This window comes from Streptococcus hepaticus, assembly GCF_043656315.1.
Taxonomy (GTDB): domain Bacteria; phylum Bacillota; class Bacilli; order Lactobacillales; family Streptococcaceae; genus Streptococcus; species Streptococcus hepaticus.
Genome location: NZ_JBINIY010000011.1, coordinates 1 through 55,909, shown reverse-complemented (window position 1 = coordinate 55,909; position 55,909 = coordinate 1). Strand labels below are relative to the sequence as shown.

Genomic DNA, 55,909 nt, shown 5'->3' with positions numbered 1-55,909 from the left:
TCAACTCTTCTCTGTACAATGTAACCAATCGGTGAGGTCATCTCGTGGTGCAAGGGAACATTGTGAACATACCGATAATGAAGAAGGAGTTCTTTTAGCTGTTGTCCTGCTTCTTCATTGTATTTTGTTAATTCAGAATCGTTGTAATCAATACTGAAACTTGGATTTACTTTTCCTAATCCTAATTGATAAGATAGGAAGGCAAAATAATAAGGTGTCTTTTCATAAACACGTCGATCTGTTTTCTTAGCCATTTCAAGCATGGTCTTAGCAGATGGATAATGATACAACAAGGCGTTACGTTGCTCATCATGTAACCGAGCCAACTCCTCATATTTACTGTCCAGATAAACAGAATAGTCATCCAGCTTTTTAGCTTGTTTTGACTTATGACTCTTTTTATCCGAAAAATAAGAATGGACAGATGTAAAAATCGTGATGACAGACATCCACATCATCATAAATATCATACCACCACCTGCTGACATAAAATACATGATGGTGGTAAATCCAATCATCGCGATTGGGATAATCAATAATTTTAACAGGGATTGTTTTGATAATTCTTCGTCCGTCGGAGCAGAAGCAATGCCGACCTTCCCATCTGGTTCACGCAAGATGATGCGAGGAGAACGATGAAATTCACTTGCCCGATCTTCTTCTCTTTCTACTTCATCCAACTGTATGAGCTCAGTCACGAAGGGGGCAAACTAGCAATTTCTAATAACTGGCCTCTTAAAATCAGCTGATCGTTCTGTCTCAAAGAAACCGCTCCCTCCCTTTTCACACCATTGATGTAAGATGTCGGTTTTACAATCCTAAAATAAGTCGCACCTCCAGCTGTTGCAACTAACAGACTAGACATGAGTACTAATAATTTTCTGTTCATTCCTACCATATTCCTCCTAGTAAACAAAAAATGAAGCTGGGAAACTCCCCAACTTCATTAAATCATTAATTTAGACCAAAGCTGCGAGAAAGGTCTTGGTCATTTTGTTGCATTGCTTGAGCAGTTTTATCAAGTTGTGTATTGATTTGTTGCATCAACTCTGCAAAATTTTGAACTTTTGGTTTCAGCTCATTAAACTGATTATCAAAACCTTGGAAAGCTACACCTTCCCATTCAGAACGAAGGGGATCTTACAATCTTTGTAAGTTATTTAAAATTGTTGTAATGTCGTTAGATCCTTTTCCATACTCACGCGCTCGAGATTGAAGGGTTTCAGGTGATACTCAGATTTGTGACATAAGCTGTCTCCTTTAAGTTTTATTTCAGTCTCTTCCTCTGTAAACACACTCTCAATCCATGGCCTTCAATCCCAAGACCAGGTCACGGATTTGGGCAGCCAGTTCAAAGTCAAGCAACTCGACGGCTTCCTGCATTTGTTTTTGGAGTTTTTTGATAGCTTCCTTGCGCTCGGATTTGTTGAGAGCTGAGTAGTCCACCACTTCTTCTTCGCTGTCCTTGCTTGCTGCCTTGGTAACAGAGATGAGGTCCCGAATTTCCTTTTTAATGGTTTGTGGAACAATGCCGTGCTCCGCATTATAGGCCATCTGAATTTCCCGACGGCGAGCCGTCTCATCCATGGCACGACGCATAGAATCAGTAATCTTGTCCGCATACATAATCACATGTCCCTCACTGTTGCGAGCTGCCCGACCAATGGTCTGGATAAGGCCACGTTCATTTCGCAGGAAACCTTCCTTGTCAGCGTCCAAAATGGCAACCAGAGAAACTTCTGGCACATCAATGCCCTCACGCAACAAGTTAATCCCAATTAAGACATCAAAGACACCCAAGCGCAGGTCGCGGATAATCTCGGTCCGCTCCAAGGTCTTGATATCGCTGTGCATATACTTGACCTTGATCCCCATTTCTTTGAGGTAGTCGGTCAAGTCCTCAGCCATTTTCTTGGTCAGAGTCGTAATAAAGGTCCGCTCACCCTTGAGGCTCCGTTCCGTAATCTCACCCAGCAAATCATCCATTTGTCCCATAGTCGGACGAACTTCCACTTCAGGATCCAAAAGACCTGTTGGGCGGATAATCTGCTCAATGACAGTGTCTGTTTGCTCATTTTCATAGTCGCCCGGAGTCGCTGATACATAGACAATCTGGTGGACATGGCTTTCAAATTCTTCACGGCGCAGCGGACGATTGTCCAAGGCTGACGGTAGGCGGAAACCGTAGTTGACTAGCATTTCCTTGCGGGCTCGATCTCCATTGTACATGCCCTTAATCTGTCCCATGGTCATGTGGCTCTCGTCAATCATAATAAGGAAATCTTCTGGGAAGAAGTCCAGAAGGGTATAAGGTGGTTCTCCTTCAGAACGTCCATCCATGTGACGAGAATAGTTTTCAACTCCATTGGTGTAGCCCATCTCACGCAGCATTTCCACATCATACTCTGTTCTTTGGCGAATGCGCTGCGCTTCAATCAACTTACCTTCTGACTCAAAAAGTTTGACCTGCTCTTCCATTTCCGTCACAATCTTCTGAATGGCGGCTTCCATATGCTCATCATTGGTCATGAAGTGGGTAGCAGGGAAGAGAACCAAGTGCTCTACTTCACCAAGATTTTTTCCTGTCAGACTTTCAATTTCACGGATACGGTCGATTTCATCGCCAAAAAACTCCACACGAAAGGCGTGTTCGTCACGAGAAGCTGGGAAGATTTCCACTACATCTCCTCGAACACGGAAACGTCCACGCTGGAAGTCAATGTCATTGCGCTCAAACTGAATATCGACCAGTTGGTTGAGCAATTGGTCTCGAGAAATTTCCTGACCTGGACGAAGACTGACTGCTGAATCCGCATATTCTTTCGGAGAACCCAAACCGTAGATACAAGAAACAGAAGCTACCACGATCACATCATTGCGTTCTAACAAGGACGAGGTCGCCGAATGGCGCAATTTGTCAATCTCATCATTGACCGAACTATCTTTTTCGATATAGGTATCTGACGATGGCACATAGGCTTCTGGCTGGTAGTAATCGTAGTAGGATACAAAGTACTCTACCGCATTGTCAGGGAAAAATTCCTTGAACTCACCATAAAGCTGACCTGCCAAAGTTTTATTGTGGGCGATGACTAGGGTTGGTTTATTGACCTTGCTGATAACCTGACTCATGGTATAGGTCTTACCTGTCCCTGTTGCTCCAAGGAGGATTTGCGCCTTCTCTCCGCCCTCAATATTGTCCACCAACTGGGCAATAGCTTGAGGTTGGTCGCCTGATGGTTCATATTTTGACACCAGCTTGAAAGGCTGGTCTGTTCGTCTATCAATCATAATGTTCCTCTTTATTCTTGCATATCATTAGCACTATTGTACCACAGGGGTTGAATAATTAAAAAAATCGGCTATGAAAACCGATTTCCTTTCTATATTATAAACTAGATTTTTCCTTTTTTAATGCCCTCCACAAATAAAGAATGGCTAGAAGTTCAACAAGGCAGGAAAATAAACTGCCTTCCGTCCCAAAGCCACCGCCGGAAATCCATTCGGGACTGCTTGTATTGACCGCAAAATGCAAAATGCTCTTTCCAGTTTCACCACCACTGACGGCGATTCCGTAAAGATTACCTTGGGTGAAATTCCAAGCAGCATGCAGAGCAGCCACACCCCAGATATTGTCTGTTTTCAACATATAGAGCGCCATCATGATACCAGATAATATCAAACCCACTAGCGACAAAAGAGTAACATGGCTATTTCCCAAATGCATGAAACCAAATACAGAACTAGACACCCCTATAGCTACTGCCAAATTGGTTCGACGATAGATTAAGGGAAGCAACCAACCACGTGTCAGAAGTTCCTCGGTCCCTCCTTGAATAAACCACAAAGGAACAAGAGACAAGACAAATCCTAGGCTAGCAGCGCTAACATCAACACCAGTAAAGGTCAAGCCACCAAAAGCAAATGATAGGAGCATTGCTGCTGAAAACAGACCAGTCCCGACTAGCCAGCCCATGCCGATTTCTTTCAGAAGCCCTCTCTTCATCTTGAAAAATCCTAGGCTAGATAGTGGACGACCTTCCACAAATTTGACCCAGAGCATGAGTCCTGCTGCCACGAAGGCAAAAAGAATCAACTGGACATGAGGGCTGGATAAAATCCCCATAAGATCTAGGCCATTTACAATCTCTGCTGTTACCAAAACTACTGACAAAATCCCTATCAGAATTCCTCCAACCATATTTCCAGCCATAAAGAACACTTCCACCATAAGGCAGGCTAAGATTACAAACAACCAGCTCGGTAGCCTATCATACAAGGCAGTCGGTGCAGCTAACATTTTCTTTTTCATTTTTAACCTCCTAGTTTTACATACTTTTGAATTAAACAAATAATACAACTATACAAATAAGTTGTCAATATTATTTTTCATGTTATATTTTCTAACACGCGTGATTTGCATTTGTCTGAAAATTCTGCTATACTAATAAACATATCATCAGAAGGAGATTTGAAATGAAGAAAAAATTATTTATGCTTTTGGCAACTATTCTGCCAGCATTCTTTCTTTTCACCGGTGTAAAGGCAGACGATACCATCGATATCGCATTTGATTCAACCTATGCACCATTCGAGTTCAAGGACTCAGATCAAGTATACAAAGGCTTAGACGTTGATATTATCAATGAAGTCGCAAATCGCTCAGGCTGGAAAACTAACCAAACCTTCCCTGGCTTTGATGCGGCAGTCAATGCCGTCCAATCTGGACAAGCAGATGCACTCATGGCTGGTACAACGATCACGCCTGCTCGCAAAAAGGTATTTACCTTCTCAGATCCTTACTTTGACACAAAAATTGTTGTCGCAACACGTAAATCTGACACTGTTTCTAAATACAAAGAATTGAGCGGAAAAACAGTCGGTGTTAAAAATGGAACTGCTGCCCAAGCTTTCCTTGATGAACATAAAGAAAAATACGGCTATTCTGTCAAGACATTCGACACTGGCGATACTATGTACAATAGTCTTTCTGCCGGCGCTGTCGATGCGGTTATGGATGATGAAGCCGTTATCCAGTACGCTATCCAACAAAACCAAGACTTAGCTATCAATATGGCTGGTGAAGCAATTGGTTCATTTGGATTTTCTGTCAAAAAAGGCAGTAAGTATGAGTATCTTGTAAAAGATTTCAACAAAGCCTTAGCAGCTATGAAAGAAGACGGCACTTACGATAAGATCATGAAAAAATGGTTGGGAAGTGCTGTCACAGAAAGTGCAACTAAAACTGGATACGGTTCAGCATTGAGCCTATCAGGTGATGCTATTGCAAAAGCGACTCCTGTAAAAGCTGCTTATGTCGTTGCATCCGACTCATCATTTGCCCCATTTGAATTTCAAGATGAATCTGGTAAATATGTCGGAATTGACATGGAACTCTTGAAAGCCATCGCTGAAGAGCAAGGCTTCACTATTACCATCCAAAACCCAGGTTTTGATGCAGCTCTTAACGCTGTTCAAGCTGGTCAAGCCGATGCGGTCATCGCTGGCATGTCTGTGACAGAGGAACGTCAAAAAATCTTTGATTTCTCTGACTCTTACTACACATCAAACATCTTATTAGCTGTTAAGAAAAATAGCAAGATTACTTCTTACGAAGACCTTAAGGGTTTGACTGTTGGTGCTAAAAACGGCACTGCATCTTACGCATTCTTTGAAAAAAACAAAGAGAAATATGGCTATAATTTGAAACCATTTGATGAAGCTTCATCGATGTATGACAGCTTAAATTCTGGTTCAATTGACGCCCTCATGGATGATGAAGCTGTTCTCCGTTATGCTATCCAACAAGGTCGCAACTTTGATACACCACTTGCAGGTGAAAAATCTGGTGAATATGGATTTGCTGTTAAAAAAGGAAGCAATCCTGAATTAATCCAAATGTTCAACAACGGTCTTGCTGCTCTTGTAAAATCTGGCAAATACGATGAAATTCTGAATAAATACTTCAACGATTCAAGCGATGCCGGTTCATCAAGCAAATCAAGTTCAACAGTTGACGAGTCAACTATTCTCGGACTCTTGAAAAATAACCATGGACAACTTCTCTCAGGTCTTGGTATTACAGTTGGTTTGGCCCTTCTCTCATTTGCCATTGCCATTGTCATCGGGGTTATTTTCGGTATGTTCGCTGTTAGCCCATTCAAGTCACTCCGCGTTATCTCTTCTGTTTTTGTTGATGTAGTACGTGGTGTTCCATTGATGATTGTAGCAGCCTTCATATTCTGGGGTATTCCAAACTTGATTGAATCTATGACTGGTAACCAATCCCCAATCAACGACTTCGTAGCAGGTACTATTGCCCTCTCACTCAACTCAGGTGCCTACATTGCTGAAATTGTTCGTGGTGGTATTCAAGCCGTACCAGCTGGACAAATGGAAGCTTCACGTAGTCTGGGTATTTCTTACAATACAACCATGCGTAAGATTATCTTGCCACAAGCAGCAAAGCTCATGCTCCCTAACTTTATCAACCAATTCGTTATCACTTTGAAAGATACAACAATCATCTCTGCTATTGGTTTGGTTGAACTTTTCCAAGCAGGTAAAATCATCATCGCCCGCAACTACCAATCCTTCCGTATGTATGCAATCTTGGCGATTATCTACCTTGTGGTCATTACCCTCTTGACTCGCTTGGCACGTAAACTTGAAAAAGGAGGCAAATAATGGCTCAATTAAAAATTAATGTAGAAGACTTGCACAAGGCTTACGGAAAAAATGAAGTCTTGAAAGGTATTTCTACAAAATTCTATGAAGGCGATGTGGTTTGTATCATCGGTCCTTCTGGTTCTGGTAAGTCAACCTTCCTTCGTACCATGAACTTGCTTGAAACCATTACAAGTGGTCATGTCATGGTAGACGGATTTGACTTGACAGATCCTAAGACAGATGTGGACACTTTCCGTGCCAATGTCGGCATGGTATTCCAACATTTCAACCTCTTCCCTCACATGACTGTTTTGGAAAATATCACTTTTGCTCCAATTGAACACAAACTCATGGACAAGGCTGAAGCTGAAAAAGTCGGTATGGAATTGCTAGAAAAGGTTGGTCTCGCTGACAAGCGAAACGCCATGCCAGACAGCCTCTCAGGTGGTCAAAAACAACGTGTAGCCATTGCACGCGCTCTTGCCATGAACCCTGACATCATGCTCTTTGATGAGCCAACTTCAGCCCTTGACCCAGAAATGGTCGGCGACGTTCTCAACGTTATGAAGGACTTGGCTGAGCAAGGTATGACCATGTTGATCGTAACACATGAAATGGGATTTGCCCGCAAGGTAGCTAACCGCGTTATCTTTACAGACGGCGGTGAGTTCCTAGAAGACGGCACTCCAGAACAAATTTTTGACAACCCACAACACCCACGTCTCAAGGAATTCTTAGACAAGATCTTGAATGTCTAATACACGAGAAAAAGCCCTTAATTGGGCTTTTTGATTTGTTCTAAAAATTGTATCGCTTCTTCTCGGTTGGTAAATTGATACATATCTTTGTCAGCATGACTGCTCAGTAAGGTCATAATTTGCGGACGGCTATTTTTGGGAAAATCTCTCACAAATGCTAACAAATCCTGATCCAACTCTTCTTCAATCCAAGGCATATCTGGACTAGCTTGCCCTACCCTATCTCTAATTCCAGCCAGACAAACCACAACTGGATAGTCCAGAAAAATAATAGTATCACAAGCTGCAAACCGCATTTCTAAGGTCGAACCGTAGTTCCCGTCGATAATCCACTCCTCTTGCTTCAACACACTTTCTTGTCGCTCAAAAAAGAGGTCACTAGAAACAGTCGTCTTATTTGCATTCCAATTGAGCATATCTAAGTGGAACAAAGGAAGTTTTGTAACTGCTGCTAATTTTCTAGAAAAAGTTGACTTGCCCGAACCTGGACAGCCAATCACGATCACACGTTTCATTGCTTTCCTCCGCTACCATTTTATCATCTCCCAATTGCATTTTCAATCATTTTTGCTATACTAAAACTAGAAAAAACACGGAGGTACGGTGCAGTGATCAAGTAAGTCTTTGTCATTCTCTTTGTAAAAAGGATGACTTTCTAGTAGGAAACTGTCTAGAGAGACTTATTTGTGTGCGCTGTATCTGCCGATTCATCGGTCTTTTTGTGCATGTAAGCGAACTCTACTAGACAGTAGGGTTCTTTTTACGCATCAAGGAGGCTCTTATGCTACAACTAAAACATCTTACGATGATTCAAGAAAAGGATTTGCATACTCTGGTGGAGAATTTATCTGCCACCATACAAATCGGAGACAAATTAGCTATTATTGGCGAGGAAGGCACAGGAAAATCTAGTCTCCTTCAAGTCATTTACAATCCAAACTTGGTGACAGATTATCTAAAAATCGAAGGAGAAATCATCAACCACTTCTCTTCCATGGCTTATCTTCCTCAACTATTGCCTGCTGAAGAGGCCAATAAATCTCTGTCTGACTTTATATTTGATGATCTTGATTACACTACTTTTGACTTTAATCTCCTCTATCAACTTGCTGGACAGTTGCAATTTGATAGCCAGCGCTTGGATAATCAAGAACAAACTGTCTGTCAATTATCTGGTGGCGAAAAAATCAAAATCCAACTCCTCAAAGTGCTGGCTGGGCAATCTGATTTGCTACTGCTTGATGAGCCGTCTAGCGACCTAGATATGGAGACCATTATTTGGTTAGAAGACTTCATTCAGCAGAGTCCCCTGACCATCATCTTTATCTCACACGATGAGGAATTGCTAAAGAAAACAGCCACCAAACTCATTCATCTAGAACAAATCAAGAAAGGGAGCCAAGCACGTTCTCGCTTTATTGCACAAGATTATCAAAGCTACCAAGAGGAAAGGCAGGCAGGTCTCATCAGACAAGAACAGCTGGCGCGCAAGGAAAGAGAAGAACAGGCTGACCGCCTTCAAACCCTGCATCAAACCAAATCTGCCGTCCGCGATGCGCTTGTTAAAACCAAAAATGACTCAGAAGGTCGCCTTCTTGCTAAGAAAATGAAAAATCTTCTCTCCCGAGAAAATCGTTACTTACGTGAAGCGGAACAATTTACCGAACTGCCTGATAATCCGGATACCATTGGCTTGTTTTTTGATCAAATTGATGCTCTTCCTGCGCAGAAGGTTTTACTAGATTTCTACCAAGAACCGCTCATAACAGGGCAAGAAATCTCTCTGACCATTTTAGGACAAGAAAAGTTAGCTATCACAGGACAAAACGGAGTAGGAAAAACCTTGTTATTGAAGAAAATCAAAGACAAACTGTCGCAAAATCCTCACATTTCACTGGGCTATATGCCTCAGGATTATGTAGAGGAACTAAAGCCAGATTGTTCTACACTTGAATTTCTAGCACAACAGGATAATCCTGAACGAGCACGCACACTCTTAGCCAGTATCAAATTTACCCGTCAAGAAGTGGAGCTTCCCATTTCACAACTGTCCGGTGGGCAAAAAGCAAAACTTTTTCTGGCAAAAATGGTCTATCAAAAAAATAATGTCATCATCCTAGACGAACCTAGTCGCCACTTCTCTCCGACAGCTATGCCAGAAATTTATCGCTTACTAGAAAATTTCTCAGGTTGTCTCATCACCGTTCCCCATGATCGTCATTTTATTGAAAACGTCTGTTCATCTACTTATCGGCTAACTGCAAGTAAGCTAGAAAAATTGCACTAAAAAAGAGCTTGGAATACTCCTTCCAAGCTCTCCTTGTTTTATATAAGTTAGTAGCCTACTCCCCCCAAACTGGTAGAAAAGATGGCTATCTTGCCATTGTTTTTAAGCTCCTTCAGAGAGTGGCAAAGTCAAGATAAAAATCTTCTTATAGGGCTGAACATTTTTAACTTCCAAATGGATACTTCCACCATGCATAGTGACAAAACGTTGCACGATTGCGAGTCCAAGCCCCGTTCCACTCTTATCCGATGAGCGTGCCGTATCGCCAGTAATAAATGGTTGGAAAATAGTATCAATCAATTCTTCTGCAATTTCCACACCATCATCAGCCAATATAAACTTCAGCGTATTTTCTTCGTTTCGAATACTTAGAAAAAGAGTTGTCCCTGGTGGATTATAGCGGATAAAATTACCTAGGAGATTGTCCAAAATACGGTTGTATTTCAACCTATCTAGCTCAACGAAGTAGGATTTTTCTGGAATATCTACTTCTAAATGATAGCCTTGGAGAGTCAGTTCGTCATAGCGCTGCGCTAGGTAATGACGAAGGTACTCACAAAAATCAGTTCTCTCTAATTTTAGTTTGAAATCAGGATGCTCTGCTTTACTGAATTCGTGGAAGGAATCAATCAATTCGTTTAACACGCTCGCCTTGTAATAAATGACCTGCATGTACTGGGCACGTTTACTTTCGGCGACAAGATTGTCACAAATCGCCTTGGTGTAGCCAAGAATAACTGTAATCGGTGTCTTCAAATCATGAGAAATCGCAGCCAACATTTTTTGCTTACTTCTTTCCAATTCTTGGCGCTTCATTTCGCTTTCCTGCAATTCCGAAGAAACCTTATCAAAGGTTGCAAGGATTTCCTCAAATTCTCTTGGAACATAACGGTTTTCACTCAGGCGATTCTCTCTTGAATAAGGAAACTGTTGGATTGCTTCTTGCAAAAGAGACAAAGGGCCTGCTATTTTCCGATGAATACGAATCGTAAAGAGAATAAGAATGAGAATAAAGAGAACCAACAATGAGCCGATTGCTATATAATTTTTTTGTAGAAAGGCTTCTGTCTCAGCGTCATCATCATAGGGAACAAAGAAAACAATAGTCATCTTTTTTCCTTGTTTCGTCATAAAATGATACTTATACAAATGGTAGTCCGAAAGCAATTCCTGCGTCATAATATTCAATTGGCGCTGAGTAAATTGCGTGGGCCCATTTTTGTCAGCAGATCGCAGAACTTTAAAATTTTCATCCAGTAAATAAGAAAACTCTTCCTTTTCTAGCGCAATTTCTCCTGCTAAGTATTTTCCACCAGCATCTTTATTCTTTTGTATCAAATATCTGGTATGACCTAGCTCATCTTGGTACTTTTGCGATGAATAGTAGTAATAAGCCGAGTAAGGCAACATGACATCCAATTCATCATCTGAAAAAATTTGCTCCTGGTCTGAATTACTGGTATAAACTAACCCCTTTTTTTCTTCAAAAACTTCATAGTAGCGACCATGTTGTGTGAAGGAAGTAAAAAGGGAACCCGAAAATTTTTCATCCTCAAGACTCGGTTGGATTTTTTGGATGCCTTGAACACCGACACCATGATTTAAATTCGCTAGTAGATAGACAGATCCACCTAACCACACAATGGTTCCTAATAGTATTAGAAAGGTATAAATTATAAAATGGCTTAAGAGGATTTTTATCAGGGTTGACGAAGATTTTTTAGTGGTCTTTTTCAATTTTGTATCCTATTCCACGAAGGGTCTTTATATAGAGAGGATTTTTACTATCATCTTCAATCTTATCCCGAAGATTAGAGATGTGGACAATAATTGTCGAGTCATCTCCTTCAATATACTCTCCGTTAATCATTTCATATAATTCAATTTTGGTAAAAATAGTCCCTGGTGCACTCATCAAGGTTTGAAGCAACTTGAATTCCGTAGCGGTTAATTTTATCAGCTCACCGTTTTTGGTTAGAGTTGCTCCCTTGGTATCCAAGATCAATTCACCCACTACAAGCTGTGTCAAATCAACTTCTTGAGGCGTATTTAAGGTATAGGAGCGACGCAACTGCGCCTGAACACGAGCAACAACTTCAAGTGAATTAAAGGGCTTACTAATGTAGTCATCTGCTCCAATATTGAGCCCTAAAATCTTATCTGCATCCTCTGACTTAGCTGATAAAATGATAATCGGAATCGTGCTTTCTTGACGCATCATCCGTGTGAGGGCATATCCATCTACTTTTGGCATCATGATATCAACAATGGCTAAATCAATATTTCCTTCTTTGAAGACATGATAGGCTTCCTCTCCATTTCCCGCTAAAATGACTTCAAAGGAGGAGCCTTCTAGGTATAGTTGGAGCAAGCTCGCAATATCTTTATCGTCTTCTGCAATGAGTATTCGGTGCATTCTCTGTCCCTCTTTCATGGTAATAGGATAATCTGTCTATTTGGCTTGTTTATCATTTCGTTACAAATTTAAAACAAACCTCATCTCATCTATTTTACCACTCTTCGGGCTTGGAGTGACTACCTATGTGTATGGAAAACTATTTTTTTACCCCATTTTGAAGGAGAACGGTTTGAATCAAGTGATTTTCTTCCTTAATTCGTAGGAAAAGCACATAAATATAGAACGGTGAAACAAGCATCAAGGTCCACCATGCATGACTCAAAAGGACTAAACCAAGTAACTCCGGTAAAATATTCAAGAAATAATTAGGATGTTTTACGGTCTTAAAGAGCCAATGCGGATTGTACAAATGATTCTTTGCAATCATCAATTTTACAGTCCAGATACCATCCAGAAGATGAACTACCAGATGCAACATCCACATGGCACAGCCTAATAAGACAAGACCAAGCAAGCTAATTCCATCAAAAGAACTTGTCCCAAAACAGGCTTCTAGGAAACAACCTAGATAAAAGAGAATATGTAAAATGGTAATCCATTTACTAACGGCTTGACCGTATTCAACACCACCCTCAGCTAAAATACGTGCCTCATTTCTCTTTGAAATTCGCAAGTAGTAGAGTCGAATGATGAATACAGCAATAATAATAACCAAACGATAGAGCATATTTTTTCTTTTCTAATCTCTCATAAATCTAGTTGCAGGAATCCGTACAGAAACCATCGACACACTAGCAACTACTTTTTTTGATTTTCTTAAACCAATAGAAGAGACTTGCTGCTAAACCAAGTAATCCCAAAATGGACCAAATGGCTGATGATGATTTTTCTCCTGCCTTTGGAAGTGACTGTTTAGCAGGTGCAGTGAGCATTTGTTCTGCCACACGCGCATGTTGTTGTGCCACCCCTTTCTCCGTTTTTGCTGCGAGAGAGGTTCCTTCAGTTTTCAAAAGTTCAAATGTTAGGGATGAGCGATTGACTTCTGGTGTGGAAGGAGCCTGTGCCTCATTTGCAGCTTTTGACTGGTAAACAACAGCGTACTGACTGAAATGGTTTGTTTTAAAACTAATAGTTCCGTCACCATTGTCCTGAAAGTCCAGATTTTCTAACTGATTCCCTTTAACATGATAAACGTGAGCCACTTTGGCACGTACTGAAATGATAACCGTTACTTCGCCGAACAGTTCTGCGGGATTGCCATTTTTATCCAGAGGTACAATATCGTAGCTGTCCGCATCAAATAAAGCTAAAACAGGAGCAGAAATGGCTTCCACACTGATTGACGCAACTGTTGGCATGACCTGACTATCGCCAACCACTTTAATCTTTGATACGGTATCTACAAAGGCAAGGTCTTCAACCACGTCAGCCTGATATGCTAGGCGACTCCCTATACCTTTTGTAGCATAAAGCTTATCGTAGACAACTTGCGCTTTGCTGATTTTATGAAAGGCATAAATGGTCAGCATATCTTTTTCTTTTAAGATTGTCTCACCCAAATCAAGATTGAAACGGCCTAGGCCATCTGATTCACCCTGAGCAACTAATTCACCTCTTAGGTACACTTCCATCACCGCATTTGGAACAGTATGCCCTTTCAAATAGCCATAGTCTGTCGTCAATGGATGAGATAATACAGCAGGAATTTCATCTGGTGCTACCCATTTTGGACGATGTGTTACTGGATCAATCTCATACAAATCAATGACCGTTACAGTCTTACTTGTCAGGACTTCTTTTGTCAACGGATCAATTACTTGAATAGTAATGTTTTCTCCGGAATGCAGAGTGCGTTTCAAATCTTCAAAATCCGTTCCCCAGTTTCCTAATTTATCTGCCATCAGCGTTGGAAACTTGTTACCACTATCAGAAATTAATTGGATATAGGTATTTGGAAAATAAGTACGCCCTACAAATTGAGTCCTGCGAGTATGAAGAAGCTGGAATGTTAGTGGTTCTGCTTGCGAAATGGTATTTGTATTGTCCTTGCTGTAGATATTCATACTTGCATGACGTTCAATCAGTTGATCATCTGGCAAGACTTGGCTAGATTGGTCAACTGTATCTTCGACAATTTCTTGTAGCTTACTGAAGGCATCAAATACAAAACGGTACAATTTTTGTCCAGTTGTCAGTTTGTCTAGTTTTAAGCTATAATAGCCATTTTCATCAGCATCTACTTTTGCCAAGACTGTTTTGGAAACAGCATCATAAACAAAAACTTTACCATAAGAATCTGCTCTGCCATGACTTTCTTGACCTGAGGAAAGAATAGGATTAACTTGGTGTCCTTTCTGAGAGCTTTCTAACTCATCTGCCATCTTATAGACCAAAGGACGTACCAGCACACTTTCTCCATCATTTGATACAAACTGTAGGTTGATATTCATCCCCAATTTAAATCGAACGTCGTATTTCATGAGATCAGGCGAAAGTTGAATTTCAAACGAACCATCTTCCCTGATCTTCGTTTCAGGTGCATAGTACATGTCATTAACTGTCAAGAAGACACTTCCCTGAACAGAAGTATGTCCCTTGATAACCCCTGTCCCTTCAATAATCGGCTCCACCAAAACTTGATGTCCATTTTCTGATTTGGTTAATGTCTCCTTTGGAAGCTCGTAAGCCTGAGGATGACGCGGAACTTCTACAGTTTTTTCCATAGGTTCCCCTTCCTCTTCATCATCTTCTGACTCACTCAGAATAGTCATAAGTACAGTAAAAGTTTGACCATAAGTTGCTGGTTCAGACAAAGGCAAACTAAATTGGCCATCTTCTTCCACACCTATGGGGTTATCCACTTCCAACATCACAAGACTTCCTGGAGTAGCCTTACCTGAAATAACCTGGTCACCTGCTTTTACAGGATTTACTTCCAAGTAGAGCGCTTGTTCTTCCTTGATGGGCTCAGACTCTTCTGATGGCTGTTCGACAGGTTGTTCAACTTCCTTATCATCCGCTTTCTCTACAGCTACAGGTTCCCCTGTAGGTTGCTCTAGTGATTCCAGTGATGACTCCTTCATATCTGGAGACTCATCCTCTTTGACAGGTAGGACTGCAGAAGGACTTTGTTGGCCCGGTTGAACTTGCTCTTCTGCACTGGCTACTGTTCCCAAAAATGCCGCTGCAATTGCTAAAGAGACCAAACCTGTCTTTTTCTTACGTAAACTAAAAATATTCTTTTTCATCTCTTGCTCCTCTATTTAGAATCTTAAATAAGATAACAAATTTCACCTTTGAATACAATAGTTCTTCTGCTTTCCAAAGCATTCTTAAGATATTCTTAATTTTTTATAAACAAAAAGGCTGAAATTGCTTTCAACCCTTCTTTTTATCTAAACCATTAATTCGTAATACATCTACTTTTCAGCTTCTTCTTTGGCCAATCGTTCTCTTTCCAATCGAAATTTTCGATTAGGGTTGAGCAAATTAAAGAGCTCTTCTAATTTTTCCGCATTCCAAACATCGGCTGCAGACACAAAGTTCCCATTCTTATCCTTAAAAGATATCGGTTTATCTCCCATTGCACACTCCTTTCAAAAATATCCAAGTTAACTACTAAATGGTAGTAAGATGGTTAGACTAACCGTATTAGCGGCAACTACGATGACAGTATTAACTCTGGCAAAAAACTCCCCACGTTACGACACGGAATAACATGAGCCGACAATGCTGATTTTATGCAGTTTGTAAGGTTGGTAGGAAAGGTCCTATAGGACTTTCCGTAGTTTTCTCATCACTTCAGTGATGAAAGAAAACTTCCAATGTTAATCCACAAACTCAAATTCAAACTTACCGATACGAACGATGTCTCCGTCCTTAGCTCCACGCGCACGAAGGGCTTCATCCACACCCATTCCACGCAATTGACGGGCAAATTTCATGACAGATTCGTCACGGTCAAAATTGGTCATGGTGAAGAGTTTTTCAAGTTTATCGCCTGAAAGAACCCAGCTAGCATCATCATCGCGGGTAATGTCAAACTCTGGCTCATCAGGATTGAAGCCGTAATAAACTTCCTCTTCTTGGAATTCTGACTCATCATAGAGCAAGAATTCATCTGTTTTATCTAAGAGCTCTGCTGTCGCTTCTAAGAGATTTTCCAAACCTTGATGAGCTAAACTTGAAATAGGGAAAATCATTGGCAGTTCGTCAAATTCATCGTAGTTGGCTGCCAATTTTTTCTTGAATTCTGCAAGATTTTCTTGAGATTCAGGCATATCCATCTTGTTGGCAACAATGATTTGTGGACGTTCCATGAGGCGAAGATTGTAGGTTTCTAGTTCGTTATTAATAGAAACATAATCTTCATAAGGATTACGACCTTCACTAGCTGACATGTCAATAACATGCAAAATAACCCGTGTCCGCTCGATATGACGGAGGAATTGTGTTCCAAGACCGACACCTTGACTAGCTCCTTCAATCAAGCCTGGGAGGTCAGCGACAGCAAAGGATTCACCTGACTTCGTGCGGACCATCCCCAGATTTGGCACAATCGTGGTGAAATGGTAGGCGCCAATTTTTGGTTTTGCTGATGTGATAACGCTAAGCAGAGTTGATTTCCCAACAGATGGAAATCCAACCAAACCAACATCGGCAAGGACTTTCAATTCTAACTCCAAGTTGCGTTCTTCACCTGGTTCACCATTTTCAGAAATCTCTGGTGCGGGATTTTTAGGCGTTGCAAAACGGATATTGCCACGACCGCCACGGCCACCTTTGGCGATCACAAATTCTTGCCCGTTTTCAACCAAGTCAGTAATAATCTTGCCTGTATCGGCATCACGAACAGTGGTTCCTTGAGGCACGCGCACAATCAAATCATCTGAACCACGACCGTGCATACCTTTGGTCATCCCCTTTTCACCGGCTTCAGCCTTAAAAACACGGTTGTAACGGAAATCCATGAGGGTCCGCAAGCCTTCGTCTACACGAAAGATAACTGAGCCACCTTTACCGCCATCACCGCCCCAAGGACCGCCATTTGGCACATATTTTTCACGACGGAAGGCCACCATCCCGTCGCCTCCCTTGCCTGCCTTGACCTTGATTTTGGCAGTATCTAAAAACATACTCATATTTTACCTATCTTTCCTAAAAAAGAGTGGTCTTTTGCCTTGAAAGGCAACTGCCACTCCCATATTTTTTCTATAAAACGATTACTTTAGAGAATCGCACTGATTGCTGGGAGGAGTAATCCTGCGACGGTCGCGATGACCATCAAAATGACGATGACCATGGTTACTTTTTCAAATCTTGTTTTTTTGTGTTTTTCTTCTCCGAAAGCCATAGCTTCTCCTTTTATCACTAAATCATTTTCTCTCTATTCTATCATAAAGACTCTATTTTTTCCAATCTTTCTCTATTCTTCTTATAAAAGTTCCATAAAAAACAGTCCTCCTAATTCTAATAAGAAAGACTGTTTTCAATCTATTTCGCTACGAAGAAAAAGACGTCACCTCGGACAGCCGACGCGTAGTTCATCCTTGGTCATGATAGGAACGATAATTTCTGTCACAAACTCATCCTCGTTTTGTGTTACCCAGTAATCAATCACATGGCGCTCGTAACATTCGTCTTTGAGACTATAGTGATTTGTATGGGCAAAATTAATCATGTTCTGATAGGTTTCATGAATAGCATTGAGAGATCCAATATGGTAGCAACTCAATGCCATGAAACCACCGAACCTTCCAAAATCTTCTGACTCTGGGAAAACATGCTGCAGTATGGTAGAGGATTGAATCTCCCCCGCCATTTTTTTCTCATAAGAATCATATTTTAAGATCACTGGACCAGATACTTCTAGTTTCTTTTCTTCCAAAAATTTGGTCCACTCAAGGTTGATAATAGACTCTTTATGACAGTATTTGTAAGGTTGTTCCACACAATAATAGGAGGTCTCTTCCTGATAATATTTTAGGCTAACTGTTGGTCCGTTGGTAGCTGTCAAACTATTTTGTAGGCAAATCTCTCCTTCAATAATCATCTGTAACCAGTCATCGATTGATGTCATTGAAATCAATAATTGCTGACGTTCTGCCTCTAATTCATCTCGTCTTTGCTGTAAATATTTGTAGTGATTGGAACAGCCATTGAAAGAAATCAATTCTTTGATTCGTTTCAGGCTCAATCCAATTTGTTGGTAATACTTGATCATGGGAATCAAGAGCAGGGTTGCTTTATCATAGTAACGATAATTGGTATCCTCTGCTATGTACTTGGGGAGGATGAGACCCAAACTCTCATAATAGCGCAATGTCTTCGCGGAAACTCCGCTCATACTAGCTGCCTTACCGATAGGAAAAAGTCCTTCTTCTACCATAGCTCTCCTCTCGTATACTTTAATATTTTTATTCAACGATTTCATTATACACTAAAATTGTAAACCTTTCCATAGTTGTAATGTCAAGCTATTTCCGGATGAAACATCAATTGGTTTTAGTCGTATTTCAATGATTTTTTTGCTAAAAAATACTGATTTTTAGTAGTTTTTTACGTACTATTTTTTAGCCTCCAAGTGAATTTTCTATCAATTTTTCGAATATTAGAAAGCAAAACTTTTCCCCTACTGGAAGGTTTGGTAATTATATAATTCACTATAAATATACATGTTATTCCTTTATCTTTCTCCATAAGAAAAGAGTCTGGAGCAAGGTAGAAAACTCCAGATTCTCTTACATGTAACATTTTAATCCAAGAAACAAACTACTGTACAAACGCTGGGTAATCATTGAAGTGGGTTGGATTTATCCCTTTGTAAATCGTAGAGATTACTGTTCCAAGTATTTGAAAATACTGTGAAAACTATCTTCTGTTTCCTGTGGAACAACGACTACTTTCTTGTTCCTTCTTTTTTCTTGGCGGTTGGTAAAGGCCTCCAAATCCCCTGATAGACTGGCATAATGTCGGAAGCGTCGTTTGGCTTGATAAACCGTTTTTTCAAATAATTTATCTGCTTGGTTCGGATTGACTTCTTTTAACGCCGAAAAGCGTTCTTGCTTCATCATAAAGTCAATCATCTGATCAAAATCTGGTCGTTTGAAATCCAATACCATCGGATTTTTGTCTTGCTCTGTCAAGAGTGGGTTATAACGATAGAGCGACCAATAGCCACAGTCTACAGCTTCCTTCGCTTCGGTAAGTGTTTGACTCATCCCTCCTTGCAGACCATGTGTGATACAAGGTACATAGGCAATGACAAGCGATGGTCCAGGGTAGCTTGCTGCTTCTTCAAAGGCCTTGATGACCTGTACTGGATTGGCTCCACTTGCTACTTGGGCAACGTAGACATTGCCATAGGTCATAGCCATCATCCCTAAGTCTTTTTTAGCGCTACTATTTCCAGATGCTGAAAATTTAGTGATGGCAGAGGTCGGTGTACCTTTTGATAAATGCCCACCCGTATTGGAATAGACTTCATTGTCTAATACCAAAATATTAACGTCTGCTCCGCTAGCAAGAACATGATCTAGGCCACCGTAACCAATGTCGTAGGCCCAACCATCCCCACCAATAATCCATTGGCAAGATTTAACGAACAAATCTCGTTTATCATATAATTTTTGTAAAAGAGGATGTTGGTGCTGAACTTCTTGTAAGGCCTGTGTTAACTTGTTGGAGCGTGTTCTTGATCCCTTTCCTTCATCCATGTGGTCTATCCAGTCTTGCATGAGAAGGTTTAATTCAGGACCAGCTAGCCTCATCGCTTCTTGCATGAGCGGAACTAGGGCTTGCCGTTGGGATTGATTGGCAACAAGCATTCCGTAGCCAAATTCTGCCGAATCTTCCAGTAAGGAATTGCTCCATGCAGGTCCTTGACCATGGCAATTTTTACTGTAAGGACTTGTGGGCGCCATGCCGCCCCAAATAGAAGAACAACCTGTTGCATTGGCAATCATCATTCGGTCACCAAACAACTGAGTCAGTAATTTCACATAAGGTGTTTCTCCGCAACCTGCACAAGCTCCTGAAAATTCTAAGAGTGGTTGTTCAAATTGACTGTGCGCCAGCGTTCCTGGTTTTGCTGGATTTCCCTTGGCACGCAGAGTTTGTGAAAAGGCCCAATTTACTGCTTCTTGGCTAATTTCTTCTGGGTCAGATTGGCTGACAGTTACCATTTTCAGAGCCTTACCTGTTTTTGGACAAGCATTGACACAGAGTCCACAACCTGTACAATTTTCCACCGAAACTTGAATACGGTAATACAGGCCATTCTTCCCTTTGAAATCCATGACACGATATCCTTCAGGAGCCACTTGGAGTTCAGCTTCTTCCACTAAAAATGGCCGAATAGCTGCATGGGGACAAACAAATGAACAACGGTTGCACTGTACACAGTGACTGGCATCCCAAATCGGTACTTCCCAAGTGATATTACGTTTTTCTTGTGGAGTTAGACCGAGAGGAATATCACCAGCTACCATGCCATTATTGACCAAGGTTCCAACTGAAAGCTTGTCCCCTTCCAAACGGTTCATTGGTAACTGAATTTGGCAAGAGAACTGACTGAGTTCACCATAATGTCTTGTTTCCTTGACGACAAGATTTGCCCATTCGTGGGGAACAGGAACCTGCTGAACAGCCCCTTTTGAGCCTTGAATGGCTTTGAGGTACTTGTTCATCTTTTCAGGGGAGGTTTTGCCATAATGCGCCTTGATTTCATCTGCTAATAACTGCTGACTATCTGGCACTATTCCCATGATGTCAAAAAAAGCAACTTCCAAGCAAACACTCATTCGCGGAAAAATATCCGCATCTTGGGCAATCTGAAAGGCATCCATCATGTACAATTGAATCTGGTTCTCCGCCAAATATTTTTTGAGACCTGCTGGTAATTTACGGCAGGCTACTTCTGCACTATCAGGGGTATTTAGCAAGAAAATACCACCTTTTTTTAGACCCTTGACCAGGTCATATTTCCTTAGATAAGCCGGTGTAGCAACTGCCACAAAATCCATTTCTTGGATGGAATAGGTAGACCGAATCTTTTCCGAACCAAAGCGAAGTTGCGAGATGGTCAGACCTCTTTGTTTGCGTGAATCGTAGTAAAAATACCCTTGAATTTCTTGGTCAGTATGATCACCAATCATCTTGATAATGGATTTGCTGGCACCAATAGTCCCATCACCACCCAAGCCCCAAAATTTAGCTTGATAGGTGCTTGTTGGGGTTAAATCTAATTTTTCTCCTACAGGCAAGGATAAATTGGTCAGGTCATCTTCGATACCAACTGTAAACCGGCTCTTTGGCTGATCTTTTTTCAATTCATCAAAAACAGTAACAATCTGCTCTGGGCTGGTATCTTTTGAACCAATTCCATACCGTCCACCGCAAATCCGCGGATGCAATTGACTGTCATAAAAGGCTGCTTGAACGTCTAATAAGAGGGGCTCTCCGATAGAACCAGGCTCTTTTGTACGGTCCAAGACAGCTATAGAAGTAACCGTCTCTGGTACTTTTTCTAAGAAAATCTCCGCTGGGAAAGGACGATACAGATGAATCTGTAAGAAACCCACTTTACGGCCAGATTTGTTGAGATAGTCAACCGTCTGCTCAATGGTTTGTGAGACAGATCCCATAGCAACTATGACCTGTTCAGCCTCTGGATGTCCATAATAGTTGACCACATCATAATTAGTGCCCTGAATGTGATTGATTTTATCCATATATTTTTTGACAACATAAGGCGTCACTTGGTAGTTGCGGTTAACTGTTTCCCGTTGTTGAAAATAAATATCTGGTCCTTGGTTAGTACCTGAAACTCTTGGATGATTCGGATTCATGGCCCGACTCCGAAAAGTATCCAGCGCTTCTTGATTGACCAATCCTTTCAAATCCTCATCGTCCAAGACAGTTACTTTTTGCAATTCGTGGCTAGTCCGAAATCCATCAAAAAAGCTCAAAAATGGTAGGCTGGTTTCCAAACTCGCCAAATGCGCGACAGCCGATAAATCCATGACCTCCTGAACAGAACTTTCAGCTAGCATGCCAAATCCTGCTTGCCGTACAGCCATGACGTCGCTATGGTCCCCGTAGATGCTGAGAGCATTTGTCGAAACAGAGCGGGCTGCTACGTGGAAAACGGTTGGCAATAATTCTCCAGCAATCTTGTACATATTTGGAAGCATGAGCAGGAGACCTTGAGAGGAAGTAAAGGTTGTCGTCAAAGCCCCTGTCTTAAGCGAGCCGTGGACAAAACCAGCAACTCCAGCTTCCGACTGCATTTCAATAATTTGTAAGGGCTGACCAAAGAGATTTGTCCGACCTTGCGTTTGCCAAACATCGACACTTTCTCCCATCGTTGAGCTTGGCGTAATCGGATAAATACCTGCTACCTCGCTAAATGCATACGCAATATGAGCTGCAGCTGTATTGCCATCTATGATTGCTTGATGTACCATAGCCTCCTCCTTATCAACTTATCAACTCCTCTTTACTATTCAAGCTGTCATAATAGCGCGACAACTGCTAAATAGAGTTTAAATAGTAAAAAGTATGAGGTCAAACGCCCACCCTCTTTCTAGGATAGGCATTATCCCTCATTTCAATCAGCCTTGTTTTAGTTGTGTTTTGGCAAAATTGTTTCCACTTCTGTATGTGGACGTGGAATCACGTGGACTGAAATCAATTCACCAACGCGTTGCGCTGCTGCTGCACCTGCATCGGTTGCAGCTTTGACAGCACCAACATCTCCACGTACCATGACAGTCACAAGACCGCCACCAATATGTTCTTTTCCTACCAAGACAACATTGGCTGCCTTGACCATGGCATCGGCTGCTTCAATTGAGCCAATCAAGCCTTTTGTTTCAATCATTCCTAGTGCTTCTGAATGCATGAGTCTTTACCTACCTTTTCTTTATTTATGAGCTAAAATAGTTTCTACTTCACTGTGTGGACGTGGGATAACGTGCACAGATACAAGTTCACCAACACGTTGCGCTGCCGCTGCACCTGCATCGGTTGCGGCTTTAACGGCACCAACATCCCCACGTACCATAACAGTCACAAGACCGCCACCTACATGTTCCTTACCAATCAAGGTCACATTAGCCGCCTTAACCATGGCATCAGCGGCTTCAATTGAGCCAATCAAGCCTTTTGTTTCAATCATTCCTAGTGCTTCTGAGTGCATGAATCTTACCTGCCTTTACTTTATTTATGAGCTAAAATGGTTTCCACTTCTGTATGTGGACGTGGAATAACGTGTACAGATACGAGTTCGCCTACACGTTGTGCTGCCGCTGCACCTGCATCGGTTGCAGCTTTAACGGCACCAACATCTCCACGTACCATAACAGTCACAAGTCCGCCACCTACATGTTCTTTTCCGATAAGGGTTACATTAGCTGCCTTGACCATAGCATCAGCGGCTTCGATAGAGCCAATCAAGCCTTTTGTTTCAATCATTCCTAGCGCTTCTGAGTGCATAAGTTTTACCTACCTTTACTTCAATAATTTTAATTTATTTTTTGCCGATATTCCCAAAGCATTGGCTTCTTCTGTGTCTAAATGACACTCTAGTGTGAAACTTTCATGGACACGAATGGTCACATTTTTTAGGGTACCACCACGTTCTCCAGGGCATTCTAGGGAAACTTCTTGACCATCTATCACACCAAATTCCTTGGCATCAATAGGTGACATATGAATATGCCGTTTGGCAACAATACAGCCCTTGGTTAATTGAACAGATCCTTTTGGTCCGATCAAGGTACAGCCCGGTGATCCTGCCAAATCTCCTGATAAGCGAAGAGGAGCCTTAATCCCTAGTTTGAAGCAATCCGCTACTGTCAGTTCAACCTGACTCTGACTGCGGACGGGACCCAGTATCCGTACTTTTTCCAAAACGCCCTTTGGTCCTGCTACAAAGAGACATTCCTGCATGGCATATTGCCCTGTTTGAGAAAGGTCTTTTAATTTTTGAAACTGGTAGTCCGGTCCAAATAAGGCATCCGCATCTGCCTGAGATAGATGAATGTGGTGGTTGGAAACACCCACTGGAATGACAAAGTCTGTTGCATCCCTTTTTGCAGGCTCTGCTGCATGGACTGTAGGAACTTCCTCACTCGGTTGACCTCCTAAGTGATCAATCACACGATAAAATAACTCTTCTAATTCTTCCATATGACCGCCCCTTATTTTTGTCTCAGTGCGGATAGGATTTCCCGTACGATGGCTTCATTATCAACGCTAGTCACAGTGGATTGCGCTTCTTGTTGACAACTGCTCTCTTGCTCTTGTTCAAACTTTGCTTGGATAGACTGTGGCGTTTGTTTCAAGAAATCAGTATTTGTCGGGGTTTCTGTTTCATGATGAATATGAACACTAGCTGAACAAACTGCATCTGGTTGGACTTCTGTTTTCACAGCAAGTTTTGGTAAAGATTGGAACTCCGCATCATCTGCCAATGTCGCCACATCCTTGATACCGTAGGCCACTGTTTTTACATTAACCAAATGTTTTGGTGAAAGATTTTCAGATACGGAACTTCCACCACCTGTTCCACACCCCAAGGTGAAGGAAACCGGTAATCCAGTTGAAATTCCTGTACCACCTTGGCTTCCGCCAGTGTTAATTAGAATGCGTGAAGCAGGCTTAGATGAGAAACGCAAAATCATATCTGGGTCCTCAGTATGCATACTCATGGTATGACCGATACCATTTTGCAAGAGTCGAATGCTGAGTGCACAGGCTTCTTCCCAATTTTTCACGACATAAAAACCAATCACAGTTGTCAACTTTTCGAAAGAAAGTGGATTTCCTGCTCCGACACCTGCTTGTGGTCCAACGAGAATCTTGGTGTCTTTTGGTACAACAATTCCAGCTGCTTCAGCTATTTCAGTGGCTGGACGTCCAACAAATTTGGGATTCATAGCTGGGTTGCAACCATGCGAATTTCCACGGAAGAGCAACTCACAGACCTTATCAGTCTCTTCTTTGCTCATCATGTAGCAACCTTGCTTGGTCAACTCACGAACCACTGCATCTTTATTGACCTCTTCACAGATGATTGATTGCTCAGAAGCACAGATGGTTCCGTTGTCAAATGTTTTTGATGCGACAATGGCACGAATAGCCTTTTCCACATTAGCAGTCCGTTCAATGTAGGCTGGGGAATTTCCAGCTCCGACACCGATAGCAGGTTTTCCACAACTATAGGCTGCTTTCACCATGCCAGGACCACCCGTTGCGATAATCATGGAAATGTCTTTGGCATTCATCAATTCATTGGTCGCAGCCAGTGATGGGCTTGAAACGGAGCCGACTATATGTTCTGGCGCTCCTGCTTCAACTGCCGCTTTGCGCACAATTTCCACAGCCTCATTGCTGCAACGTTTCGCAGATGGGTGTGGGGCAAATACGATGGCATTCCGTGATTTAATGGCAATCATTGATTTAAAAATCACGGTTGAAGTTGGGTTTGTTGAAGGAGTAATCCCCAACAAGAGTCCCATTGGTTCTGCAACACTAAATACTTTATTTGCTTCATCAAAATCAAAAATACCAGAAGTTTGCATATCCTTGATTTCTTTATAAAGTAGGTGTGCCGCGGCATAATTTTTATAGGCTTTGTCTGTTACCTTGCCAAAGCCAGTTTCTTCAACTGCCATATCTGCAAGGTAGTAGGCATTTGCTCCGACTGCCTTGACAATATTTTTCAGTATGGCATCAATTTGTTGGTCTGAGAAAGTCGCTATAATATTAGCAGCTTGTTTCCCAGCTCTTACAAGATCTCGTGCTTCTTGGATTGAACAGAGATCAACGTCTAATGTCTTCATCATCCGACCCCCAAAAATTTTCTTTTACTGTTTCTGTTTGTGCTGTGCTTTGAAATCTTCTAGAAGTAGAGCAATCATTTCTCGTCTAACTAAGCTGGTCAGTGTATCTTCAGCTATCTCAAGATGAGGATTTACCGATACCAGCTCACGCAGTTCAGACGCTCGTGTTCGGTCTAGCTTTCTTTTGTATTCCTTAAAAGTCATCCCGGTTTCAGCTGAATTGTCTGAAGTTGGAACACTTGGTTCCTCTGTTTCTGGTAGAAGCTTCGTCTGTTCTTCCAGAATTGGACCTTCTGAAACTGCCTCTGCTTGGCTAGCTGGCTCTTCTTCTGCTATTGACAAAGACGCAACAACTGGGTGGTGGAGGCCTGCTAATTGATCGTCTGGACGTGGAATAACGTGGGCACCTTGGAGACAATTCTCTCCAAGACGACGAACAGCTTCAGCCCCTGCATCAACAGCTGTTTTGACAGCTCCAACATCACCAGTGATACTAATATAGTATAAGCCTCCGCTAACTTTTTCGGTTCCTAAAAGAGTCACATCTGAACACTTTAGCATCACATCAGCTGCTTCTACGGAACCGATAAAACCGTAGGTTTCAATCATTCCTAACGCCTTCATTTCAGAGCCCTCTCACTACATTAAGTCAGCCCAGTTTGAAGGATAGGTTGTATAGAAAATTTTGGCATTATCCGGTGACCCCCAGACAACATCTGAACCAGATGGTACGAAGAGGACATCTCCTGCACGACCGACATAGGTTTGTCCATCAATTTCAATGGAAACTGTTCCAGAAATAACATAGTCAATTTCTTCATATGGTAATTTCCAAGCGAAATTAGAGTGATCAATGGTCAAGAAACCAGCGCTCATTTTTGATTCGTGTTGGCTGACCAACTCTTGGAAACCAACCTTAGCACCTGGAGTACCTGTGTCAAATTCGTCCATACGAACAGTGCCACCTTTGACCACTTTCAAGCCATTTGCATGGGATACACAACGGTAGGGTGGAACTTCCTTAGCAGGCTCACTGTCGCCTGCCAGCAACATTTTCTTCAATAAACACAATATTTCGTCAGTTGTAATGCCGTCTAATCCTTTTTCTGTAGCGACTTGAGGTTGACAAACAACTTCTGTACCTTCTTCAAAGCAAATGCCATATTTTTTAGCTTCATCACGCGCAGCTGGTGTAACAATAGTACCTGCTTCTAAATAGCAGATTGTTTTACCAGCTTGATGACAGGCCAATACATCTTTTGCTGTAATTAATTTTGCCATGTTTTCTCCTTTTCTAAGATAGAGGGTTTTCGTGAATCAAGCGTGTTCAAGTAATCCATACTTAACATCACTTGACATCTGATCACCCGACTTCCGTTACGAGAATCGTTCTATTTTTCCATTTTGTTTTTTGACTTGGTCATAGTTCTCATCAATAATTCCGATAACAGCGGCATCGACAGGCATCTGATCGTCACCCATCATGCGGCGCGCTGCAGATCCAGTCGCAATAATCACTCGGTCACCAATACCTGCCCCAATCATATCTACAACGACCAGAAGCTCACCAGCTCGACTACCACCTTTTACTTCAGCAAGTAGAAATTTCACGCCATTTAAGGCGTCGGACTTCCTTGTTGCCCAAATTGTATCGACTAATTCTGCAACTAGCATATGTGCCTCTTTTCTAATAGATTATGTCTTGACTGCAATTCATGGCAATGCCAATCGGCGTCACAAACATTGGATTTTTCGGTTTGATGGTTTTTATCTTTGTTTCTTTTTCAATGATAGTTTCTATTCCTGCAAGACAACTTGTGCCACCAACTAGGTAAATCACATCCACATCCATTCCTTCAATACTCCGCTTGACAATGGACGCCACCTTTTCAATGACTGGTTTCAGGACACTGAGCAATTCCTTATGGTGCTTGGGATCCCGCTTGTAGGCATCCGCTTCATCAAAGCTCAGCTTATAGGCTCCAGCCACGACTAGTGAGAAGTGTGTTCCACCCGTTGCTTCATCAACAGACTTGACCACTTTTCCATCTTTCAAGATAGAAATTCCCGTTGTGCCACCACCAATATCCACGATAGCGCCATTTTGCAAGCCAACAATGGTATTGGCCGCTGTAGGTTCATCCAGTACAGCAGTGAGTTCAAAACCAGCTCCTTGCACCACATTTTTAATAGCCCCTCCATCCAAAGCATCTGTCCCTGGTGGAATGGCAGCGGCTGCATAGAGCAATTCTGTACCTAATTGGTCTTCGAGCGATTCTTTCAATTCTCGAACAATGCGAATGGCTCCAATGTAGTCCACGACCATACCATCTTTGATGACTGAAGCTGGACGATGGGCACCAGCCACAATATTTTTATCTTCGTCCAAGACAACGAGCACAATGTAGGCTGTCCCTAAATCTACACCCGTCAAATAAACCTTGCTCGTTCCTTTGACAGGTTGTTTCTCAACACGTTCAAACTCTTCAACGTATTGGTCGCAAGTTTTAGGTAAGGTTTGTGCCATCATTGTTCAGTTCCTCTCTTGGTTGAAAGTAATAGGCAATGTCTTGCCCGAGACGGTTTAGCAAGGCTACTAGTTTCTCATGGTCTTGTAACTGTAGGCGCTCTATCTCTCTTTCCAAATGGAAATAGAGTGGATATAGCTTGGTTAGGATACGACCATTGCTGGTTTGCAGAAACATACCAACATTTGATAAGTTTCCATGAATAAAGGATTTGCCAATTTTTTCGGTTGATGCCATTCCATTGGCAGTCGGTAGCAGGATACATTCCCCACCAGCCAGAATTGTCGCCAAATAGCGCTCTAGTCCATTCAATTCTTGTGCCAAGACCAAGTCAACTGGTGCTAGGTCAAAAGCTATTTCCAAGAACTGACACCGAATATCCAGCCAGATGGACTGGGATTGCCAACTGGTTTCAACTGGACTTTCGATAGGATTAACTGCTATTTTTTGAAGTTTCTGTGGAAGTTTCCCTAGTGGTTTGACTTCATTTTCATTGATAATCTTAATTTTTCGATCGACTAGAAAAGTCCGTGCCCCGGGCGTCAACCGTTCTTCCTTTTTGATGGTAAAGGTGTCAAATGGAAATTGATGATACTCGACGCGCAAATCATCTTCGGTTAAAAATTTCATAAAATGACTTCTTTCTTTTTAACGACTTCAGATGATTCCTTCAAGTTTTCCATTGTTTACAAGGCTCGATAGATAGCCTCGAGATCCTCGATGGTAACAGATCGTGGATTGCCAGCTGTACAAGCATCTGCAAGGGCACGTTCTGCCATTTCAGGAATCATTTTTTCAAATTCTTGACGATCAATTCCTAACTCCTCAATGGTGGTCGGCATCTTCATTTGTTTTGCCATGCGTGTGATGGCGTAAATGAGAGCCCGTACTCCTTGTTTTGGAGTTGAGCCATATAGGCCAAGTAGGTTGGCTGCTTGCGCATAACGTTTAGCAATAGCTGTCTCTCCCTTTTCTTCCAATGATGCGTTAAATGCAATCACATGAGGTAACAGGAGAGTGTTGATGCGACCATGTGGAGAATGGAAGAAGGCGCCAATAGCGTGTGAGAGGCTATGACAGATACCAAGACCCGCATTATTAAAGGCAATACCAGCAATAGCTGAAGCATTGTGCATTTTTTCACGGGCAAATTGATTGTCCCCATTTTTATAAGTTTCGTAAAGGAACTTATAAGCTAAGGTAATGGCTTTTTCTGCACAGGCGTCTGAAAAATCAGTAGCGCCATTTGCAACATAAGCTTCTAAACCATGGGTCAGCACATCCATCCCTGCATCTGCTGTTACAGCTGGAGGCACTGTCATGGTAAAGTAGGTATCCAAAATGGCTAAATCTGGTACCATTGAATCGTCAATAATGACAAATTTTTCATTTTTACTAGGATCTGAAATCACGGCGAAAGCTGTAATCTCACTACCACTCCCACTAGTTGTCGGAATAGCAATCATCTTCGGCTTTTCAACCTTTTCAGATTCCGTATAGACCTTGATCACTGCCTTGGTCGTATCAAGAGCTGATCCGCCACCAAGGGCGATGACGAGGTCCGGTTTATAGGTTTTGATTTCTGAAATACTTTCAGTAATCACTTCAATCGTAGGATTTGGGACAACTTTTGAAAAGACTTTTGTCTCCGCGCCAGCTTTCTTCAATTCCTGCAAGACTGCGTCCACCATATGGCTTTGATCCATGTAGGGATCGCAAATGATGTAGGCTCTCTTGACAGATAACTTGGAAAGCTCTTCTGTGGAATGATGTCCCATTACAAATTTAGGTCCTACGCTAAATTCTTGTGTTTTCATATCATTCCTTCTTTAATAAGGTTATTGTGTGTAAGAGTTGTTGACATTGTTCATCATTTTCCAAGTCTAACACCAGAATAATATCTACTTTTGCTTCCTCTAATTCTCTCCTACACGGGAGTCTTCCGATTTCCTGATACGGGTCATTTCTTGTTAAAACAAGTCCGATTGTCGGGATACGAAAGACTTTGGCAAAATTGGGAGAATAGACTGGAAAGGCACGATCAGCAGATAGTATCATTAGGATAGCGCTTGCATTTTGTTGTGTTGCAATGATGTGTTTCATCATTCCAGATCCTCTAAGATAGGAACTCGGCACTTGAATGGTTTTGTCCAGGTAGACCATGGACTGGACATGAGGAAGATTCCTCTCACCTTCGATCAATTCAATGATTTTTTCCTTGTCCTTATCATTTGGACCGATAACCATGATTCGCTTCTTCATGATTGAGTCACTTTGACAACTGTAAAATCCAGTTGTTCTTCAAAATATTCCAAGATAGATTGCAAGGCTGTTTTGACACTTTGCACATCTCCACTAAACATGAGCGAACCCGTAAAACGGTCTACAAAGCAAATATCGACATTAGCTGACTTACCTGCAATATCTGCAGCAATGATGGCTGTCTCATACGGCGTTAAGGCAAGAATGCCAATCGCTCCCGACTCGTCAACTCCTAAACATTGGTAAACAGATTGGATAGGCGCAGCAATCATATGAGCCAGGGTAATCTGTTTTCCAGGAACGGATTCTTGAATAATCCGATCAATTTTCCCCATTCCCTCTAGCACGACTGCACCTCCTTTTATTCAAGATTAGTGTTTGACAACTGTCACCGGAAAATCATAGCCTAAGATATAGGATTCAATCCTGTCTAAATCATAGTCACTCAGAGAAGGATCTCCTTCAATCTTGTATTCCAACCCTAGCTGATGATACTTGTTGACCCCTAATTTATGATAAGGTAGAAGGTCAATCCCTTGGAAATTACTGTAGTCCTTGTATGGCAGAAGAAACTCAATAATAGCTTGAATTTCTTCCTGACTATCGTTAATTCCTTTCAGCATGGGCATGCGAATTTTGATATTGTAGCCTGATTCGATGACATATTTGAGATTGGTCAGAATGCGTTCATTTCCAACCCCTGTCCATTCATTATGTTTTTTGGAATCCATATGCTTCATGTCAAAGAGGAAGAGGTCCACATAGGGAGCTGCAGCCTGGAAAACCTTGTTTGGGACATGCCCAGCTGTTTCAACAGCCGTATTGAGCCCATCTTGTTTACAAGCTTGGAGAAGAGCAATCGCTCCTTCTGGCTGAGCCAAACATTCCCCACCTGATAAAGTAACTCCTCCACCCGACATTTCATAAAAAGCATCGTCTTCATGAATGATTGACATGAGTTCAGAAATGGTTTTTGATTCACCCGCGACAGTCAGAGCACCCTCTGGACAATCCTTGATATCTTCCTTAGTTGGAAGGCGTTTTTTGTACTTACGGATATCGATTGGATGCTCTTTGTCTGCGTAATCAAAAGGACTAGGACTTTCTGGATTTTTATATGAGAAGCAAATCTGACCTAGCGGACAAGTGGCTGCGCAAGAATTATAGGGTTTGCACAAGGTTTCCTTGTACATGACATTTGACCCAAATTCCAGACCTTCGGGATTGGCACACCACTTGCAACGCATTGGACAACCCTTGAAAAATACAATTGTTCGGATACCAGGACCGTCATATAGATTGTATTTTTGGACATTGAATACATTTATTCGTGTCTCGTGTTTTTTCTTCTGCATTCCCATCACTACTTCCTAACCACCGCTTCCTAACATTTTCCGTTAGGAAACCTTGTTCTCTTACTAAATCTTTGTCAATACTGTACGTGAAATAATTTCATCCTGTACATCTTTACACAATTCAACGAAGAAGGCACTGTATCCAGCCACGCGCACAATCAAGTCACGGTAATTTTCAGGATGTTTCTGTGCATCAATCAGCACTGAATTATCCAAATAGTTGAACTGCATTTCGCCATTTCCAAGTACACTTGCTGTCCGCAAGAGGGTAATCAAACTTTCTTCTCCTTGTGGTGTATCCAGCAAACCAGCCATAATCTTGAAATTGTGTACCATACCGATGTTCATGTTTTCATTGGCCATCTTAGATACAGACTTGATAATAGCTGTTGGGCCTTTGACATCCATGCCATGGTCTGGTGAGATACCATCTGACAATGGCTTCCAAGCACGACGGCCTGATGCTGACGCACCTGTAATTTGTCCCAATGGAGTGTTGTTTGAGATAGATAAGGTACCATGACTCAATACGGAGTAAAGTGTATGGTATTTACGATGTTCTTCTTCTGTGAATTCGATAATGTCTGCCGCAAATCTGTCTACATAATCATCATCATTACCATATTTTGGTGCTGCAAGACAGTCTGCTCGAATCTGATCATAGCCTTCAAAGTCAGCTACCAAGGCTTTGTTCAATTCTTCCAAGGTGTATTTCTTATCTTCAAAGACTAGTTTCTTAATAGCGGCCATTGAGTCCGCATAGTTGGCAAGTCCTGACCAGACAACACCTGGACCAAAGTTGTACATAGCACCACCAGATTTAACACCGCGACCATGTTCCATAGTTCCTTCGTACATCATAGACATGAGTGGTACTGGTGCCAATTCACGGTGAACACGTTGAGAAATAACAGTCATAACAGAAGTCCATTTTGTCACGTATTTAATGGTTTCTTTGACTGCTGCCTCAAATTCTTCAAATGTCTTGTATTGGTCAAGTGGTCCCATATCTGGTGTAACTGGTTTGCCATACCAGAGTGGAACTCCACGGTTCAATGTGGTCTCAATCAAGATTGGCCATTGTGTATAAGCTGTTGATGTCCATTGATAGAGGCGACCAGCTTTTTGTGGTTCTACACATCCCATGAGACAGTAGTCACGTGCATCTTCCATTGATACACCTTTAGCAAGCATCATCTTGATATGGCTATCATCAAAGTGACAAGCTGGGAAGCCAACACCTGCACGAACAACATCTACAATCTTTTGCAAGTATTTACGTGGTGATTTGTTATTGATACGAGTTGCCAAGGTTGGTTGGTATACTTTGACATGGCGAACAGCATCCATCAAGAGGTAGGTCAAGTCATTTGTAGCATCACTACCAGCACGAGTCACCCCGCCCACACACATATTTACGAATGGTTGGTAACCTGCGAAGAATTTAGAAGAACCTTCTGAAGTCAACCACATCATTTCTGACATCTTGATAAACATAGATCCAGCAAGTTCAAAGGCTTGGAAATCGTTCATACGACCTTCTTCAAGATCTTTCTTGTAAAGTGGATACATGTATTGATCGACACGACCAATGGATAGACCAGTTTGGTTTTCTTCACAAAGAAGCAAGTGTTGGATAGTTACCAAGTACTGCATTGCTTCCCAGAATGTTTCTGGTTTGTGGGCAGGAACATTGGCATTGACCTTAGAAATCATTTCCAACTCAGCTTTTCGTTTTGGATTGGTTTCTTTGCTTGCTAGTTGTGCTGCGTATTCTGACATACGTTTGGCGTAAATAACCACACCTTCTGCTGTTAAGATTTGTCCTTTATAGAAGTAAATCTTTTCAAGGTCATCTGGGTTGGCATAATCCAACTCTTCCAAGTGAGCTTGAGCTTCTGCGATGATATCCAGCATCCCTTTTTTCATACCGACAACGTCGTAACCTGGGTTAGAATCCCCACCACCAGATTGTGCGTGGTAAGAACAGTCAGAAACGAAGGATTCGCCTGACAATTCCCAAGCACCTGCTTCACGGTATTGTGATTCACAAGCTTCGTCAACAGATTTACCTGTCCAGTATGGGAAGATTTCTTCTACCAAGATTTTCTTGTCTTCTTCTGACAAATCATATGGGTCTTGTGGACGAGTTGAAACAGTGTCCAATTCATCACGGAGCCAACGCCAAGAAATATCTGGTGAGAAGGCACCCCAACGAGCACCACCATTAGGCGCACCAACCAAGAGCTCATGATCTTGGATGACCAGCGGTGCAATCTTACAGAATTCTTTAAAGGCAGTACCACGAAGAACAGCTTTTGGCATTCCTTCATTTTCTTTTGAAACGCGTGTTAAGTTAATGGCACGAATCAAGGAAATAGTTGGACGGGCACTTAAATATTGATTTTTCAGAGCTTGCAAACGAGGTGTGATACCATCTGGAACCTCTGTTCCTTCACTCGCAAGTACTGGTGCCGCTTTTACTTCTGGTTTTGTAATATCTTCTGAAACACTTTGGAAAATTTTAACCAGCGATGCACGTTCTGCCTCGCTTAATTTTTTAGTAGCCTCTTCTAATTTGGCTGTAAATTCATTCATATCCATATGTATGATTTCCTCTCTTTCAACATGTAGCTAGCAGATTTCTGATGTCCATTCTTTCTATCTGCTAGTCCACTATCATTTTGTTCCTATTTTCCTTATTCAAATCCAACTTGTCGAGTATAGGTTAGGTGTCTTGGAGTAATATTTTCTGAACGGTAGCCACGTCCTGTGGTAATACCGCCCAGTATCAGTGACGGTGCAAAACTGGATTTGATACCCGTCGCAGTACAGGCTGTTGGTGCATTGACCACGATTCTTCCGACAGCTTTCACCATGGCAAATTCCTTGATGATTTTCCAATCTGCCGAGTGAATGGTCAGTGTATGCCCCATTTTCAATTCAGACAAAATGCTCATGCATTTGACACAGGCAAGTGTCCAGTCAGGTTCCCGATAGAGGATAATAATTGGACAAAGTAATTTTTTATTAAAATAATCCTCATCGTTCATATACTCTTGCACTGAAATAAGGACTTGAGTATCTTTCGGAACACTGAATCCTGCCATTTTCGCTAGCCAAGCAGCAGATTTTCCATTGTAGCTATTGGTAACATTCTTCTCAGATGCTTTTAAAAAGGTGATCAATTTCTCCGTATCATCTTGAGTCAAAATATAGCCACCATTAGCTGCCATTATGTGGGTAATCTGGTCTGCAATGATGTTTTCCGTTACTAGGAATTGCTCCGAACCTGGTAGGATGCCGTTGTCAAAACTTCTAGAGTGAATGACATCTTTGACTGCTTTTTCCAAATCTGCCGTCCTTTCAATGAAGACGGGACCAGAAGATTCACCTCCATAAATGAGAGGCGTATTGGTCCTAAAATCAGTCGTGATATATTCTGGACAACCAATATTGATCAGCAAAGACAATTTATCACTGAGAAGCAACTCGGAAATTCCTGCATCATTTGCGATCTCTGCTAAACTCAAGGCTCCTGCTGGATAACCCATCTCATCGAGTTGGTCCAATAACTGCCCAATCGCATGAATCGTTGCTGGCTTGGTCAGCTTATGAGCAACCAAGACCATGGCATTCCCAGACTTAATAGCTAATAACAAGAGATTGACAATCAGTGTATAGGTTGGATAAGCTGGTAATAAGACACCGATCACACCAAGCGGTACACCAATTTCGATGACCTTTTCTTGACTACTTCCTCCGATAATACCTGTATAGGACTCTCTCTGCAAGGTTTGGTCAAATCGTTTGAGAAATTCTTGACAGAGAAAAATTTCATCCTCTTCTTGACCGTATTGATTTTGAGCTACAAATTCACGGATAGAAGATGCCCCATCTTTTTGCAGGTTCTGAATCAAAGTGGCACTATACTGATCTAAATCAGCCTGAGTTAGTTTTTGTAATTGAGCAAAAGTAGTTTGAGCATTCAAGAGTAAATTTCTAATTTCTTGGATGGATGCTAAATCTTTGTCAATATACAACATACTCTACACACTTTCTTATGATTGAACTTCTGAGCTTTCTGGCAAGAGAACAGATAAGGAGTAACGGTCAATAATTTTACGAAGATCTTCGTGTGGGCCAGGGATGACAACATGGCTGTATACTTCAGCTCCCATTGCTTCTACTGCACGAACACCTGCTTCAACAGCAGTGTTGCAGGCTTCTGTCTCACCTTGAACGATGACAGAGATATAACCAGAAGCCACATTTTCATAACCAATAACATCTACTTCAGAGGCTTTTACCATGGCATCTGCTGCTTCTAAAGCAAAGACTAAGCCAAATGTTTCAATTGCCCCAATTGCTTGATATCTTTTCACGGTATTCTCCTTTATGTCTAGTTGTCAATATCATGTACTGACACAATGTCACCGACGGTTGGAATTGGTCTTGGCATCACATTGTGAGCAGTCAATTTACCAATTGCTGCAGCGGCTGCAGCACCTGCTTCAACAGCGGCACGCACAGCAGCTACATCTCCCACTACCATAACAGTCACGAGAGTTGAGCCGACATTTTCATAGGACACGAGTTTTACATCACTTGCTTTGAGCATCTTGTCGCATGCTTCCATAGCAGGTACCAGTCCTAATGTTTCGACCAAGCCCAAGGCTTGTCCACCATAATATCTCATTGATAATTCCTCCGATTATCTTTTGTATTCTGCTGCAACATATTTGTCAACGGCATCTAGGCCATCAGCAGTGATTTTATACAAGATTCTAAGTTTTTGATGTTCGTCCAAATCATAGCCCACTTGTTCCACATAGCAGTTACATTCCAAAGACATGAGATGTTCAAGGAAGAGTGGAACTGTGAATTGTTTTTCGCTTCCGTATTGTGATTTTAAAGCTTCCATGACTTGGTGTACATCAGCTTTTTCAACAGTACTTAAATAATTCAATACAGCCGTTCTTGCTGGTAAAAGTCCCATTTTTATACCTCACTCTTTCTAAATAAATCCAATGGATTGGTCGTTACGATGATAGCCCCCAAGATAACAATGATAGAACCAATGGTAATGGTTGGTGTCAATGCTTGTCCCAAGAAGAGGATACTGAAGAAGACTCCCCAGAAAGCATAAGTGATATTGAGAGACATACCAATTGCTGTACCGACCATAGCATTTGATTGGTACCAAGTGGTATAAGAAATACCTACCAGTGTGCCAGATACGAGCAAGAGGAACATTGGAAGTGGAGCTGCAATCATTTTTGTAAAGAGGCCAGTCGCACCAACCATTGGTACAATGATAATCATTTGAATCAAGCCAGATACAATTTGACGAATGGTAACAGCTACTTCTGAGTCCAACATAGCTCCACCGAAGCTAGAGATACATCCTTCAAGCCCCCAACAAATCGCTGCAAAGACTGCCAGAATAATTCCCAAGGTAAAGTTTGTGGCCCCTTCTGGTTTGACCAAATTTAAGATGACTGCACCTGCTACGCAGAGTACCATTCCCAGTCCAACACGTGGAGTAATTTTTTGTTTTAAGAAGATTGCTGCAAATAAGGCACCGAAAGCGGCCGTTGTAGCAGATACTGGAATCGCAAAGGCTCCTGCAAGTGACAAACCAATCAGATAAGCACCGTTGGCAATTGGCCCTCCTAAGATAAATCCCAATAGCATAATTTTCCCAGGCTTGGTCGCTAAGCTTCTGCCCAGTTCTTTAAATTTACCTGTCCGAATAACATTGAGCAACAGAACACAACCACCAAGAAAGTCATTGATACCTCCCATAACAAAGGGAGCTGCAAAAATGCCAACAGCTGATTTTATCGGATCAAAGCCACTGATAATCATGACAACAAAAGAATAGAGACCATAAAATAAGCCTGAAATGATACCACTCCGAATTCCAATGGCATGGAATTTCTTGGTCAATTCAACCATTTGTTGATGAGCTGTCGCTTGACTTCCATTATTCATATTTTGTCCCATGGAAAAATAACTCCTTATTTCTTTTTATTTTGTTGGTAAGATTGTTTCCACCTCTGTATGAGGGCGTGGAATCACATGCACTGAAATCAATTCCCCAACTCGTTGTGCAGCAGCTGCACCTGCATCTGTAGAAGCCTTCACTGCTCCTACATCACCTCGAACCAAGACCGTGACGAGACCGCCACCGACCAATTCCTTGCCGACCAAGGTCACATTGGCCGCCTTGACCATTGCATCGGCTGCTTCAATTGCACCGATTAACCCTTTTGTTTCAATCATTCCTAATGCTTCAGAACTCATGATACAAACCTCCTTTTTGTTTTATTTTTATTTTTTGTAAGCAATTTAGTATCTGTTTCTTATGTTTGAAAGCGCTTATTGACTAGGTAAAACAGATTATTTTTCGTATGAATGATAGATAAATATTCATCACAACTAGATTGTAAGCCTTTCCATTGCGATAAAGTCAACATTCTTTTAAAAAAATATTTTTTTGTGAATTCTGTTACAAATGGACAATTTTAAATCATTTTTTTCTAATGAAATATTAGTCGGACAGAATTTTCTGAATTATTAGCTCGTTTTTCCTCTTTTCAAACCTTCCCCTTAGGACTAACTTTGAGAAAGGCATACAAAAAAGAAACCTCTCGGCTTCTTTCGCTATTCTGATTTAGAAGATGTCTCGTTCTCTCTCAGTGCCAATTTTTCCTTGACCCGTTCAGCTACCTGATAAGGAACTCCCAGATCAGCAATTTCCTGTAGACTGGCAGCTTGAATTTTAGGAATAGAGCGAAAATGTTTGAGTAAAGCATGTTTGCGCTTAGGACCAAGTCCCTCAATGCCGTCCAATTTGGAGGCAAAGCTATTCTTGGACCGTACCTGTTTGTGGAAACTAATGGCAAAGCGGTGGACCTCATCCTGAATACGTTGCAATAGGAAAAATTCCTGTGAATTCCGTTCCAATTCAACGACCTGTAAAGGATTACCAAAGAGTAATTCATGCGTCTGGTGTTTGTCATTTTTCTGCAAACCCGCAACTGGGATGTATTCCATCTTCAAGCGCTTCAAGCTATCCAACGCAGCATTGACCTGCCCTTGTCCACCATCAATGATAATCAAATCCGGCTCTGGCAGATGCTCCCGCTTGACCCGACTATAGCGCCGATAAATCACTTCCCGCATGCTGGCATAGTCATCTGGACCTTTCACTGTCTTAATCTTGTACTTACGGTAATTGTTCTTGCTAGGCTTACCATCCACAAACAGTATCATGGCAGAAACTGGACTAGTTCCCATAATATTGGAGTTATCAAAGGCTTCAATACGACGTAATCGTCCCAGACCAAGCTTGGCACCCAATTCCTTGGTAGCACCGTGAGTTTTCTTAAGGTCTTTTTCCAGCAAGTCAAATTTCTGCTCCAAACTGACACGAGCATTCTTGATAGCTAGATTGACCAACTGCTTCTTCTCCCCACGCTGAGGTTTGACGACTTTTGCATCTACCAATGCCGCGACAGCCTCTTCATCAATATCCTGAGGAATGAGAATTTCACTGGGAATCAAGTGCTGCTGGTCAAGGTAAAATTGACCAACATACGTCAAAAAGTCCTCTTCCGCATCGTCATAGTAAGGAAAAAGATTGACATTGCGCTCAATAAGTTTCCCCTGTCGCACAAAGAAAACCTGCACACACATCCAGCCCTTGTCCACATAGTAACCAAAAACATCTCTATTCTGCATGTCCTTAGCCATGACCCGTTGCTTAGTCCGCAGAGTGGCAATCGAGTCCAGCAAATCACGGTATTCTGCTGCTTTTTCAAACTCCCAATTATCTGACGCAGCCTTCATCTTAGCTTGCAATTCCTTGACGATCTTATCATCATGCCCCGTCAAAAACTGGCTGACTTCCGTAGCCATTTTTGCATAATCCTCTCGACTGAGCATGTGGTCTCCGTGAGCCAAACATTGCCCCAGATGGTAATAAAGACAGTACTTATCTTCAGGTACCTTGCACTTACGAAATGGATAGAGGCGTTCCAAGAGTTTCAAGGTTTGATTAGCCGCATTGACATCGGGATAAGGACCGAAATATTGCCCCATATCTTTCCGCACCTGACGGGTAATGATCAGCCTTGGATGGCGCTCTGCAGTGATTTTTATAAAAGGATAGGACTTGTCATCCTTGAGCATGATATTGTAGCGAGGCTTGTTTTCTTGAATGAGGTTAATCTCCAAGAGCAGAGCCTCAATATTGGACTCGGTCACGATAAACTCGAAGTCGGCAATCTCTGACACCAAAGCCTCTGTCTTGGTATCATGACTTCCTCGAAAATAAGACCGCACCCGATTTTTCAGATTTTTGGCCTTCCCTACATAGATAATTTGACCATATTGATTTTTATGGAGATAGCAGCCAGGACTATCTGGCAACAACTCCAATTTGTGCTTGATGAGTTCGTTCATAGGATTATTTTACCAAAAAAACATAGCCAAAGCCATGTTTTGCATTGCTTATGAAGGTCGTCCAATCCACTTTTTTAGAAATAGAAAGATATAACCCATGAATAGATAGGATACAAAGAGCAAGACACTACTCGACAGTACAAATCCCCAGCCATACTTCGGAATATTCAAGAAAAAATAAGCAAAGGGACTGTCTAGCGAACCCGGTATAGGAATTTTAGTCACAAAACCATTGAACAAAGCCAAAAAAGAATAGGCAAATTGAGGCAATAACCACCAAAACGGGTACCTAATAGCATAGACTGCTCGTCTATCATTCCACAAGGTATCAGCTACAAAACCAATCGGAACAATATAGTGCACTAAGAAATTTTCAATATTCCAATAGTCTCTTGCAGAAACGAGTGGGGCTAAGAAAATGTGATAAACCAAGAATGTAAGCAGAATAGTGAGGCTCAGCCCCCCTTTATCCTTAGAGTGAACGAACTATCTACCTTGGTGGTGTCACCTGTCCACCACTGATAAATCATATAGGCAAGGAAAGCAACAACCAACAGATTGGACAATATCGTGTAGTAAAGCAACATTGCAAGGCTATATTTGGCCAGTTGAATCGCTATACCAATAATTCCCAGTAAACAAAGCAAAGAACGGTACCACCATTTTTTCATCGCTCATTTTTCTCCAATAACTCTGCTACAGTTTCTGCTAGGGCAAGAGTTGACTGTGGATTTTGTCCAGTGATGAGATGGCCAGAAACCTGGACATGCGACTGAAATGGAGCAACCTGCAAGAAATTTCCACCCAACTCTTGCAAACGAGATTCCAACAAGAATGGCACATGGTCTGTATGCTGCACATATGCTTCTTCTACATTAGTATAGCCTGTGATTGTTTTCCCGTCTAGGAATTTCACTTCCGCTAGGTCCGGATGAATGAGAGCGGCCACACCGTGACAAACAGCTGCTACAAACTTATCTGCCTCCAACATCTGTAAAATCCAGCTTGCAACTTGGGCATCTCTTGTAAAATCATACATGGCACCATGCCCACCCGCAAAGTAAATAGCTGAAAAATCATCTGAATGTAAATCTGCTAGACGAGGACTATTTTCTAATTGCTGCATAAAGGTAGAATCTTGATAATAAGGTTTTGTTGCCTCATCCATGAATTGCTCCTGCACACTCAATGGATCCAACGGAATCTTACCACCTTTGAGACTAGCTAATTGAAGCGGAATTCCTAGTTTCTTCATAACATGATAAAAATGTGTGATTTCCCCTAACCAGAGGCCTGTTGGTAAATTATGCCCTTCGTATTGCTCTTGATTCGTCGCTACCATAACAATAGGTTTCATTTTGTACTCCTTTTTTCGTTACACTTGTCACGATTATTTTAGCAACTGAGAATCGGAAAAACAAGAACGGCAACTTAAAAGTGACAGATTTTAAAAATTGTCACTTTTTTTCAACAAAAGCTACTAATTTCCCTAATTGTTGAGCCATTTCTATAGCAGAAATATCACAGCCCCGCTGTATCCAAGAACTTTTGACTTGTACCAAACCTCCAAAAATAAAATCCTGCAAGTAGTTCTCATCAAAATCCGATAAAAGATAGTTAGAAAAATAGGGATAAAGCTGATACAAATATGGAAGCGTCAAATTGTTCATCTTACTGGGCGAATTCTGCTCATAAAAAGTCTGAATTCCTTGGCGATATTGGTCCCAAAATTCAAAATAACTGGTAAAAACGTCCTGTAAACAAACTCCCTCTTTGTTGGCCAAATAATGAGCGCACTCCTCATAAAGATAACTAAAGTAGGAACGCAATACGTCTTCTTTAGAAGTAAAATTACGGTAGAATGTCTGACGAGTAATCCCCGCCTCTGCTACAATCTCCTTGACAGTAATTTCATCATAGGGAAAACGATACATCAAACTGAGAAGAGCTCGAATAGACAACTCCTGTGAACGTTGAGCACGCGCATGTTCTGTCTGCTTCATAGTAACAAATCCAGCAACTCTCTATAATTTATCACTGTATAGGTAGGAACTGCCGAACTAGTATTTTCCTTCCCATCTGGGTTAAACTAAACAGTGTCAATCCCCGCATAATTTCCCCCTTGGATATCCGCAATCAGACTATCGCCAATCATGAGCGCCAGTTTTTTATCAAAGTCAGGAATAGCTTGCGCAATCACATCATAAAAATCCTTGTCCGGCTTCTGGGCACCCATTTCATCCGAGATAAAGACCTTTTCAAAGTCAGCACCGATACTGGAAGCTGCTAAGCGTCCTTTCTGGATAAAGGTCACGCCATTCGTCGCTGCAAAAAGCCGACAACCACGCGCTTTCAAGCTATCCAACAAGTCCTTTGCACCATCAAATGTTTGACCCTGTTGACTCAAAAAATGCTGATAGCGTTCTGCAAAATGGGCACCATCCACCTCCTGCCCAAAATTCGCAAAAAGTCGGGCAAAACGGGTATTGATCAATTCCGCCTTACTAATTCGCTTATGCGCTAAGTCCTTCCACAATGATTGATTCATCGGTACATAGTGAGCCTTGTAAGCAGAAATATCATCAACTGCTGCTTCTTCTAACAATTGCGTCAGCGCAATATCTTCCGCCTTCTCAAAATCGAGGAGGGTGTGGTCTAGGTCGAATAGGAGATATTTATAATACAATTTGGTCATTTTCCTTTCAATAAGTTAAGAAAATGGGCAAGAAAATTGCGCCATTTTCTACGGCAACCACCACGGGTGGATTGCCTAAACTTCTCACTAAGTCAGATAATAAAGCATTATCGGCTCTATTATCTGACTGTCGCTAATGAGTGCATGGGAGCAAAAGGGGTCAAAAGTAGCTGCAACCACTCGAACATATTGTCATCATTATACCACAGAACAAGGAAAAAGCGGTCGCATCACATTGATATAACTGCTCCGTTTTGAGATGAAAGATGGCATATTTGGTTTGGGAACTATATATCAGTTTACACCAACCACAATATGTAGTATTTCGACAACATCAAAAAAGACGACTTCCAAACTAGGAAATCGTCTTTTTGTATTTAGATATTTTCTGAATATGGTAAAGTTTGGGTATAATTTTCAATCCATCTCCAATCAACTTCTTTATTGTGATTTACTGGTAACAATAATTTTGTTTTTTTAATTAAATCCATCTTAAATGCTCTTCCGTATGAATATCTATATCTTTCTTGATTCAGTAGAGTTTGAATAAATAGCCCCGTATATTTATTTAACCAATTTGCCCTAATTACAACAATGTGGTCACCCGCAACAAAAGGATTAGGTTGATAAGAAACAGTTGATGTCGTATCGCCTATCACAAGTGCATTGCCTTTTTCGATACCATTTTCCTCATCTTTTGAAACCCAGCCATCTATAGAATTATTTAATTCTGTTCTACTGACAAATGGTAATTTACTTGGTTTTCGATTTTTAGAAAAATCCATATCAATTTTTGTATGGGCTTTAGCTTTGTATATCTCAATACCTAGTTCTTCTAATGTAAATGAAACCCAGTTTTGGGAAGAAATATCAACATAAGTGTTTCTTTTAGTTTCAGGCAGTTTATACTTTAGTGATTTGATGAAGTTTTCCATAAAATCCCAATCTGGTATAAAACCAGAATCGGAGTATCGTTTACTTACATCAAGAATAGGTTCTCCATTGGCCTCTTTTTGAATAGGAAGTTTTAATCTGGAGTATTTCATTCTTTTTGGACGCCATTTTCGTCCATATCCCCATCTGTACCTATCGTGCATTATTACTGTTGCAATGAATAGGGCTGTAAATTTATTGAAATCTCCATCTATTCGATATAGAGGGTTAACACTATGGCTACAAGTAAATGGTTTATCTTGGTAATAAGCAAATCCCACAGAGCCATCATTAGTAACATAGAGAGCGTGTGGAGCGAACAATTTAACATCTAATTCTTGATTAGGCTCATCTCCTGTTTTGGAAGCTGATTCAATCTCTTCTATTGTGAAATAATCTGTAACACCGTTATTTTTATCAGTAGCGCCTATAAAAGGAATAGTTCCCACTCCACTAGATTCTGGTTTCTTATTATAAAAACCGTTCTCCATACGAAATACCTTAGAAAAATCAAAAAATTCCCAATCTCGAGTATCAATCATTGCTACATTCTCCTTCTTTAACCAAGAAAGATAGATAATGATTTATAGTTCGTTGAAAATCATCAGAGTTAAGTGTTGAATAATCGGTTTCCATATAGGCTTCTGCAAGCCATTCATCTTCATATCCAACTTTTTTCATAACAGATAGACCAGCCACTTCACGCTTATTTCTATACAATGATAGCCAATTGGATTTTACTTGTTCCCATAAGCTATCACCGTTGCTATCAACTTTCTCAACACGACCTAAGCCTTTCCTTTTGATAAAATTATCATCTTTAAAATAGCCAAAGAAGGTATCCTTATCAGATTTAGTATGATTTTGAGATAAATCAAATATCATACAGCAAGCAACAGCTGAAGCACCGGGATAGAACATTTCATCAGGTAAAGAAAAGACAGCCTCTAAAGTATATTTTTCAAGCATCTTTTTCTTAAATAATTTAGTTTCTTTGCTATTGCCAATAGCAGCTTGCATGGGAAGTAAAACAGCGATTTTGGCAGTTTTATTCTTAACGGTCTTATCTTCGCCTTGACCAGTTACTTGCCGAGCGACCCACTCGACAAAATGAAGTCCTTTTGAAGGGTCTTGTGTAACTTTGGAAGCCCATTTTTTTGTATATTCAGGGTCACAACTCTTTTTGGTAGCATTATATGGCGGGTTCATAAGAATAACATCTATGTTTGCATCTGTAATCCATTTCCCCTTATTAAACATAGAATCCTGAATAATATTTGAGTTACCATCTCCATGTATCAACATATTTGTTGAAGATAGACCGAATGCTCCATCTTCATATTCTATACCAAAAATTTGACTTTTCTTAACAGTATCACGTTCGTTCTCTGTGTTGCAATCATCCATAGCATCTGTCATGGCTCTAACTAGGAAAGCACCGCTACCGCAACAGGGGTCAAGTACGCGAGAATTTTTATTAACATTGACAACTTTACTCATAAAATCACAAATATGGTCTGGGGTAAAAGCTTGATTTTTATCTGATTTTCCTACATATTTGTTAAAAGTTGTAAAGAATAGATTTAATAAATCCTGACCTGCTGTATTTTTGTCATTGATATACGGAACAATGTTATTGTCTATATAAGCTAATAAGGATTTTAATTCCTGATAGCTAAGACTTGTTACATCTTGGTCTTCCAAAACTTTGTTATTGAGTATTGCTAATTTCCCAACTTTATTTAAGTCTCCTCCTTGAGAAAGTAAGCCTTCCAAAATTTCTTTGATATTTTTTAGTATAACTTGTTCTGGTTTTAACTCTTTTCCAGATTTATCTTTAGTTGGTTTAATTCCTTCATAAACAAGTCCATTTTTGAGTGATAATAAACAAGTTCCTACAAATTGGCTACGTAATTTCTCAGTGATTCCATCAGAATGCAGTAACTCATTCAATACTTTAATTGAATCTACCACTTTTAGCTTGTCATTTACTTTGCCAAAGCATAATTCTTCATATTCTTCAAATGACAGAATTTTTGATAAGTTGGTAGCTACGTGTTCGTCATCAATAATAACTGATTGACCGTACCATGTCCAAACATTATTACCTTCTGTTTCAGCTAAAATAGCAACGATTTTTCTATCAGAATATACCTTTTCATACTTTACGTACTCTTGTAGTTGTTGTTGAATTTCAGTCTTATCCCAATTATCAAATCTATTTTTAGTTTCTACTAAAATAATTAGTCGGTCATTCTCAAAACGAATATCTAAGTAGTTGTGTTTTTTCTTTGGATTGCTGTTTCTATAATCAGAGATAGATTTACCTATAGATTTCAAGCCTTTAGAATAGCTAAATTCCCCATTTTCAAGATTAGAAGAATAGAAGGAACTCCCTATTTTATCAATAATTTCAAAACGCTCCATCATAGCACCTCGAAATTATTGATAAAATAAATAGCCTCCTCACAAAAACGTGAAAAAGCCTGTTTTAGGGGTTGACAAAAAACACATCCGATTACATAATCAGCTGTGAGCTGTGAGCTGTGAGCTGTGAGCTGTGAGCTGTGAGCTGTGATTGCGTTCATACAAATCAATTCCTTTGCTATTTTATATCACAAGACGATTTTCGTCTATAATCTTATTCCACTTCCCATGCAATAGATCTACGTTCTCACTCAATAGTTCTACAGCCATTACTACGGCTTTCTCTAACGTCTCTTCATCAATATGGTTATTCTGACAGCCAATCTGTCCTTTGACCCTATATCGGTTGTTACATTGCCAAACCTTGCGTTTACCTCAACTTGTGGTCCAGTTCTTTCGTCCAAAGGCTGAACCACATTCTACACAGAACACCTTAGTTGTAAAAGGATTATCGTCATTTTGCATGATGTAAGCTTTCAGTTGATGTTCTTCTCGAAAGTCTTTCCTCCTTGTCAATTCCAACTGTACTAATTCCCATGTGTCTTTGTCAATAATAGCTTCATGGCTATTTTCTACATAGTATTGGTTAACCTGACCATCATTTTGAACTCGTTTCTTAGTCAGAAAATCAACGGTAAAAGTCTTTTGTAATAAGGCATCACCCTTGTACTTTTCATTTTGAAGCATTTTCTGTATAGCACTTGGATACCAATTTGCCTTTCCTGTCCAACCAGGTATTTCATTGTCATTCAAATCCTTAGCAATGGATTCAGGACTATATCCTTCTAAGAATTTCTCGTATATGAATTTAACCGTTTCAGCTTGCTGAGGATTAACGATAAGCTTACCATTCTCATCCTTGTCATAACACATGAACTTTGTGGTATTAACACGAACCTCACCACGTTCAAACTTCTTACGAATTCCCCACGTCGCATTCTCTGAAATGGAACGTGACTCATCCTGTGCCAAGGAAGAAAGTGAAAAGGCAATACTTTTCTGAACAAAATTTATAAAGTGTATTTCGTTAGGCAATCCATCAAAGAGTCATTTGCGTTTGGTAGTTAAGACTGCCATGGATTCGATGATAGTTCCACCAATGGACATACTCTTTTGTTTTGATGGTCAGTTCTTCCAGTGAATGAAATGTTTCTTGGTTGAAAAATTCCAGTTTAAAGGCTTTGTAAGTGTTCTCAGCGACCGCATTGTCATAAGGACAACCAGCATGACTAAGCGAACGTGTGATGCCAAAGGCATCTAACAGCTCATCAATAAGACAGTTATCAAACTCCTTGCCCCTATCTGAGTGAAATAGGTTGACTTTTGTTAAGGCGTAAGGAATGCTTTGACTAGCTTGTTTGACCAGCTCAGCGTTTTTCTGCCAACCAAGAGAAAGTCCGATAATTTCACGATTGAAGAGGTCAATAATAAAGCAGACATAAGTCCAACGACTACTAACACGAACATAGGTTAAGTCTGTCACAAGGGTAGATAAGGGCTTGTGCTCATCAAATTGTCTGTCCAATCGGTTAGGAATAGATGCCTCTTTTTTCTCCTTAGAATATGGCTTGAAAGCCGATTTCTGATAAACTGAGAATAGATTGCACTTTTTCATGATACGGCGAATCCGACGACGAGAGACAGTAGCTCCCTCTAATCCAAGAAGCTGTTTGAGTTTCCTGGCACCGTATCTGGATTTATTTTCTTTGAAAAGAGTTCTAATCCTATCTTCTCCTATCCTCGAGATCGGTTTCAGACACAGGTTCTACAGCCTTGTAATAATAGCTAGAACGAGGTATACCAAGTAAGCGACACATGTCTGAAATGCTATATTTATCCTTGTTAGCAGTGATTATTTCCCTTTTCGTGCCATAATCACTGCCGCTTGCTTTAGAATGTTTAATTGCATTTCGAGCTCTTTATTTCGTTTTCTGAGTTCTATCAACTCACGTTGTTCATCTGTCAGATTATCGACAGTTTTAAAGGAACCAGTTGTTCTTGCTTGTTTAACCCACTTATCGAAGGTTGAGGGCGTTAAATCATATTCTTTGATCAGTTCACTTCGTTTCATACCTGCCTTGTGAAGGTCAACGATTTGTTGTTTGAAGTCATCTGTGAAGTAACGGCGAATTTTTCTAGACATAGTTTTTTCCCTATTTTCTTTAGTGTAGAACACTTTATAAATTCTGTCTAGTTTAGTGTAACCTGTTCAAAGAATTAGCAAAAGCAACGGGGCTACCTGTCTCCACCATCCGATATTACGAGCGAAGAGGACTTCTGCCTGAACCTGACCATTTACCCAATAACTACCGTAATTACTCAGACCAAAGCGTCAAAACACTCCATCTCATTTTGTACTTTTCAGGCTTGGGCTTAACTCTTGAACAAATCGGGACAATATTGAGAAAAATGACTGAGAAGCCCCTAACAAAAACACTGATTCTAGAGTTAATTAATGACCAAAAATTCCACATTGAGAATCAGCTTAAACAACTCATATCCTTAAAACGCAGGCTTAACGCTCTTGAATCACACGAACAACTTATTGATGAATTCGTGTCCTTTAATTGGTTTGAACACAATTCATCTCAGAAGCCTGTTAACAGTTGGATTGAACAAGTTAACAGTGGACAGCTACACCCTGATATCGCTAGGTTATTAATCGAAAATGACTGAAAAGTTAAATTTCTAATTAGTACAATTGCTATAACAAACAAAAGTATAAATTGTTATATGCAGTTTCACTAGTCTGATCACCCGTTCTAGTACCATCGACTTTGAGTATTCCATAATTCCGATTCCACGAGTTTCATTGCAATCTCCTATAAAACTTACTCGTTCAGCGTTTACTCTCACTCTGATACTTCCCCACCCTAAGCTAAAAAGCCTTATCTCCAAGGCTTTTCAATATGCTTTCGTTCAAAGGTTTCTAGGCTTTCACTAGCAGAGCGACTACCTCATAAGGAGGATTGGTGGTAAAAACAATCACATTCCGCTTTCGCATCCCTCTCTTTTTAACTTCGGACACCAGAAAAGACGATAGATTTTGGGGTATGATACTCCATTTCTATCGCCTCATATCTTTGAATTCAGTTTTATTAAGTTTCGTTCACCTCGACCAATCTGAATGTCGGAGAAGCATATAAAATTGTATTCCCTTACTAGCTGAAAAACCTTTCTTTTTTCCTTAGAAGTTTAATTATTATTACAAGGGAAATAACCACCTCTAAAACATATATCCCTATCAATACTATAGGCAGAATTTGAACTTCTGCAAGGCTACCGCTGAGCAATATGTAATCCCAAAGAGAATGGAAAATTATAGGGAACAGTATTTTTCGTGTGTCCAAATACATAGCTCCTAAGAACACTCCCATAACAAAGGTTGAACCAAGTTGTCCCATTAGTTCGGAGACTGATAGACCTCCTATAACATTTATTAAATGTAATGCACAAAATAGCACTGAAGACAGCAGTATGGCAAGAGCCGGATTCATCTTCTTCGCCATTGCACCAAGCAATATCCCTCTGTACATGCCTTCTTCAGCTATTCCAATCAAAGCAGTATCTATTATCAATATAACAAATGCTAAATCCGGACTAAATCCTCTGACAATTGAATATAGTCCAAACCCTACTACAGGGATGAACAAAAGTGCTGAAAATACATAGCTCGGCTTGCTTTCTGAGTGCAAGGTTAATTCATTTTTATTTTTTATGCCGTAGTACAAAACCAATACCGCTAATATAAACATAAACGGCAAAAACTTCCTGCTGAACTCCGTTGAATTATATGGAGTATTTAAGAAATGATTACTGATAAAAAGTCCTACTCCCATTATAATCATATACGCTGTTAGTAAAATATAGTTCTTCTTCATATACAACCTCCTGCTTTCATCTATCAAAAAGTACTCCAAGTATTTGCTTGAAGTGCTTTGATTTTGTCTCTAACTACACTACAATATAGAGATAGCTATATGTAAGCCATTCTAATTCATCTGACTAATCAATTATTCTTTCTATGGTTCTTACTAATCAATCCAAGCAACCTAATCAAGACAACAACGCCTGTCACCAAGTAAAAACTAATGTTGGAGCTATCTCCGGTTTCCGGAGCTTTATATTTCTTAACTCCCGTAGGAACATTTGCAGGAGGATTAGTTTTGTTATCCTTATCATTTTTAACAGAAAGCTTTATAACGGCTTCACCCTCATCCAAATCTTTTACATTAACTTTTACAGGTTCCTTATTTAAAACATATCCGTTAGGAGCCTTTGTTTCAACCAATATATACTCTTTGTCATAATCCTGCTCATCAATTATAGCCTTACCGTCAGCCCCTGTTGTCACAGTTTTTATAGGTTTATCCTGAGCAGAGCCGTCTTTTACCAAGAATAAATCAAATGTTGCATTTGCCAATCCCATATTACTTTTAGAATCCACTTTTGTAATTTCGAGTTGACGTACCTCTCTACACGGAATTGGTTCCTTATTCTTTACCGCATTAGCCGCAGCAGTCAAGTAGTCTTTTAACAGACTGGTTGTAACTCCGCTCCCTTTTTCGTTAAGGTTAAATCCTACGTGAGATGTGGTTCCTTCTTCAACTTTAAAATCGTTTTTCAGTTTGACCAGGAAATTCTCATATCCCAATTCACCGAACTTTGCCTTATACTCTACATTAGAACCGCTTTTTACGAATTTATCAGTTACATCCTCCAGCTTATTTACATCCACTCCGTAACTATCCACAAAGGCTTCAGACACGCCGTAAATTTTAAAGCTGGTTGAATCAGTAAAAACTGAGCTTCCTGTCCATGAAATTTTAATCTCATCGTCATTTTCTAAATTATAAAATCTTGCATATACCCTGTGAACATAGTTAGCGTTTACACCGTCTTCTTTTATATTCACATTTGTTCATGGTAAGACTATTTACATCTTTTTTACTTATTGTTCCTGCTGTATGAATACTCCTTACCGGCATATGAACTCGTAAAAGTATAAGTGCCGTTATCAGTTGCCTTATTAAGATCAGGATAATCCGCAAAAGTCAACTTAAAATCCGTCTTTTTCACGTTCTCAATATTTTTGGTAAAAATATATCGTATCGTTTTTGTTGATTTGTTATAATCAGGAACAGCGAGCAAAAATTCATTTCCGCCATCCTCACATGTCAAATACAGTATTGGCGCAGAAACAATATCCTCATCTACAATTCCGTTAGGTCGAAGTCTCTCATCCAGTTTTACAGTGAAATAATCGCCTTCTCTAATGTCTCCCACTTCGTTGTTAATTGTGCCTGACATTGCCCAAAATACATATTGATAATTGTTGACCTGTCAATTGTCAGACGCACCATTATAATCTTTCTTCGTGTGAGAAACAATAACCTCCTCTATTTTGTTGTTAACCTCTTCACCTTTAGCACACAAAATTCCTTCTGTATTTACTTGCATCACATTAACAAAAACCATGATTACAGCATGATTACAGTTAGTAACATAACTAAAGTAAATACCTTAAATTTGTTAAATTCTTATTCATAGTACCCGGTATCCCCTATCAATTGCATTATACATCTCTCATATGAAATTGTCAATAAGCGAACACAGCTCAGATGGTGTCAAGTTTTTAGGGACTTTTTCCATAGTCAATCACATTTTTACACGACGCTTATTTTCAACATTTCTATTCAGAATTCATATTCATCTTTTTTAATCGGCGCAATATATCGAAAAATCGGTGAATTAGAATTTAATTTCAATAACATTTGATTTTTTCTCCTTCTAAAAATAGTGTTGCTAGCAATAACTAGCAACACTATTTATTAATTGCCTTGGCCTTTTCAGGTGGACAAGTTGGAATACGTTGCTCACCTTCTACTTTATTAAACTCTCTCGCTCAACCAAACCAAACTGACGTTTTACTTGTGCAATATAGAGACTAGAAACTTTAAATCCCTACTTTTTCAAAACATAGTCTTTGATTTCTGGATAAGTTGCTTCCTTTTTTACATTGATCTCTTTGAGATCTTCTTCATCAATTTCAATGTTAATATGATGATCGACATCCAGTTTTATTTATTATACAATAAATAAAATTAGATAAATTTTTAGTTGGGAAAGTGGGAAATTAAATGAAGTCAAATCTTGGAAACACATTGAGAAAAGGAAGACAAGGAAAACAAATCAGTTTACATTCTGTAGCAGATGAACATCTCTCTAAGTCACAAATATCTCGTTTCGAACGTGGAGAATCAGAAATATCTTGTGCTCGACTCATCAATATTCTAGACAAATTAAACATTTCTTTAGATGAGTTTCTCATTCTTCATGATAGTGATCGTACCAACACAGAATCATTTGCTAAATTAATACAATACATTAAATTTTTAAAAATAGAAGTCACTTCTTATAACGACATTATCAAATTATCTTCTATTAATGGAGTAAAAACTGTTGATTTTTTTCAAGAGTACTCCCTTCCTCAGAATAATTTTTCATCTACTGAATTACAAATCTTACTAGATTCCGAATACAGGGATAGCGATGTTACTATAGGAATTATTGATGGTGGAATAAGTGACAAAAATCCATTTTTATCACCTCATATTGTTGCACGAGAAGAATATGTAGATAAAATTTATCAAAATCCACAACATGCCACATTTATAGCATCTACTATACAATATGGAAATGTTTGGATAAATTCCTTTGCGATACGATATAGCTCTCGTACAAAAGTATAATCTTGAGTTTCTTCAAAATGAAAAATCATTGACGATGATAACGCTAGAGGTGGCTTTTCTATAGATAAACTTGTTGTTCTAGTGACGCCGAAATAAACTTGAACTTCTTTTCCAAAAACGTTAAATTTCTGTTCTTCTGTCGTTGTTGAATCAAAATCATAGGTACTAATATTGATTTTTCCATCGTGTTCTTCAGGTTTATACGAAATTTCAAAGGTACGATTAATTGGATGAATATAGTTTAACTCTAGCCCGCTAAATGATATTCGACTAATCCTAGGTCTGTCAGAATAACTAAAAAAATAGGCCAAAATCGGCACTGTAATGATACCGTTATTTTCCTGAAGTTGCGTGTGTTTATTTGTTAGAAATGTAATAACTCGATTTGTTTCATTTGCCCGTCCATAAAGAAAGTCTTCTTCTACGAATTTAGGATTCCCTGACCAAGCAAAGATTCCTGTTCCTAATTTAGTATAGAACCAAGAATGCCTAATTTCATCTTTTTCCCCATCTTTGGGAATCAAGGATAATCTTTCTTCATTGAACGTAAAGAAAAATTCATACCCCATCATCTGTAAAGTTCCTGTCAGCATATAAAACTAAACCTCCAAATGATTTAAAATAATTGCTACTATGTCCACAGATTCCTCAAAACTCGTTTCACTGGCATATCTGAAAGATTTTTGATAACGAGACCAAAGCTGTTTCTGATAGTCAGATCTACGTAATGTCTCTAATTGCTCTTCCCAATTTATCAAAATATCTAAACTTTCTCTTTTTTTAGCAGTATTGTGCAAAGCAGTATTCAATATGTGTACATCAATCTCATCTTTTCGAAGGTGGTACAATGTATAGAGATCATAGCGGTCACGAGGTCTAGTTGAAGCAGCTCCTCGACTTATAATGGTTTCTAATTTTTCAGCAAGAACTGTTTCTAAATTATAAGTCCAAACTTCTAGCTTATCCTCTGAGAAAATGGATTGTAATTGGTATGTAATTTCTCGTGGCGTAATATGGTCACCTGTCGTTATATCAATAAAGACAACTTCACGTAAGGTGTCAAATGTCGCATTTAGTTTAAGGGAAAAACCACCATATTCGTCATCTTGTCGAATTGGCTCTAACTTATCAATTTCAAATTGGAAACTTTCAGAAGGTCGATTGATTATTTCTTTGAAGATTGATTGAATACTTTCTTCGTTAAGAGGTTTATCTTTCAGGGTAACATCTAAATCCATTGTTGTCCGTTTATCTAAGCCAATCATCTGTCCGATAAGAAATCCACCTTTCACAATGAAAGAATCTTTATACCTGCTCTCTGAGATGAGTTTTAAGACTTGTTCAATCAGAAAATTTTGCTGAACTTGTTGAGCAGGTATTCCTTTTTCTCTTGCAATATTCTTGACTTTTGCTTTGAAACTATTAGCATTTGAAAATTTCACGACAAGACCTCCACATATGATTGTAGTTTTTCAGTTACTTTAAATAGATGTGCATAGTGATACAACTTAGTGTAATCTACAACTCCTTTTTTGAAGTAAGCTTGAAAAGCTGGGGCAATAACTTGAATATCGATATGGTAAGCTGTTCTCAAACACTCCACTAATGTTCGTTCCATATCATATACTGAGATAAACTGTCCAGCCTGTCGCTCCAGTCTAATAATACCGATTTCATGATACTTTCTAGCGACGATTGGCTTGACACCAGCTTCTTTCATTGGCCTCGTATTTGTCCCGAAAGGAAAAGTCATCACAGGCTCAAATGGAATGGTAAGGGACAGACCATGTAACCAAAGTGCTGTTTCTAAGGAATAAATTCCTTTTGGAAAACGGTATTGTAAACTAAAATAGTCATCGATATAAGTATCTGGCAGATGATAGATACCTCTTTCAATTGATTCCACTTTCCCTTTTGAGACTAATTGATTCAATTGTTGATAAGAAAAGTTAAGCTCTTCCATATCACGAAAAGTTATTACTCCATGATTATTTTTAATATAATTATAAACGGGTTTCTCTAACAAATCCATATCACCACCTCCAAAACAATATGCTAACACTTTAAAATAATGTTAGCACATTGTTTTAAAATAATCAACGATAAACGAAATGATATGCTAACATTTATTCATTTTGTTAGCATATCCTTTTTCATTTCGTCGTATAAGCAAAACTCAAGCTACTATCCACTCCAGATATTTTACGGAAGGTATAGTTGGGATTGCCATTGTAGTTGGTTTCGGAGATAAGGAATGAGCCATCTGAGTAGACTTTCTCCACAAAAGCCACATGTCCATATTCTGTTGGTGTACCATGTCCTCCACCCGCAAAGGAAAGAATAGCTCCAGCTTGCGGACTTGTCCCTGTCTCTCCACCGAGACTTGCGGCTGTTCGTACCCAATCTTGGCCATTGCCCATGGTACTGATAATTGGAATCTTCTCACCGTTTTTACCTTTGAGTTTTAGACCCAGTTGGTTGATACGGGCTGCAACTCCCCAAGTACATTGGCCGTAAGCGTAACCCATACCGTCACCACCTCCTGGAATAGAGTTTTCAAAAAGT

The 55,909-nt window shown here is 40.3% G+C and carries 52 protein-coding genes and 7 pseudogenes; 5 read left to right on the top strand and 54 right to left on the bottom strand.

Annotated features, from left to right (window positions below; genetic code table 11):
* The 5 genes and pseudogenes from ACHUFA_RS08720 to ACHUFA_RS08700 form a co-directional block, all read right to left on the bottom strand.
* A pseudogene (locus tag ACHUFA_RS08720) lies at window positions 1–698 on the bottom strand (type VII secretion protein EssC); the annotation flags it as partial.
* On the bottom strand, window positions 695–889 hold the full coding sequence (locus tag ACHUFA_RS08715; protein WP_222350223.1) for a hypothetical protein: 195 nt from the start codon (window positions 887–889) through the stop codon (window positions 695–697). The pseudogene ACHUFA_RS08720 and the gene ACHUFA_RS08715, both read right to left, overlap by 4 nt.
* Window positions 890–954: 65 nt before the next feature.
* A pseudogene (locus ACHUFA_RS08710) lies at window positions 955–1,128 on the bottom strand (WXG100 family type VII secretion target); the annotation flags it as partial.
* A 171-nt stretch (window positions 1,129–1,299) separates the two neighbouring features.
* Window positions 1,300–3,291: an excinuclease ABC subunit UvrB gene (gene uvrB / locus ACHUFA_RS08705; protein WP_394405587.1), complete on the bottom strand. Its 1,992-nt coding sequence runs from the start codon at window positions 3,289–3,291 to the stop codon at window positions 1,300–1,302.
* Between the two features lie 97 nt (window positions 3,292–3,388).
* Window positions 3,389–4,312: a CPBP family intramembrane glutamic endopeptidase gene (locus tag ACHUFA_RS08700; protein WP_394405585.1), complete on the bottom strand. Its 924-nt coding sequence runs from the start codon at window positions 4,310–4,312 to the stop codon at window positions 3,389–3,391.
* A gap of 164 nt (window positions 4,313–4,476) precedes the next feature.
* Between ACHUFA_RS08700 and ACHUFA_RS08695 the strand changes: the two genes are divergently transcribed.
* Window positions 4,477–6,687 carry an ABC transporter substrate-binding protein/permease gene (locus tag ACHUFA_RS08695; RefSeq protein ID WP_394405583.1) on the top strand — a complete coding sequence of 737 codons (2,211 nt, stop codon included), beginning with the start codon at window positions 4,477–4,479 and terminating at the stop codon, window positions 6,685–6,687.
* The gene (locus ACHUFA_RS08690) at window positions 6,687–7,427 is read left to right on the top strand and encodes an amino acid ABC transporter ATP-binding protein (protein ID WP_222347993.1); all 741 of its coding nucleotides are present in this window, start codon (window positions 6,687–6,689) and stop codon (window positions 7,425–7,427) included. The genes ACHUFA_RS08695 and ACHUFA_RS08690 overlap by 1 nt, the downstream gene beginning before the upstream one ends.
* 17 nt (window positions 7,428–7,444) lie before the next feature.
* Here ACHUFA_RS08690 and ACHUFA_RS08685 read toward each other — a convergent pair whose 3' ends face one another.
* Window positions 7,445–7,942, bottom strand: coding sequence for a P-loop NTPase family protein (locus ACHUFA_RS08685; protein ID WP_394405581.1), 498 nt, complete (start codon window positions 7,940–7,942; stop codon window positions 7,445–7,447).
* Between the two features lie 266 nt (window positions 7,943–8,208).
* Here ACHUFA_RS08685 and ACHUFA_RS08680 point away from each other — a divergent pair, with 266 nt between their 5' ends.
* A complete protein-coding gene (locus tag ACHUFA_RS08680; protein WP_394405579.1) occupies window positions 8,209–9,714 on the top strand; it encodes an ATP-binding cassette domain-containing protein in 1,506 nt (501 codons plus the stop codon).
* A gap of 102 nt (window positions 9,715–9,816) precedes the next feature.
* On the opposite strand, the gene ACHUFA_RS08675 is transcribed toward ACHUFA_RS08680, so the two are convergent.
* The 41 genes and pseudogenes from ACHUFA_RS08675 to ACHUFA_RS08480 form a co-directional block, all read right to left on the bottom strand.
* Complete coding sequence (locus ACHUFA_RS08675; RefSeq protein ID WP_394405577.1) at window positions 9,817–11,355, bottom strand: sensor histidine kinase; 1,539 nt, start codon at window positions 11,353–11,355, stop codon at window positions 9,817–9,819.
* A gap of 79 nt (window positions 11,356–11,434) precedes the next feature.
* Window positions 11,435–12,130, bottom strand: a complete 696-nt coding sequence (locus tag ACHUFA_RS08670) for a response regulator transcription factor (RefSeq protein ID WP_222349407.1) — start codon at window positions 12,128–12,130, stop codon at window positions 11,435–11,437.
* Between the two features lie 139 nt (window positions 12,131–12,269).
* The gene (locus ACHUFA_RS08665; protein WP_222349404.1) at window positions 12,270–12,800 is read right to left on the bottom strand and encodes an isoprenylcysteine carboxylmethyltransferase family protein; all 531 of its coding nucleotides are present in this window, start codon (window positions 12,798–12,800) and stop codon (window positions 12,270–12,272) included.
* 64 nt (window positions 12,801–12,864) lie between these two features.
* Window positions 12,865–15,321, bottom strand: a complete 2,457-nt coding sequence (locus tag ACHUFA_RS08660; protein WP_394405574.1) for a YSIRK-type signal peptide-containing protein — start codon at window positions 15,319–15,321, stop codon at window positions 12,865–12,867.
* A gap of 171 nt (window positions 15,322–15,492) precedes the next feature.
* Window positions 15,493–15,657, bottom strand: coding sequence for a hypothetical protein (locus tag ACHUFA_RS08655; RefSeq protein WP_222349402.1), 165 nt, complete (start codon window positions 15,655–15,657; stop codon window positions 15,493–15,495).
* 243 nt (window positions 15,658–15,900) lie between these two features.
* A complete protein-coding gene (gene obgE / locus ACHUFA_RS08650; protein ID WP_394405572.1) occupies window positions 15,901–17,214 on the bottom strand; it encodes a GTPase ObgE in 1,314 nt (437 codons plus the stop codon).
* A gap of 86 nt (window positions 17,215–17,300) precedes the next feature.
* Window positions 17,301–17,426 (bottom strand): DUF4044 domain-containing protein, encoded by a 126-nt coding sequence (locus tag ACHUFA_RS08645; protein WP_222349397.1) that lies wholly within the window; start codon window positions 17,424–17,426, stop codon window positions 17,301–17,303.
* A gap of 165 nt (window positions 17,427–17,591) precedes the next feature.
* Window positions 17,592–18,461 carry a MerR family transcriptional regulator gene (locus ACHUFA_RS08640; protein ID WP_394405570.1) on the bottom strand — a complete coding sequence of 290 codons (870 nt, stop codon included), beginning with the start codon at window positions 18,459–18,461 and terminating at the stop codon, window positions 17,592–17,594.
* Between the two features lie 448 nt (window positions 18,462–18,909).
* Window positions 18,910–22,539 (bottom strand): pyruvate:ferredoxin (flavodoxin) oxidoreductase, encoded by a 3,630-nt coding sequence (gene nifJ, locus ACHUFA_RS08635; RefSeq protein WP_394405568.1) that lies wholly within the window; start codon window positions 22,537–22,539, stop codon window positions 18,910–18,912.
* 158 nt (window positions 22,540–22,697) lie between these two features.
* Complete coding sequence (eutM, locus tag ACHUFA_RS08630; protein WP_222349381.1) at window positions 22,698–22,976, bottom strand: ethanolamine utilization microcompartment protein EutM; 279 nt, start codon at window positions 22,974–22,976, stop codon at window positions 22,698–22,700.
* A gap of 21 nt (window positions 22,977–22,997) precedes the next feature.
* Complete coding sequence (gene eutM, locus ACHUFA_RS08625) at window positions 22,998–23,273, bottom strand: ethanolamine utilization microcompartment protein EutM (protein WP_222349379.1); 276 nt, start codon at window positions 23,271–23,273, stop codon at window positions 22,998–23,000.
* A gap of 20 nt (window positions 23,274–23,293) precedes the next feature.
* Window positions 23,294–23,569 carry an ethanolamine utilization microcompartment protein EutM gene (gene eutM / locus ACHUFA_RS08620; RefSeq protein ID WP_018378049.1) on the bottom strand — a complete coding sequence of 92 codons (276 nt, stop codon included), beginning with the start codon at window positions 23,567–23,569 and terminating at the stop codon, window positions 23,294–23,296.
* 15 nt (window positions 23,570–23,584) lie between these two features.
* Window positions 23,585–24,265 (bottom strand): phosphate propanoyltransferase, encoded by a 681-nt coding sequence (locus ACHUFA_RS08615; protein WP_222349377.1) that lies wholly within the window; start codon window positions 24,263–24,265, stop codon window positions 23,585–23,587.
* Window positions 24,266–24,276: 11 nt separating this feature from the next.
* Window positions 24,277–25,920: an acetaldehyde dehydrogenase (acetylating) gene (locus ACHUFA_RS08610; RefSeq protein WP_222349411.1), complete on the bottom strand. Its 1,644-nt coding sequence runs from the start codon at window positions 25,918–25,920 to the stop codon at window positions 24,277–24,279.
* A 24-nt stretch (window positions 25,921–25,944) separates the two neighbouring features.
* Entirely contained in the window at window positions 25,945–26,544 is a 600-nt protein-coding gene (locus ACHUFA_RS08605; RefSeq protein ID WP_394405565.1) for a BMC domain-containing protein, read from the bottom strand.
* 15 nt (window positions 26,545–26,559) lie between these two features.
* Window positions 26,560–27,201 (bottom strand): cupin domain-containing protein, encoded by a 642-nt coding sequence (locus ACHUFA_RS08600; protein WP_222349372.1) that lies wholly within the window; start codon window positions 27,199–27,201, stop codon window positions 26,560–26,562.
* A gap of 96 nt (window positions 27,202–27,297) precedes the next feature.
* The gene (locus ACHUFA_RS08595) at window positions 27,298–27,594 is read right to left on the bottom strand and encodes a EutN/CcmL family microcompartment protein (RefSeq protein ID WP_222349370.1); all 297 of its coding nucleotides are present in this window, start codon (window positions 27,592–27,594) and stop codon (window positions 27,298–27,300) included.
* 13 nt (window positions 27,595–27,607) lie between these two features.
* On the bottom strand, window positions 27,608–28,447 hold the full coding sequence (eutJ, locus tag ACHUFA_RS08590) for an ethanolamine utilization protein EutJ (RefSeq protein ID WP_394405589.1): 840 nt from the start codon (window positions 28,445–28,447) through the stop codon (window positions 27,608–27,610).
* Complete coding sequence (locus ACHUFA_RS08585; RefSeq protein ID WP_394405563.1) at window positions 28,428–29,078, bottom strand: hypothetical protein; 651 nt, start codon at window positions 29,076–29,078, stop codon at window positions 28,428–28,430. Before ACHUFA_RS08585 ends, eutJ begins: the two co-directional genes overlap by 20 nt.
* A 56-nt stretch (window positions 29,079–29,134) precedes the next feature.
* Window positions 29,135–30,265 (bottom strand): 1-propanol dehydrogenase PduQ, encoded by a 1,131-nt coding sequence (locus ACHUFA_RS08580; RefSeq protein ID WP_394405561.1) that lies wholly within the window; start codon window positions 30,263–30,265, stop codon window positions 29,135–29,137.
* 1 nt (window position 30,266) lies between these two features.
* Window positions 30,267–30,710: a EutP/PduV family microcompartment system protein gene (locus ACHUFA_RS08575; protein ID WP_394405559.1), complete on the bottom strand. Its 444-nt coding sequence runs from the start codon at window positions 30,708–30,710 to the stop codon at window positions 30,267–30,269.
* Window positions 30,707–31,045, bottom strand: a complete 339-nt coding sequence (locus ACHUFA_RS08570; RefSeq protein WP_222349410.1) for a BMC domain-containing protein — start codon at window positions 31,043–31,045, stop codon at window positions 30,707–30,709. The genes ACHUFA_RS08575 and ACHUFA_RS08570 overlap by 4 nt, the downstream gene beginning before the upstream one ends.
* Before the next feature lie 36 nt (window positions 31,046–31,081).
* Entirely contained in the window at window positions 31,082–32,071 is a 990-nt protein-coding gene (gene cutD / locus ACHUFA_RS08565; RefSeq protein ID WP_222349349.1) for a choline TMA-lyase-activating enzyme, read from the bottom strand.
* A 57-nt stretch (window positions 32,072–32,128) separates the two neighbouring features.
* Complete coding sequence (gene cutC / locus ACHUFA_RS08560; RefSeq protein WP_222349337.1) at window positions 32,129–34,669, bottom strand: choline trimethylamine-lyase; 2,541 nt, start codon at window positions 34,667–34,669, stop codon at window positions 32,129–32,131.
* A gap of 95 nt (window positions 34,670–34,764) precedes the next feature.
* Window positions 34,765–36,111 (bottom strand): aldehyde dehydrogenase family protein, encoded by a 1,347-nt coding sequence (locus ACHUFA_RS08555; RefSeq protein ID WP_222349335.1) that lies wholly within the window; start codon window positions 36,109–36,111, stop codon window positions 34,765–34,767.
* Window positions 36,112–36,126: 15 nt separating this feature from the next.
* The gene (locus ACHUFA_RS08550) at window positions 36,127–36,450 is read right to left on the bottom strand and encodes a BMC domain-containing protein (RefSeq protein WP_222349332.1); all 324 of its coding nucleotides are present in this window, start codon (window positions 36,448–36,450) and stop codon (window positions 36,127–36,129) included.
* 17 nt (window positions 36,451–36,467) lie between these two features.
* Window positions 36,468–36,764, bottom strand: coding sequence for a BMC domain-containing protein (locus tag ACHUFA_RS08545; protein WP_027969983.1), 297 nt, complete (start codon window positions 36,762–36,764; stop codon window positions 36,468–36,470).
* A 15-nt stretch (window positions 36,765–36,779) separates the two neighbouring features.
* Window positions 36,780–37,064, bottom strand: coding sequence for a hypothetical protein (locus ACHUFA_RS08540; protein ID WP_222349330.1), 285 nt, complete (start codon window positions 37,062–37,064; stop codon window positions 36,780–36,782).
* Between the two features lie 2 nt (window positions 37,065–37,066).
* Window positions 37,067–38,074: a DMT family transporter gene (locus ACHUFA_RS08535; protein WP_222349327.1), complete on the bottom strand. Its 1,008-nt coding sequence runs from the start codon at window positions 38,072–38,074 to the stop codon at window positions 37,067–37,069.
* A 24-nt stretch (window positions 38,075–38,098) separates the two neighbouring features.
* Window positions 38,099–38,374 carry a BMC domain-containing protein gene (locus ACHUFA_RS08530; RefSeq protein WP_222349312.1) on the bottom strand — a complete coding sequence of 92 codons (276 nt, stop codon included), beginning with the start codon at window positions 38,372–38,374 and terminating at the stop codon, window positions 38,099–38,101.
* A 360-nt stretch (window positions 38,375–38,734) separates the two neighbouring features.
* Window positions 38,735–40,537: an excinuclease ABC subunit UvrC gene (uvrC, locus tag ACHUFA_RS08525; RefSeq protein ID WP_394405554.1), complete on the bottom strand. Its 1,803-nt coding sequence runs from the start codon at window positions 40,535–40,537 to the stop codon at window positions 38,735–38,737.
* 48 nt (window positions 40,538–40,585) lie between these two features.
* On the bottom strand, window positions 40,586–40,969 hold the full coding sequence (locus tag ACHUFA_RS08520) for a Pr6Pr family membrane protein (protein WP_394405552.1): 384 nt from the start codon (window positions 40,967–40,969) through the stop codon (window positions 40,586–40,588).
* Window positions 40,970–40,992: 23 nt separating this feature from the next.
* The gene (locus ACHUFA_RS08515; protein ID WP_394405550.1) at window positions 40,993–41,208 is read right to left on the bottom strand and encodes a hypothetical protein; all 216 of its coding nucleotides are present in this window, start codon (window positions 41,206–41,208) and stop codon (window positions 40,993–40,995) included.
* Entirely contained in the window at window positions 41,205–41,894 is a 690-nt protein-coding gene (locus ACHUFA_RS08510; protein ID WP_394405548.1) for a type 1 glutamine amidotransferase domain-containing protein, read from the bottom strand. Before ACHUFA_RS08510 ends, ACHUFA_RS08515 begins: the two co-directional genes overlap by 4 nt.
* Before the next feature lie 100 nt (window positions 41,895–41,994).
* Window positions 41,995–42,540, bottom strand: a complete 546-nt coding sequence (locus ACHUFA_RS08505) for a TetR/AcrR family transcriptional regulator (RefSeq protein WP_222349295.1) — start codon at window positions 42,538–42,540, stop codon at window positions 41,995–41,997.
* Window positions 42,537–43,223, bottom strand: a pseudogene (pynA, locus tag ACHUFA_RS08500) (pyrimidine 5'-nucleotidase PynA). Before pynA ends, ACHUFA_RS08505 begins: the two are co-directional and overlap by 4 nt.
* 386 nt (window positions 43,224–43,609) lie before the next feature.
* A complete protein-coding gene (locus ACHUFA_RS08495) occupies window positions 43,610–44,707 on the bottom strand; it encodes a restriction endonuclease subunit S (RefSeq protein ID WP_394405546.1) in 1,098 nt (365 codons plus the stop codon).
* Window positions 44,700–46,595 carry an HsdM family class I SAM-dependent methyltransferase gene (locus ACHUFA_RS08490; protein WP_394405544.1) on the bottom strand — a complete coding sequence of 632 codons (1,896 nt, stop codon included), beginning with the start codon at window positions 46,593–46,595 and terminating at the stop codon, window positions 44,700–44,702. The genes ACHUFA_RS08495 and ACHUFA_RS08490 overlap by 8 nt, the downstream gene beginning before the upstream one ends.
* Before the next feature lie 180 nt (window positions 46,596–46,775).
* Complete coding sequence (locus ACHUFA_RS11160) at window positions 46,776–46,916, bottom strand: hypothetical protein (protein ID WP_428848827.1); 141 nt, start codon at window positions 46,914–46,916, stop codon at window positions 46,776–46,778.
* A 51-nt stretch (window positions 46,917–46,967) separates the two neighbouring features.
* Window positions 46,968–47,564: a recombinase family protein gene (locus ACHUFA_RS08485; RefSeq protein ID WP_428848826.1), complete on the bottom strand. Its 597-nt coding sequence runs from the start codon at window positions 47,562–47,564 to the stop codon at window positions 46,968–46,970.
* Window positions 47,565–47,631: 67 nt separating this feature from the next.
* Window positions 47,632–48,735, bottom strand: a pseudogene (locus ACHUFA_RS08480) (IS3 family transposase).
* Between the two features lie 62 nt (window positions 48,736–48,797).
* Between ACHUFA_RS08480 and ACHUFA_RS08475 the strand changes: the two are divergent.
* Complete coding sequence (locus ACHUFA_RS08475) at window positions 48,798–49,268, top strand: MerR family transcriptional regulator (protein ID WP_222348650.1); 471 nt, start codon at window positions 48,798–48,800, stop codon at window positions 49,266–49,268.
* A gap of 485 nt (window positions 49,269–49,753) precedes the next feature.
* On the opposite strand, the gene ACHUFA_RS08470 is transcribed toward ACHUFA_RS08475, so the two are convergent.
* From ACHUFA_RS08470 to ACHUFA_RS08460, 3 genes and pseudogenes are all read right to left on the bottom strand, one after another.
* Window positions 49,754–50,473 (bottom strand): CPBP family intramembrane glutamic endopeptidase, encoded by a 720-nt coding sequence (locus ACHUFA_RS08470; protein ID WP_394405542.1) that lies wholly within the window; start codon window positions 50,471–50,473, stop codon window positions 49,754–49,756.
* A 128-nt stretch (window positions 50,474–50,601) separates the two neighbouring features.
* Window positions 50,602–51,507: a SpaA isopeptide-forming pilin-related protein gene (locus ACHUFA_RS08465; protein WP_394405540.1), complete on the bottom strand. Its 906-nt coding sequence runs from the start codon at window positions 51,505–51,507 to the stop codon at window positions 50,602–50,604.
* Window positions 51,508–51,539: 32 nt separating this feature from the next.
* Window positions 51,540–51,920, bottom strand: a pseudogene (locus ACHUFA_RS08460) (Ig-like domain-containing protein); the annotation flags it as partial.
* A gap of 812 nt (window positions 51,921–52,732) precedes the next feature.
* Here ACHUFA_RS08460 and ACHUFA_RS08455 point away from each other — a divergent pair.
* A pseudogene (locus ACHUFA_RS08455) lies at window positions 52,733–52,984 on the top strand (helix-turn-helix domain-containing protein); the annotation flags it as partial.
* 311 nt (window positions 52,985–53,295) lie between these two features.
* Here ACHUFA_RS08455 and ACHUFA_RS08450 read toward each other — a convergent pair.
* From ACHUFA_RS08450 to ACHUFA_RS08435, 4 genes and pseudogenes are all read right to left on the bottom strand, one after another.
* A pseudogene (locus ACHUFA_RS08450) lies at window positions 53,296–53,937 on the bottom strand (hypothetical protein); the annotation flags it as partial.
* Between the two features lie 6 nt (window positions 53,938–53,943).
* Window positions 53,944–54,786, bottom strand: a complete 843-nt coding sequence (locus ACHUFA_RS08445) for a nucleotidyl transferase AbiEii/AbiGii toxin family protein (protein WP_000672731.1) — start codon at window positions 54,784–54,786, stop codon at window positions 53,944–53,946.
* Window positions 54,783–55,376, bottom strand: coding sequence for a type IV toxin-antitoxin system AbiEi family antitoxin domain-containing protein (locus ACHUFA_RS08440; RefSeq protein WP_000364837.1), 594 nt, complete (start codon window positions 55,374–55,376; stop codon window positions 54,783–54,785). Before ACHUFA_RS08440 ends, ACHUFA_RS08445 begins: the two co-directional genes overlap by 4 nt.
* A gap of 121 nt (window positions 55,377–55,497) precedes the next feature.
* A partial coding sequence (locus tag ACHUFA_RS08435) for a CHAP domain-containing protein (RefSeq protein ID WP_394405537.1) occupies window positions 55,498–55,909 on the bottom strand: 412 nt, incomplete at its 5' end.

Excerpts from the sequence above, each read along its gene's own strand:
- ACHUFA_RS08715 (WP_222350223.1), bottom strand. The coding sequence starts at position 889 with ATGAACAGAAAATTATTAGTACTCATGTCTAGTCTGTTAGTTGCAACA.
- uvrB (WP_394405587.1), bottom strand. The coding sequence starts at position 3,291 with ATGATTGATAGACGAACAGACCAGCCTTTCAAGCTGGTGTCAAAATAT.
- ACHUFA_RS08700 (WP_394405585.1), bottom strand. The coding sequence starts at position 4,312 with ATGAAAAAGAAAATGTTAGCTGCACCGACTGCCTTGTATGATAGGCTA.
- ACHUFA_RS08695 (WP_394405583.1), top strand. The coding sequence starts at position 4,477 with ATGAAGAAAAAATTATTTATGCTTTTGGCAACTATTCTGCCAGCATTC.
- ACHUFA_RS08690 (WP_222347993.1), top strand. The coding sequence starts at position 6,687 with ATGGCTCAATTAAAAATTAATGTAGAAGACTTGCACAAGGCTTACGGA.
- ACHUFA_RS08685 (WP_394405581.1), bottom strand. The coding sequence starts at position 7,942 with ATGAAACGTGTGATCGTGATTGGCTGTCCAGGTTCGGGCAAGTCAACT.
- ACHUFA_RS08680 (WP_394405579.1), top strand. The coding sequence starts at position 8,209 with ATGCTACAACTAAAACATCTTACGATGATTCAAGAAAAGGATTTGCAT.
- ACHUFA_RS08670 (WP_222349407.1), bottom strand. The coding sequence starts at position 12,130 with ATGCACCGAATACTCATTGCAGAAGACGATAAAGATATTGCGAGCTTG.
- ACHUFA_RS08665 (WP_222349404.1), bottom strand. The coding sequence starts at position 12,800 with ATGCTCTATCGTTTGGTTATTATTATTGCTGTATTCATCATTCGACTC.
- ACHUFA_RS08660 (WP_394405574.1), bottom strand. The coding sequence starts at position 15,321 with ATGAAAAAGAATATTTTTAGTTTACGTAAGAAAAAGACAGGTTTGGTC.
- ACHUFA_RS08655 (WP_222349402.1), bottom strand. The coding sequence starts at position 15,657 with ATGGGAGATAAACCGATATCTTTTAAGGATAAGAATGGGAACTTTGTG.
- obgE (WP_394405572.1), bottom strand. The coding sequence starts at position 17,214 with ATGAGTATGTTTTTAGATACTGCCAAAATCAAGGTCAAGGCAGGCAAG.
- ACHUFA_RS08645 (WP_222349397.1), bottom strand. The coding sequence starts at position 17,426 with ATGGCTTTCGGAGAAGAAAAACACAAAAAAACAAGATTTGAAAAAGTA.
- ACHUFA_RS08640 (WP_394405570.1), bottom strand. The coding sequence starts at position 18,461 with ATGGTAGAAGAAGGACTTTTTCCTATCGGTAAGGCAGCTAGTATGAGC.
- nifJ (WP_394405568.1), bottom strand. The coding sequence starts at position 22,539 with ATGGTACATCAAGCAATCATAGATGGCAATACAGCTGCAGCTCATATT.
- eutM (WP_222349381.1), bottom strand. The coding sequence starts at position 22,976 with ATGCATTCAGAAGCACTAGGAATGATTGAAACAAAAGGCTTGATTGGC.
- eutM (WP_222349379.1), bottom strand. The coding sequence starts at position 23,273 with ATGCACTCAGAAGCACTAGGAATGATTGAAACAAAAGGCTTGATTGGC.
- eutM (WP_018378049.1), bottom strand. The coding sequence starts at position 23,569 with ATGCACTCAGAAGCGCTAGGAATGATTGAAACAAAAGGCTTGATTGGC.
- ACHUFA_RS08615 (WP_222349377.1), bottom strand. The coding sequence starts at position 24,265 with ATGGAAGAATTAGAAGAGTTATTTTATCGTGTGATTGATCACTTAGGA.
- ACHUFA_RS08610 (WP_222349411.1), bottom strand. The coding sequence starts at position 25,920 with ATGAAGACATTAGACGTTGATCTCTGTTCAATCCAAGAAGCACGAGAT.
- ACHUFA_RS08605 (WP_394405565.1), bottom strand. The coding sequence starts at position 26,544 with ATGAAGGCGTTAGGAATGATTGAAACCTACGGTTTTATCGGTTCCGTA.
- ACHUFA_RS08600 (WP_222349372.1), bottom strand. The coding sequence starts at position 27,201 with ATGGCAAAATTAATTACAGCAAAAGATGTATTGGCCTGTCATCAAGCT.
- ACHUFA_RS08595 (WP_222349370.1), bottom strand. The coding sequence starts at position 27,594 with ATGCTAGTTGCAGAATTAGTCGATACAATTTGGGCAACAAGGAAGTCC.
- eutJ (WP_394405589.1), bottom strand. The coding sequence starts at position 28,447 with ATGGCACAAACCTTACCTAAAACTTGCGACCAATACGTTGAAGAGTTT.
- ACHUFA_RS08585 (WP_394405563.1), bottom strand. The coding sequence starts at position 29,078 with ATGAAATTTTTAACCGAAGATGATTTGCGCGTCGAGTATCATCAATTT.
- ACHUFA_RS08580 (WP_394405561.1), bottom strand. The coding sequence starts at position 30,265 with ATGAAAACACAAGAATTTAGCGTAGGACCTAAATTTGTAATGGGACAT.
- ACHUFA_RS08575 (WP_394405559.1), bottom strand. The coding sequence starts at position 30,710 with ATGAAGAAGCGAATCATGGTTATCGGTCCAAATGATAAGGACAAGGAA.
- ACHUFA_RS08570 (WP_222349410.1), bottom strand. The coding sequence starts at position 31,045 with ATGGGGAAAATTGATCGGATTATTCAAGAATCCGTTCCTGGAAAACAG.
- cutD (WP_222349349.1), bottom strand. The coding sequence starts at position 32,071 with ATGGGAATGCAGAAGAAAAAACACGAGACACGAATAAATGTATTCAAT.
- cutC (WP_222349337.1), bottom strand. The coding sequence starts at position 34,669 with ATGGATATGAATGAATTTACAGCCAAATTAGAAGAGGCTACTAAAAAA.
- ACHUFA_RS08555 (WP_222349335.1), bottom strand. The coding sequence starts at position 36,111 with ATGTTGTATATTGACAAAGATTTAGCATCCATCCAAGAAATTAGAAAT.
- ACHUFA_RS08545 (WP_027969983.1), bottom strand. The coding sequence starts at position 36,764 with ATGAGATATTATGGTGGACAAGCCTTGGGCTTGGTCGAAACATTAGGA.
- ACHUFA_RS08540 (WP_222349330.1), bottom strand. The coding sequence starts at position 37,064 with ATGGGACTTTTACCAGCAAGAACGGCTGTATTGAATTATTTAAGTACT.
- ACHUFA_RS08535 (WP_222349327.1), bottom strand. The coding sequence starts at position 38,074 with ATGGGACAAAATATGAATAATGGAAGTCAAGCGACAGCTCATCAACAA.
- ACHUFA_RS08530 (WP_222349312.1), bottom strand. The coding sequence starts at position 38,374 with ATGAGTTCTGAAGCATTAGGAATGATTGAAACAAAAGGGTTAATCGGT.
- uvrC (WP_394405554.1), bottom strand. The coding sequence starts at position 40,537 with ATGAACGAACTCATCAAGCACAAATTGGAGTTGTTGCCAGATAGTCCT.
- ACHUFA_RS08515 (WP_394405550.1), bottom strand. The coding sequence starts at position 41,208 with ATGAAAAAATGGTGGTACCGTTCTTTGCTTTGTTTACTGGGAATTATT.
- ACHUFA_RS08510 (WP_394405548.1), bottom strand. The coding sequence starts at position 41,894 with ATGAAACCTATTGTTATGGTAGCGACGAATCAAGAGCAATACGAAGGG.
- ACHUFA_RS08505 (WP_222349295.1), bottom strand. The coding sequence starts at position 42,540 with ATGAAGCAGACAGAACATGCGCGTGCTCAACGTTCACAGGAGTTGTCT.
- ACHUFA_RS08495 (WP_394405546.1), bottom strand. The coding sequence starts at position 44,707 with ATGATTGATACTCGAGATTGGGAATTTTTTGATTTTTCTAAGGTATTT.
- ACHUFA_RS08490 (WP_394405544.1), bottom strand. The coding sequence starts at position 46,595 with ATGATGGAGCGTTTTGAAATTATTGATAAAATAGGGAGTTCCTTCTAT.
- ACHUFA_RS08470 (WP_394405542.1), bottom strand. The coding sequence starts at position 50,473 with ATGAAGAAGAACTATATTTTACTAACAGCGTATATGATTATAATGGGA.
- ACHUFA_RS08440 (WP_000364837.1), bottom strand. The coding sequence starts at position 55,376 with ATGGATTTGTTAGAGAAACCCGTTTATAATTATATTAAAAATAATCAT.